46 protein-coding genes (1 of these 46 running past the window's edge) are annotated in these 57,671 nt (G+C 39.5%); 33 read left to right on the forward strand and 13 right to left on the reverse strand.

The features are described 5' to 3' along the window. Positions 1-149 precede the first annotated feature (149 nt). The 6 genes from JOD18_RS06325 to JOD18_RS06350 all read left to right on the forward strand — a co-directional run bounded on the left by JOD18_RS06325 (position 150) and on the right by JOD18_RS06350 (position 7,330). Positions 150-1,727, forward strand: a complete 1,578-nt coding sequence (locus JOD18_RS06325) for an extracellular solute-binding protein (protein WP_204668106.1) — start codon at positions 150-152, stop codon at positions 1,725-1,727. A gap of 96 nt (positions 1,728-1,823) precedes the next feature. Further along, positions 1,824-2,768 carry an ABC transporter permease gene (locus JOD18_RS06330; RefSeq protein WP_239587975.1) on the forward strand — a complete coding sequence of 315 codons (945 nt, stop codon included), beginning with the start codon at positions 1,824-1,826 and terminating at the stop codon, positions 2,766-2,768. 38 nt (positions 2,769-2,806) lie between these two features. Then, on the forward strand, positions 2,807-3,700 hold the full coding sequence (locus tag JOD18_RS06335) for a carbohydrate ABC transporter permease (RefSeq protein ID WP_204668107.1): 894 nt from the start codon (positions 2,807-2,809) through the stop codon (positions 3,698-3,700). A 60-nt stretch (positions 3,701-3,760) separates the two neighbouring features. After that, positions 3,761-4,714 carry a glycoside hydrolase family 43 protein gene (locus JOD18_RS06340; RefSeq protein WP_420827785.1) on the forward strand — a complete coding sequence of 318 codons (954 nt, stop codon included), beginning with the start codon at positions 3,761-3,763 and terminating at the stop codon, positions 4,712-4,714. A 251-nt stretch (positions 4,715-4,965) separates the two neighbouring features. Next, the gene (locus tag JOD18_RS06345; protein WP_204668109.1) at positions 4,966-6,057 is read left to right on the forward strand and encodes a glycosyltransferase; all 1,092 of its coding nucleotides are present in this window, start codon (positions 4,966-4,968) and stop codon (positions 6,055-6,057) included. A 208-nt stretch (positions 6,058-6,265) separates the two neighbouring features. Further along, the gene (locus JOD18_RS06350) at positions 6,266-7,330 is read left to right on the forward strand and encodes a polysaccharide pyruvyl transferase family protein (protein WP_204668110.1); all 1,065 of its coding nucleotides are present in this window, start codon (positions 6,266-6,268) and stop codon (positions 7,328-7,330) included. A gap of 317 nt (positions 7,331-7,647) precedes the next feature. Here the strand turns inward: JOD18_RS06350 and JOD18_RS06355 are convergent, their stop codons facing one another. The 8 genes from JOD18_RS06355 to JOD18_RS06390 all read right to left on the reverse strand — a co-directional run bounded on the left by JOD18_RS06355 (position 7,648) and on the right by JOD18_RS06390 (position 15,374). Then, on the reverse strand, positions 7,648-8,538 hold the full coding sequence (locus JOD18_RS06355) for a glycosyltransferase family protein (protein ID WP_204668111.1): 891 nt from the start codon (positions 8,536-8,538) through the stop codon (positions 7,648-7,650). Between the two features lie 194 nt (positions 8,539-8,732). Next, positions 8,733-9,671: a glycosyltransferase family protein gene (locus JOD18_RS06360; protein WP_204668112.1), complete on the reverse strand. Its 939-nt coding sequence runs from the start codon at positions 9,669-9,671 to the stop codon at positions 8,733-8,735. Between the two features lie 18 nt (positions 9,672-9,689). Next, a complete protein-coding gene (locus JOD18_RS06365; protein ID WP_204668113.1) occupies positions 9,690-10,751 on the reverse strand; it encodes a polysaccharide pyruvyl transferase family protein in 1,062 nt (353 codons plus the stop codon). A gap of 17 nt (positions 10,752-10,768) precedes the next feature. Further along, a complete protein-coding gene (locus tag JOD18_RS06370) occupies positions 10,769-11,788 on the reverse strand; it encodes a glycosyltransferase family 2 protein (RefSeq protein ID WP_239587966.1) in 1,020 nt (339 codons plus the stop codon). Continuing rightward, positions 11,766-12,278 carry a hypothetical protein gene (locus JOD18_RS06375; protein ID WP_204668114.1) on the reverse strand — a complete coding sequence of 171 codons (513 nt, stop codon included), beginning with the start codon at positions 12,276-12,278 and terminating at the stop codon, positions 11,766-11,768. Before JOD18_RS06375 ends, JOD18_RS06370 begins: the two co-directional genes overlap by 23 nt. A 26-nt stretch (positions 12,279-12,304) precedes the next feature. After that, positions 12,305-12,715: an alpha-helical endospore appendage domain-containing protein gene (locus tag JOD18_RS06380; RefSeq protein ID WP_239587967.1), complete on the reverse strand. Its 411-nt coding sequence runs from the start codon at positions 12,713-12,715 to the stop codon at positions 12,305-12,307. Between the two features lie 269 nt (positions 12,716-12,984). After that, positions 12,985-13,287 (reverse strand): alpha-helical endospore appendage domain-containing protein, encoded by a 303-nt coding sequence (locus JOD18_RS06385; protein WP_204668115.1) that lies wholly within the window; start codon positions 13,285-13,287, stop codon positions 12,985-12,987. Between the two features lie 242 nt (positions 13,288-13,529). Next, positions 13,530-15,374, reverse strand: coding sequence for a collagen-like protein (locus JOD18_RS06390; protein ID WP_204668116.1), 1,845 nt, complete (start codon positions 15,372-15,374; stop codon positions 13,530-13,532). 310 nt (positions 15,375-15,684) lie between these two features. On the opposite strand from JOD18_RS06390, the gene JOD18_RS06395 reads away from it, so the two are divergent. Both JOD18_RS06395 and JOD18_RS06400 read left to right on the forward strand, forming a co-directional pair. Continuing rightward, on the forward strand, positions 15,685-16,374 hold the full coding sequence (locus JOD18_RS06395; RefSeq protein WP_204668117.1) for an ankyrin repeat domain-containing protein: 690 nt from the start codon (positions 15,685-15,687) through the stop codon (positions 16,372-16,374). 34 nt (positions 16,375-16,408) lie between these two features. Continuing rightward, on the forward strand, positions 16,409-17,629 hold the full coding sequence (locus JOD18_RS06400; protein ID WP_204668118.1) for an amidohydrolase: 1,221 nt from the start codon (positions 16,409-16,411) through the stop codon (positions 17,627-17,629). 105 nt (positions 17,630-17,734) lie between these two features. Here JOD18_RS06400 and JOD18_RS06405 read toward each other — a convergent pair whose 3' ends face one another. After that, entirely contained in the window at positions 17,735-18,946 is a 1,212-nt protein-coding gene (locus JOD18_RS06405; RefSeq protein ID WP_204668119.1) for an MFS transporter, read from the reverse strand. 432 nt (positions 18,947-19,378) lie between these two features. Here JOD18_RS06405 and JOD18_RS06410 point away from each other — a divergent pair, with 432 nt between their 5' ends. The 4 genes from JOD18_RS06410 (at position 19,379) to JOD18_RS06425 (ending at position 21,592) form a co-directional block, all read left to right on the forward strand. Further along, complete coding sequence (locus JOD18_RS06410) at positions 19,379-19,969, forward strand: TetR/AcrR family transcriptional regulator (protein WP_204668120.1); 591 nt, start codon at positions 19,379-19,381, stop codon at positions 19,967-19,969. Positions 19,970-20,004: 35 nt separating this feature from the next. Next, positions 20,005-20,148 carry a hypothetical protein gene (locus JOD18_RS06415; RefSeq protein WP_204668121.1) on the forward strand — a complete coding sequence of 48 codons (144 nt, stop codon included), beginning with the start codon at positions 20,005-20,007 and terminating at the stop codon, positions 20,146-20,148. A 42-nt stretch (positions 20,149-20,190) separates the two neighbouring features. Further along, positions 20,191-20,967 carry an SDR family NAD(P)-dependent oxidoreductase gene (locus JOD18_RS06420; RefSeq protein WP_204668122.1) on the forward strand — a complete coding sequence of 259 codons (777 nt, stop codon included), beginning with the start codon at positions 20,191-20,193 and terminating at the stop codon, positions 20,965-20,967. A gap of 169 nt (positions 20,968-21,136) precedes the next feature. Further along, positions 21,137-21,592, forward strand: a complete 456-nt coding sequence (locus JOD18_RS06425) for a GNAT family N-acetyltransferase (RefSeq protein WP_204668123.1) — start codon at positions 21,137-21,139, stop codon at positions 21,590-21,592. A gap of 325 nt (positions 21,593-21,917) precedes the next feature. Here the strand turns inward: JOD18_RS06425 and JOD18_RS06430 are convergent, their stop codons facing one another. The 4 genes from JOD18_RS06430 to JOD18_RS06445 form a co-directional block, all read right to left on the reverse strand. After that, positions 21,918-23,315: a sensor histidine kinase gene (locus tag JOD18_RS06430; protein WP_204668124.1), complete on the reverse strand. Its 1,398-nt coding sequence runs from the start codon at positions 23,313-23,315 to the stop codon at positions 21,918-21,920. Further along, positions 23,312-23,992, reverse strand: a complete 681-nt coding sequence (locus tag JOD18_RS06435; protein ID WP_204668125.1) for a response regulator transcription factor — start codon at positions 23,990-23,992, stop codon at positions 23,312-23,314. Before JOD18_RS06435 ends, JOD18_RS06430 begins: the two co-directional genes overlap by 4 nt. A gap of 74 nt (positions 23,993-24,066) precedes the next feature. Further along, positions 24,067-24,750 (reverse strand): ABC transporter ATP-binding protein, encoded by a 684-nt coding sequence (locus tag JOD18_RS06440; RefSeq protein ID WP_204668126.1) that lies wholly within the window; start codon positions 24,748-24,750, stop codon positions 24,067-24,069. Between the two features lies 1 nt (position 24,751). Then, the gene (locus tag JOD18_RS06445; RefSeq protein WP_204668127.1) at positions 24,752-25,786 is read right to left on the reverse strand and encodes an ABC transporter permease; all 1,035 of its coding nucleotides are present in this window, start codon (positions 25,784-25,786) and stop codon (positions 24,752-24,754) included. 441 nt (positions 25,787-26,227) lie between these two features. On the opposite strand from JOD18_RS06445, the gene JOD18_RS06450 reads away from it, so the two are divergent. The 21 genes from JOD18_RS06450 to JOD18_RS06550 all read left to right on the forward strand — a co-directional run. Next, on the forward strand, positions 26,228-26,866 hold the full coding sequence (locus tag JOD18_RS06450; protein ID WP_204668128.1) for a YesL family protein: 639 nt from the start codon (positions 26,228-26,230) through the stop codon (positions 26,864-26,866). Between the two features lie 30 nt (positions 26,867-26,896). Beyond that, positions 26,897-29,119 carry a helix-turn-helix domain-containing protein gene (locus JOD18_RS06455; RefSeq protein ID WP_204668129.1) on the forward strand — a complete coding sequence of 741 codons (2,223 nt, stop codon included), beginning with the start codon at positions 26,897-26,899 and terminating at the stop codon, positions 29,117-29,119. 112 nt (positions 29,120-29,231) lie between these two features. Beyond that, positions 29,232-29,372 carry a hypothetical protein gene (locus tag JOD18_RS06460; protein ID WP_204668130.1) on the forward strand — a complete coding sequence of 47 codons (141 nt, stop codon included), beginning with the start codon at positions 29,232-29,234 and terminating at the stop codon, positions 29,370-29,372. A gap of 465 nt (positions 29,373-29,837) precedes the next feature. Continuing rightward, on the forward strand, positions 29,838-31,454 hold the full coding sequence (locus tag JOD18_RS06465) for an extracellular solute-binding protein (protein ID WP_204668131.1): 1,617 nt from the start codon (positions 29,838-29,840) through the stop codon (positions 31,452-31,454). A 203-nt stretch (positions 31,455-31,657) separates the two neighbouring features. Then, positions 31,658-33,265, forward strand: coding sequence for an extracellular solute-binding protein (locus tag JOD18_RS06470; RefSeq protein WP_204668132.1), 1,608 nt, complete (start codon positions 31,658-31,660; stop codon positions 33,263-33,265). Positions 33,266-33,710: 445 nt separating this feature from the next. Then, positions 33,711-35,324, forward strand: a complete 1,614-nt coding sequence (locus JOD18_RS06475; protein ID WP_204668133.1) for an extracellular solute-binding protein — start codon at positions 33,711-33,713, stop codon at positions 35,322-35,324. Positions 35,325-35,654: 330 nt separating this feature from the next. Further along, on the forward strand, positions 35,655-36,608 hold the full coding sequence (locus JOD18_RS06480) for an ABC transporter permease (RefSeq protein WP_204668134.1): 954 nt from the start codon (positions 35,655-35,657) through the stop codon (positions 36,606-36,608). A gap of 15 nt (positions 36,609-36,623) precedes the next feature. Further along, the gene (locus JOD18_RS06485; RefSeq protein WP_204668135.1) at positions 36,624-37,529 is read left to right on the forward strand and encodes a carbohydrate ABC transporter permease; all 906 of its coding nucleotides are present in this window, start codon (positions 36,624-36,626) and stop codon (positions 37,527-37,529) included. A 222-nt stretch (positions 37,530-37,751) separates the two neighbouring features. After that, the gene (locus tag JOD18_RS06490) at positions 37,752-39,362 is read left to right on the forward strand and encodes an extracellular solute-binding protein (RefSeq protein ID WP_204668136.1); all 1,611 of its coding nucleotides are present in this window, start codon (positions 37,752-37,754) and stop codon (positions 39,360-39,362) included. A gap of 270 nt (positions 39,363-39,632) precedes the next feature. Continuing rightward, the gene (locus JOD18_RS06495) at positions 39,633-42,755 is read left to right on the forward strand and encodes an alpha-mannosidase (RefSeq protein ID WP_204668137.1); all 3,123 of its coding nucleotides are present in this window, start codon (positions 39,633-39,635) and stop codon (positions 42,753-42,755) included. Between the two features lie 22 nt (positions 42,756-42,777). Next, positions 42,778-45,486, forward strand: coding sequence for an alpha-mannosidase (locus JOD18_RS06500; RefSeq protein WP_204668138.1), 2,709 nt, complete (start codon positions 42,778-42,780; stop codon positions 45,484-45,486). Between the two features lie 18 nt (positions 45,487-45,504). Continuing rightward, positions 45,505-46,830 (forward strand): glycoside hydrolase family 125 protein, encoded by a 1,326-nt coding sequence (locus JOD18_RS06505; RefSeq protein ID WP_204668139.1) that lies wholly within the window; start codon positions 45,505-45,507, stop codon positions 46,828-46,830. 16 nt (positions 46,831-46,846) lie between these two features. Further along, the gene (locus JOD18_RS06510; RefSeq protein ID WP_338029499.1) at positions 46,847-48,223 is read left to right on the forward strand and encodes an alpha-L-fucosidase; all 1,377 of its coding nucleotides are present in this window, start codon (positions 46,847-46,849) and stop codon (positions 48,221-48,223) included. Between the two features lie 173 nt (positions 48,224-48,396). Further along, positions 48,397-49,278 carry a Rossmann-fold NAD(P)-binding domain-containing protein gene (locus JOD18_RS06515; RefSeq protein ID WP_204668141.1) on the forward strand — a complete coding sequence of 294 codons (882 nt, stop codon included), beginning with the start codon at positions 48,397-48,399 and terminating at the stop codon, positions 49,276-49,278. Beyond that, complete coding sequence (locus JOD18_RS06520) at positions 49,271-50,275, forward strand: Gfo/Idh/MocA family protein (protein WP_204668142.1); 1,005 nt, start codon at positions 49,271-49,273, stop codon at positions 50,273-50,275. The genes JOD18_RS06515 and JOD18_RS06520 overlap by 8 nt, the downstream gene beginning before the upstream one ends. After that, positions 50,272-51,138 (forward strand): sugar phosphate isomerase/epimerase family protein, encoded by an 867-nt coding sequence (locus tag JOD18_RS06525; protein WP_204668143.1) that lies wholly within the window; start codon positions 50,272-50,274, stop codon positions 51,136-51,138. Before JOD18_RS06520 ends, JOD18_RS06525 begins: the two co-directional genes overlap by 4 nt. A gap of 15 nt (positions 51,139-51,153) precedes the next feature. Continuing rightward, a complete protein-coding gene (locus JOD18_RS06530; RefSeq protein WP_204668144.1) occupies positions 51,154-52,221 on the forward strand; it encodes a Gfo/Idh/MocA family protein in 1,068 nt (355 codons plus the stop codon). Positions 52,222-52,233: 12 nt separating this feature from the next. Continuing rightward, positions 52,234-54,768, forward strand: coding sequence for a beta-mannosidase (locus tag JOD18_RS06535; protein ID WP_204668145.1), 2,535 nt, complete (start codon positions 52,234-52,236; stop codon positions 54,766-54,768). A 115-nt stretch (positions 54,769-54,883) separates the two neighbouring features. Beyond that, positions 54,884-55,876 carry an asparaginase gene (locus tag JOD18_RS06540; protein WP_204668146.1) on the forward strand — a complete coding sequence of 331 codons (993 nt, stop codon included), beginning with the start codon at positions 54,884-54,886 and terminating at the stop codon, positions 55,874-55,876. 300 nt (positions 55,877-56,176) lie between these two features. After that, positions 56,177-57,529, forward strand: a complete 1,353-nt coding sequence (locus tag JOD18_RS06545; RefSeq protein WP_204668147.1) for a leucyl aminopeptidase family protein — start codon at positions 56,177-56,179, stop codon at positions 57,527-57,529. After that, a protein-coding gene (locus tag JOD18_RS06550) for a copper homeostasis protein CutC (RefSeq protein WP_204668148.1) crosses the window boundary here: on the forward strand, positions 57,530-57,671 show its start. 536 nt of this gene lie beyond the right edge of the window; the window shows 142 of its 678 coding nt (coding positions 1-142); its start codon is at positions 57,530-57,532; its stop codon lies beyond the right edge, outside the window.

A 57,671-nucleotide genomic window follows, 5' to 3' on the forward strand; every position in this document is an offset into this window, starting at 1 on the left:
AAAATTAATAAAAAATCAAGTACAGCAATGGGTGGCAGGTTTACCTAACTATATCAAGGGTTACTTGTCTATTTCAGTGTGCGAAAGTTGAGTTACTTAGTAATGGAAGATTATTAATCTAAAAAGGAAATTTTTATGGAGGATAAAAAATGAAAAAATTTACTGGTATTATCTTTGTTTTTATTTTGGGCATGTTAGTTATGACTGGCTGTTCAGAGAAAACTACTGAAGAACAAGTGAATGAGAGTACACCTGAAATCCTTAATGAAGAAGGATTTCCAATTGTTGATGAAGAAATCAGTTTAAAGTTTTTTGCGAGACGTTCACCACAGAACGGACCTTATGAGAATATGTTGGTTTTTCAGGAATATGAAAATATGACAAATATCAAGATTGAATGGGATGATGTGCCACAGGATAATTTTGATGAAAGAAAAAGCTTGGAGTTAGCTTCAGGTAAATTGCCGGATGTTTTCTATAAGGCAAGTCTTTCGCAATTACAGGCTGTTGAATATGGTTCATCTGGGATATTTATACCTTTGGAAGATTTAATTGAAAAATATGCACCAAATTTAACCGCACTTTTTGAAAAGTATCCAGAAATAAAATCTTCCATTACTGCTCCAGATGGTCACATCTATGCTCTTCCTGCGATTGTGGAACTGGAAGCTGCTAGAACTGAAAAGTTTTGGGTTAACAAGGACTGGCTGGAAACACTTGGATTAGAAGAGCCAACTACTGTTGATGAGCTGGTCGAAGTTCTTACCGCATTTAAGAATGAAGATCCAAATGGTAATGGTGAACAGGATGAGATTCCATTGACAGAAAGGGACTTATATTCGTTAATTAATACCTTTGGCGGCTCTTGGGGTTTATTACATCAAATGGGTAATACGATCAACATTGAAAATGGTGAAGTGAAATTTTGGAAAACTAGTGAAAGATATAAGGAATTACTACAGTTTTTAAATAAACTTTACAGTGAAGGATTATTAGATCGGGAAGTTCTTACACATAACCAAGCTGATTATATGGGGAAAGTATCTACTGGCAGAATTGGAATGTCCCACGTCCAAGGAGATGATTTAAACGACCAAGCTAAGGATTGGGAGTATATTGGGATTTCACCAATAATAGGTCCCCATGGAGATCAAATGCAGCCTTCCAGCCCAATTGCAAGAGACTTCGGTACATTTGCAATTACCTCTAGCAACCAGCATCCTGCAGCAACGATAAGGTGGTTGGATTACTTCTTTAGTGAAGAAGGCTCGATTATGTTTAGATATGGAATCGAAGGTGAAACCTTCTATTATGATGAAGACGGTCTCCCTGAATATAGTGATGAAATTTATTCTGACCCGCGTGGTTATGGTGTAGCTATCGGTGATTTTACTCCATATCCAGGTGGCGGCTCGCCTCAATACATTACAGAATACAATGCTTCTGGAATTAATCCGCCAGCCGTCCAGGAAGCTCAGAAAAAACTTGATGGATATTTGCCTGAGGTTGTTTATGGCCCTCCATTGTTTGATGTGGATACAGCTGAGGAAGTGGATCAGATCCGTCAAGACATGGATGCCTATTATAACGAGAGCACTGCCCAATTTATTAATGGCGATATGAGTTTCGATAAGTGGGATGATTATGTGTCTACCATTGAAAATATGGGACTCTCGCGATTAACTGAAATTTACCAAGAAGCTTACGATACTCAATATAAAAATTGATTCTTTTATTAGGCACATTTTAATGTGTGCCTAATGCTTCCCTTTTAATGATGAACTAGAGAGGGCGTGTGACAAATGAGTAAAATGAAAACAGAAATGGATATAGCTAATTACAATGTTAAGCCTGCTTCGAAAGCAAAAAAGGCCTGGGTGAACATTGCTAAGCGTTATGACTTATATTTAATGCTTCTGTTCCCTTTGACTTGGTATATCATTTTTCAATATCTTCCCATGTATGGTTTACAAATTGCTTTCAAAGATTTTAATCCTGCTTTTGGTTTTCTAGGCAGTGAATGGGTGGGGTTCGAGCATTTTGAAAGATTTTTTGACTCGTATTACTTCGGCAGAATTATTTGGAATACGATATCAATTAGTTTATTTTCTTTAATTTTTGCCTTCCCTATACCAATTATGCTTGCCTTGTTAGTTAATGAGATTAGTCGAAATAAGTTAAAGAAGCTAGTTCAAAATGTTACATATGTCCCACACTTCATTTCGGTAGTTGTTATTGTAGGAATGTTAAATTTGTTTCTCGATCCTAACGGAGGATTTGTAAATACTATTCTTAATTCTTTAGGTTTTGAATCGATTGCATTTATGGAAAGACCAGAATGGTTTAAAACAGTATTTATTGGATCAGGTGTTTGGCAAAGTGCAGGCTGGCAATCCATTATTTATATTGCCGCTTTAAGTGGTATTGATCCACAATTGTATGAGGCAGCAAAAATTGATGGTGCAAGCAGATTGCAAAGAATTTTGCATGTTTCTTTACCCGGAATATTACCGGTTATTATTATCTTGCTCATTTTAGAAGTAGGTAATTTTATGAATGTAGGGTTCGAAAAAATTTTGTTAATGCAAAATAGTTTGAATATGGGCTCTAGTGATGTTATTCAAACCTTCGTGTATAGAAGTGGAATTCTCAATGGTAATTACAGTTATAGTGCAGCGATCGGTTTATTTAACGCAATTATTAATTTTACACTGTTAATCCTGATTAATTATATAGCTAAGAAAAAGGCAGAAACTAGTCTTTGGTAAGAATATTTAATCGTATTTGACAGAAAGGAGAGGGTGAGATGAGAGAACGGTCTCGAAAATTTTCCAGTGATAAGTGGTTTGATATAGCAGTTGTTATGCTATCTGCCTTTATTTTAATCATTGTGCTTTATCCGTTAATTTTCGTTGTCAGTGCTTCCTTTAGTAATCCGGAAAAAGTGATGAACGGTGAAATGTGGCTTTTTCCAGTTGACTTTACACTAGATGCTTATACGGAGATTCTGAAAAATGGGAGTGTGTGGAATGGCTATAAAAATACACTTATCTATACAATTGGCGGTACGTTTATCAATATTATTTTAACAACATTAGCAGCATATCCACTCTCAAGACGTGATTTACCGGGTAGAAACCTATTTATGTTCATCATTACCTTTACAATGTTCTTTAATGGAGGATTAATTCCAACCTTTTTAATTGTACAAGGACTGGGTTTGGTGGATACTATTTGGGCTATGATGATTCCTAATGCCATTGCTACCTATAATTTAATTGTGATGAGGACCTATTTCCAATCCAGTATCCCTTGGGAAATTCAAGAATCTGCCATGATGGATGGTTGTAACAACATTCACATGCTATGGAAGATCATTTTACCATTATCAAAACCAATATTGGCTGTAATGATTTTATTTTATGCAGTAGGTCATTGGAATGCATTTTTTAATGCGTTAATCTATTTAAGAGATGATGCGCTTTATCCTTTACAACTTGTCTTAAGAGAAATCCTGCTTGTTACACAAGCTAGTGCAACAGAAGGTCTAGATAGTTTTGGCTTAGGAGACAAATTACTATTGGGTGAAAGTATAAAATATGCATTAATTATTGTCGCTAGTTTGCCAGTGTTAATTATGTATCCGTTTGTTCAAAAGCATTTTGTAAAAGGGGTTATGATCGGTTCGATTAAAGGGTGAGAACGTTAAGAGATCAATAAGCTTCTTAATTTTGAAAACATTTATTTAAAGGAGTGTAAAATTGTGACAGAGAAAACATTTCGGAATCCACTTTTAACTCATCTTGGAGCTGACCCGTGGGTATGGAAGAATAAAGATGTCTATTATTTTATGGTAACAAGAAGAACACGAATTCAATTATGGAAATCAAACACTTTAAGTGGAATTGCGCAAGGAGAGAATAAAACGATTTGGACTGCACCTGAAACAGGAATCAATAGTGCAAATATATGGGCACCAGAGATTCATAAAATAAATGATATTTGGTATATATATTTTACTGCTAATGATGGGGAGGGTGGAGACCAATCCAGGAAAGTATTTGTTCTCGAGAATAATTCTGATCCTTTTGATGGAGAGTGGGTAGAGAAGGGATTTGTTAATACAGAGCACCCTGGTTTAGATGGCACCGTTTTCGAACATCAAAGCAAACTTTATTTTGTTTATGCTGGATATGGGCATTTTCCGGATTATGGGTCAGCATTATATATTTCTGAGATGGAAAATCCATGGACATTGAAAGGACCAAATGTATTGATAACTAAACCTGAATATGACTGGGAGAAACAAGGTGGAATGGCTATTAATGAAGGTCCTGTCATGTTAAAGCGTAATAATAAATTATTTATGGTGTATTCTGCTAGTGCAACATGGTCTGATGATTATTGTCTAGGCATGTTAACGGCCTCTGCTGATGCTGATATTTTAAATGCAGACGCATGGTTAAAATCTACCCAGCCTGTTTTTAAGAAGAGTGTTGCAAATAAAGTATTTGCCCCGGGTCATAATGGTTTTACTCAGTCTCCTGATGGAACAGAAGACTGGATTGTTTACCATGCCATTTCAGAATCAGATGGTGGTGCTCAAAAACGAAGTACTCGTATGCAGAAATTTACTTGGAAGTCAGATGGTTCTCCAGATTTTGGTGTACCCTTACCAACTGAAATGCCAATTGCTGTGCCATCTGGAGAGTAGTATTAAATATTTGTATCACATAATGGTCAGATCGTAACTGCTGCTTTATTGGGTGTAGCTATTGTAAAGCCCGTAGATCCACAGAATAGGGAATGCAGAGAGTAAATAAGTTGGAGCACACCACCATTCGTATAGGAAATATATCCGTTTTGTATCCAAAAATAAATCTTACCTATTTTCAGCAGCCAAGGTTTCATAATTGCCGTGATCATCATATATTACTATATCTTTATCATTGGTGGTGTACATGTATGGTTGAGGTTAGTTTGTGTATGATTGTAAAAAACGAAGAAGAGGTATTGCGGCAATGTTTAGAGAGTGTGGCACATCTTTGTGATGAGGTCATTATTGTGGATACGGGATCTACAGACCGGACGAAGGAAATCGCTGCGGATTTTACAGATCAGATATTTGATTTTGAATGGGTAGATGACTTTTCTGCAGCCAGGAATTTTGCTTTTAGTCAAGCAAATGGCGACTATATTTTTTGGCTTGATGCTGATGATATATTAGCGGAAGAAGATCAACGGAAATGTAAGCAGCTCCTTGCAGGCTTAGATGAATCAGTGGATGCTGTGTCGATGCTCTACCATATTGCCTTTGACGAATATGATCATCCGACATTCAGTTATCGCAGGAATAGACTTGTCAAACGTTCAAGGAATTTTCAATGGATTGGACCTGTTCACGAATATTTAGAAGTAAACGGAAATATTATCGCCTCGGATGTAGCGATTAGACACCGCAAATCAGATAAATCAACAGAATCGGTACCGAAAGATCGCAACCTGAAAATATATCAAAAGCGCTTAGAACGAGGGGAGAAATTCACCCCGCGTGATTTGTTTTATTATGCCAATGAACTAAAGGATCATCGTCAATTCCAAAAGGCTGCTATTTATTACAGGGAATTCCTTGCTACCAAAAAAGGCTGGGTAGAAGATGAGATTCGCGCTTGTATAAATATGGCTGCTTGTTATCGAAGTCTAGGTAACCAGGAAAAAGAAATCGAATCTCTGGTTATGTCTATTATTTATGATGTTCCTCGGCCGGAAGTCTCTTGTCGAATAGGAGATCTATATAAAGAGAAGAACATGTTTGAGAAAGCAATTATCTGGTATCGATTAGCAATAGAGATAGACATTAGTGACAGCCAAGGTTTCTACCAGCAGAGCTATGCCACTTGGTATCCTCATTTACAGTTATGTGTTTGCTATTGGCACACTGGGGATCATGACCGGGCTGTGGAACATAATAATAAGGCAAAGCACTATCGACCCAACGATACTCAGGTACAATATAATGAGAAGTTTTTCAAAGAATATGCCAAGAATAAGCAATAAGTTTAGGCCCTTTTCTCACTGATAGAAAAGGGTCTGTTTACACTATAGGGAAGCATAAAAGTTTATGGATTATAGTCTAAGTAAAACCTAGCTTTCGCCATAAATACTAGGTGATAAGCCGTGTTTTTCTAATCGTGAAGTTCTTTCTACAGCCTATCCAAAAAGGTAGGCTGGCTGTATTTTAGTATCCAATAAAGGTGTGAATGTGATGAGAAAGGTTTTGTATATTGGCTGGATTGGCTATCGTAACTTAGGAGATGATCTCCTATGGCATGCCTTTCGCGAGTTGCATGCAAGATATCTGTCATCTGATCAAATTACTGTTGTACCATCTTTTCCAGCTGTCAATATCCGTCAGCTAGAACCGTATGATACGGTTGTCTTGGGTGGTGGCTCCCTTATTGCGCCAAGCTATATTGCGGTTTTGTACAAGGCGATGAAGATGGGAAAGAAGATTTTGATATGGGGGAGCGGTATCGATCGAATACCTGAAACACAACTTTATCATTTGCAAAATAATGAAAAGGTAAGCACTATCCTGCGTTTCCAAGGAGAAGAAAGAGATAAGCTGAGAGAAGTGTTTCAAGGTGCGGTCTTTGCAGGTGTTAGAGGGCCGTATACTAAGAGAGTGATTGAGATATTAACGGGGGAACAGGAGATTTCAGTGATTGGTGATCCCGGCTTGCTGTTAGAAGTAGAAAAGAATTCACCGAATCGTCAACAAACGATTGGGATTAACTGGGGAACGACCAATAATCAATTATATGGCGGTAATGAAAAAATGCTGGAAGATCAGATTGTATCTGTTGCTCAACAGTTAATAGAGGACGGTTATGATATGTTTATTTATGCGGTATGGGATCAAGATTTTGCAGCCTGCCAGCGTTTAGTGACGAAGATTGACCGCGAGAAATCTGTTGTATTTGAGAGGAAACTGTATAGCGAACAAGAATTAATGACCAAACTGTCAGAGTGTCAGCTAACGATTAATTTTAAACTCCATCCAAATGTGTTGTCGTTTGCTGCTGGCACGCCGGCCATTGCTTTAGGTTATCGCTTTAAAGTCTTTGATTTGTATGCTTCATTAGCTTTAGCAGAATTGGTTCTTACTACGAACAGTAAAGATCTTGACCAGCAGATAATCGAATTAGTTTCTGTAACGAATAATAACAGAGAACAGATTATGTCGGTTTACCGAGCTAAACAGGATTTGTACCGACCGAAGATAGAATCACCATTTGTCGATTCAACTTTCTATATGAATAGAAAGTAAAACTTGTTTCGAAAGTCATGCAGAAGGTATGTTCTCGGTTCATTCATGTGAATTCTAAGCTTTATCGCAGTGTAACTGGCTGTAAGACTCCCCCTTCAAAAAAAGGGAACGCGTCATTTCTAAGTGGGAGATTCAACAGCCAGTAACAGCCCGATTGGTTCAACTAACGTTCAGTGGGAATGGAAAAGTCCTCCACTGAACGAAGTTTCATTGTATAAGAATGAACCAAATAATAGGAGAACAGAGGATAAAAAAACATAGGTTTGTTGGTCTAGTTACTTATTTTTAAAAAAAGGCGACCTATCAAAGTCGCCTAATTACTGCTTAATCTTCTCTAATTCATCGATGATGTTCAACAGTTCTTGTGCCCGATTTTCATAGGTGTGGTGAACTAAGGCATGGCGATACCCAGCAGAAGCAATTGTCTGCGCTTCTTCTAAATGATTTAAATAATAGTCTGCTTTTTCTATTAAATCATCGTGATCATGGAAAAGGACAAGATGTTTGCCATCGGTAAAGATCTCTTCCATTTTTGGTACATAATCAGTAAGAACAAGGGAGCCGCAGCCTATCCCTTCAAAAAGCCGCATATTAAGGCTCTTAATATGATCAGCCGTCTGATTGAGCACGATTTTGCTGTCCCGGTAAGACGCAGCTAGTTCGTCTAAGAAAATACGTTTATGAAAAGACAAATGATAGATAGCTTGGAATCGTTCTTTTAATAACTGAATGGCCTTTTTGCGGTTTTGATAATAAACTGAATCTAATGTACCTACAGAAGAGATATCTGTAGGCCGGTCAAGTAAAGGTTTATTACTATTAAATATTTCTTTTGCCATAGCAAATGGAAAGAAGCGAACCGGTACAGAAAAATGTTTGGCTAAATGTAAGGAATGAGCCATAAGAATTAGATCTGGCTGATATTTTTTTGCTAACTGCGTATTAGTGACCAAGCGATTTTCCCCATGGTGAACCCAAAAAATTTTTGGTATGGTAACCTGATCGATGTTTTGCACATGTATTGGTGGTCTGGCAGGGCTTTCTACAAATAGAACAGCTCTATAACTAGTGAGGTCGATTTTATCAAAATCAATGTTTTGCTCATATACGTCTACCGTTAATCCATTTGCTCGCAGTCCATCTTCTAGATATCGACCTGGCGTGAAATCGGTTTTGCCATAGCACATAAGAATTTTATGCTTTTCCACTTTGTCGATACATTCCTTTCTGAATAAAGTAAGACTTCCACCATTAGGAGGGCTATATCCTTAATGGTGGTCGGTATAACTTATCAGGGTGTCTGTGTCCGTCTCAGTTGCTTGAGGTGACGGGGGAGCACCATGATAAAATAGTAGTCTTCTTAGTGTATGTTCTGCTTGACAAAGTGAATGTTTATCTGTCTTTAGGTGGCCGAATTGTCTGTTAAAATGGTTTCGATCTCCTTTAGGAAATCCAGTGCACGCTGTTTGGTGGAGTGATGTTTTTGAGATAATTGCATGCCATTTTTGGCAATGGTTTGCCTTTCTTCTTCATGCTCCAGATAATAATAGGCCTTTTCCTCAAAATTCTGTTCATCGATTGATACAAAATGGACACCAGGAACAAAACCTAAATCACCTAATTCTTTTGAATAAGGGGCTAATAGTAATGTATTACAGGCAGTGATTTCAAAGTATTTCATTAATGGATACTTGAAAACAGAGTCACAAGTGAGACTTATTTTGGCACGATTTAATTCTCTTGCATAACGTGCTCCCACGTAAACATTCTTTTCCTGTTTTTGTATTTGGCGATAACCAGGATGAGGAAGATAAGTAAATTCCGGCCGTTTTGCCAGCTGATTCTGCATCAGTACCCTTAATGGATAGTAGTCTTCCAATAAAGAACCTGTCATCAATAAATCGATGTCTTTATTAAGTTGGTAATCATAATAAATATCAGTGTGTGCATGGTGCGGCAGCCAGTGCATTTGTGCGGAGAATTCAGGGTACCACTGCAGAAACTTATCGCGATAATAAGTAAAAATATGTTGGACTGCTTCTTTTTCAAGCATTGCCTTGCGATATGATTTTTGATAATGAAGATCATGAAGACCTACTGCACAGGGGATGATAATGTCCTTTAAACCGTTGATAGCAGGCGAGCCATTTTCGAAATAATCATTAATATAAATAAAATCCGGCTGCTCATCCAGACTTGCTACAATCTCATGAATGTCACCAGATTTATGTGATACATAGAGATCAGTCAGTTTACTCAGCTCTTGCACAAAATAATAGGAAGCAGGAACCGTATATTGACTATCATTTCGAGTTACAAACAATATCTTTAATTTACTCATTGTCACGCTTCCTTATCCTTAAAGATAAAGTCCCTGTTCAAAGGGGATTATCAGTTTCTTTTGGTACATCTGTTGATATTGCTGCATTGTATCTGCGATGTTTTGTTTGTTGGTAATAATTTGCTGTTCAAGTGAGAGAATCTTTTCAGAGAGTTGAACATCGTCTGTTGCGATCACCATATCACTTAAATCAATGGAAGCCGCAAAGTCAAAGATTTTAAAGCGATAGCCTAGTGCGATAAAAGGGGTCTGTGCAGCCAGTGATAAATAATTGGCATGTAATTTAAAGTTAATCGTGAAAGCAAAGCGGTCCATTAAAGCCATTAATTCATCTTGATGGTATACCTTTTCATCAAGGATGACAGCTTGTTGATCGGTTAATTTTTGACACAGGCGTTTGGTAACTTCTAAATCTGCTTGCCATACTAAATAAAAATAAATCTTATATCCTTTGGCAATCAACTGATTTAAGGCAGAGGCCAACCGATTCTCCAATGTGATTTCATCATGGCCATAGATATTCTGATAAGAAGTTCCCCAATTTACACCAATCATTTTTTCCGTCTTCTCGTTGACAGATGTTTGATCTAATAGGAAAGCTGGGTCACCGCTTATTTCAATAGAGCCGTTCATTCCACAGTGCTGTAATAGTTGTTGGGTGAGAGGACCTCTTACACCAGTCCAAACACTTTCCTTAAAAACAGTCTGCGCTTTTTGTTTGATGTCTGGAGAGACCTGCCAAGAGATAAGGGAATCAAGGGCTATATATGATTTTGGTACCCAGTCAATGCCAGATCCCCAAATCATTATTTTTTTATTTAATTGTAAGGATTTATATAATGTTTCGATAATATAGGGTTGCATGATTTGGTCAGGTCCACTGATAATAGAGCCACCGCCAAGAACAATTAAATCATAAACATGTAAAGGGGCATTATCCAGATAACGTTTTTCATTATTCACAAGGTCAAGTTTATAGTCTTCTCCCAGTCGAGAGAATTGTTGTTTGAATAAGTCAAACATAAGTTCATCACCTAGATTATGATAACCTATCCAACCAATATATAATACATTTTTCAAGTGCGAACCTCCTGACATTATTTATCTTCGATTTTAAGTTTATTTAAGCAAGCCTTTTTATATTCAAGGGCCTTATCACTTCCTACTCCTTTTAAGATTAGATAATGAGGATGATGATCCCCTAATTCCAAGCATCTATTAAAGCAGTCTAAAGCTTCGGAATAATCCCCTTGTTCAAATAATAAACAACCTTTATAAAAATGCAGATCAACATAGTCAGGATATAATTGAATGGCTTTTTCAATGCCGATTAATGCCTGATCTAAGCTGTTTGTTCGCAGTAAGATGTCATATTTTAATTTGTACAGAAGAGCTGGCGGTTTTTTTAATGCCAATAAAAATTGTAACAACGATTGGTTGATAAACTCAAAGGCTTTTTGATAGTCCTGCTCACGATAAAATTCACTGGCTAAATGATATTCAATCCATGGACTATGATTCGGCTTGTTGTAATCCTTCATCAATAATCGTTTATTGCGATCTGCTTTCTTTTTTTGTTTGTTTACCTCGGTAATATAACCAAAATGATAGATTGGTATGTCCAGATATTCTACGGTAACTGGATTGGGAATATCTAATGTTTCATGGATTCGATGGATAAATTGAATATGTTGATGATTGCGAAAGAGTCGAGGCTGATGGTATAAGTATGCTTGATTGTGAGAATCTTCTAAAGTGTCACTAATATAATTGATAATAGGCAAGGAGAGCACAGCAGCATCTGTTTGCTGCAAAGTTTGCCGTAGTTCTTCTATTTTATGATAATCTATTTGCTCATCCGCATCGAGCCATAGAATCCAGTCACCGGTCGCTTGTTGCAGGCCGGTATTTCTAGCATTTGCGAAATGGTCATCCCAATCATAATGAAAGATCCGTGCCTGGAAATTTTTGCTGATCTTGATGGTTTGATCGGTGGAACCAGTATCAACAATTATAATCTCATCAATTAATGGATGAACACTTTCCAAACATTGTTGTAAAAATGTTTCTTCATTTTTAACAATCATACATAAACTAATAGTAGGAGACTGTGTCATGTGCTTGGCTCTCCTTATTCCAAAATTCCCCTGATAACCCCTCAGCAACCCATGGCAGGCAGTGGGGAGATTGATTAATCACAGGAATGATTGGATAATAGCTTAGCAATTGTCTTAGAATAATCAGGCATTGGTGTTTTGTCTGATCTGATTGAAAGGAATAGCGCAAGAGACTTGTCTTTGTATTTAACAACTGGAATCCCAGCTTTTCTGCATTAGTATCTGTTATAACGGAGGTTTCATCAGTTGCTTCAAAGATAGGTTCTAATAGCTTTTTTCTTAATAAAATATGGTAATGCAGTTTTTCGAGTATGACTAAGGAAATTAGCAGTTGTCTCTCGATCTGCTGTTTTTCTTTTGCTGTAATAGAACATTTTGTTAATTTTAGCAAATAACATGATAGAAAATGTAAGAAGGCTTGCATATATGCTAGATATTCAGTTTCACTCTTTATGAAGTCCTGTTTGATAGTTGAGTCATGTTTGCACACCTTACATTCCCCCTTTAAATGGATATTTATTTGTCACGATGGTGTTCATGATCTTTATGCTTATGAACGTTCCCTTCAGGCCGGAGTTGATCATGAAAATTGTGGCAACCTGCTTTTTTAGGTTTAGGTTTTGGCTTCTCACAGGTGCATTCACAATGGTCATCCAGATCAGCTACATCTTCTAACTTGAATTGAAGAAGCATTTGCGATTTGACAATAGTACGAAGTGTTTGATTGACACTGTGATTTATTTTTAAGTAATCATCTAGACAATGGTCTTGTTGTTTTAAGAAGGATTGCAGTTTTTCTCCCTCTGCATTCAAAATATGAGATAATCCAATCTCCTCAAGGGCGATAGATGATAATAATAAGTCGATTGTTTCACAGCGGGTTAATGATACGGTTGGTGTAATATTAGGAATGTTTGGCATGGACATGTTTCTTCCTCCTAGCTTTATCACAGTGTTATCGTCTGTAGAATTCATCTAATGATTCGCTATTACTATTTAGCACGGAATCAACGGACGATAATCCTTCTGTTAAATCGCATTGCTCATCCATAGTCTCCCACAAATGAAAGCCTCACTTGATCAAAACATTGCTTTATCTTTTGATTAAGGAAAAGTAGGCTTTTGTCTGCATTTAATTCATCATACTCAAATTACGTGTATTTAGTGAACGGTTTTGGTGAAAACTTTTAAGAATACTAGTCAATGATTTCAATAACGTTTTTAAGTTTAGTTTGCAGTAGTAATTCTTTCTTCAGGATAACTTCAAGAGTGGATTGAACACTATCGTTAATAGTTAATAGATCATCTAAATTAGGGTTGGTCATATCTGATGAGTCTGTTAAAGTACCTAAGACATACTGAATTTTTTCCCCTTCTGCATTAATGATATGTGCTAAGCCTAATTCTTCTAAGGCGATCGATGCTAGCAATAAATTAATCACGTCATTTCTGTCAATTGCAATCTCAGGTGTAATATTAGGGATATTTGCTTGTGACAAGTGAATTTCCTCATTTCTTCATAGATTTGTTATTACGGTACTATTGTATGTAAGGGTTAGGCGGGCTGTTCCTTAATTGGGCGGGTGGCTAATTGTAAATATATAAATGATTTACAATACAAAAGGGATTGTTTAGGGGAGAAGGGAGTAAATAGAAATTATACAATTCTAATCACACTCTTGTTGCATGAAATATAATATAAAGAAACTGGAGCAAAAAAGTTTGCTCCAGTCTGACTTGGCTACGCAATTTGATTAATAGACCAAACGATTCCTTGCTGGCTACTACCGCCTAGGTTTAAGCCAATGGTTAAGCCATTAGCAATATAGAATAGACCAATCTGATCTCCGGCATTAAGTTGGACATCTCCTGCAAGAGTTACCGTTCCGTTACCTAATACAGCTCTCAGGGTGAGGAGCAGAGCAATGTTTACGTTCAAAATAGGGAATAAGCCAGTTACTAATGGTGTAGGGTTTGGAGTAATACGTTGAACGGCAAAAGCTGGGTTTACTCCCGCTCCAAGAGAAATGGTAAGTGCGGCAGTCGTTTGATAGTTGATGGTTGCGTTAATGGAATAACGTCCTGTTTCAGGGACGGTAAATATTCCATCTAATGCGTTAAAGTTAGGGTTTGGATAATAAGGTGGCAGCGTAGACCAGCTAATTATTTGCTCTGATCCAGATACAGTCATGGTTCCTTGAAATGCAGAAAATCCGTTTTCTGCAAAAGCAGGTCCGGTAGGTCCAGTAGCCCCAGTAGGTCCGGTGGCTCCAGTAGGTCCAGTAGCCCCAGTAGGTCCGGTGGCTCCAGTAGGTCCGGTAGGCCCCGTAGGTCCGGTGGCTCCAGCAAGTCCAGTGGCACCCGTAGGTCCGGTGGCTCCAGCAAGTCCAGTGGCACCCGTAGGTCCGGTAGGCCCCGTAGGTCCAGTGGCTCCAGCAAGTCCAGTGGCACCCGTAGGTCCGGTGGCTCCAGCAAGTCCGGTGGCTCCAGCAAGTCCGGTGGCACCCGTAGGTCCGGTGGCTCCAGCAGGTCCGGTGGCACCCGTAGGTCCGGTGGCTCCAGCAAGTCCAGTGGCACCCGTAGGTCCGGTGGCACCAGTAGATCCGGTAGCACCTGTAGGTCCAGTAGCCCCAGTAGGTCCGGTGGCTCCAGCAAGTCCAGTAGCGCCCGTAGGTCCGGTGGCTCCAGCAAGTCCAGTGGCACCCGTAGGTCCGGTGGCTCCAGCAGGTCCGGTGGCACCCGTAGGTCCGGTGGCTCCAGCAGGTCCGGTGGCACCCGTAGGTCCGGTAGGCCCCGTAGGTCCAGTGGCTCCAGCAAGTCCAGTGGCACCCGTAGGTCCAGTAGCGCCCGTAGGTCCGGTGGCACCCGTAGGTCCGGTGGCTCCAGCAAGTCCAGTGGCACCTGTAGGTCCAGTGGCACCCGTAGGTCCAGTGGCTCCAGCAAGTCCAGTGGCACCTGTAGGTCCAGTAGCTCCAGTAGGTCCGGTGGCACCCGTAGGTCCAGTAGCCCCAGTAGGTCCGGTGGCTCCAGCAAGTCCAGTAGCGCCCGTAGGTCCGGTGGCTCCAGCAAGTCCAGTGGCACCCGTAGGTCCGGTGGCTCCAGTAGGTCCAGTAGCGCCCGTAGGTCCGGTGGCTCCAGCAAGTCCAGTGGCACCTGTAGGTCCGGTGGCTCCAGCAAGTCCAGTGGCACCTGTAGGTCCAGTAGCGCCCGTAGGTCCAGTGGCCCCAGCAGGTCCAGTAGCGCCCGTAGGTCCGGTTGGCCCAGTAGGTCCTATTGGTCCCGTATCACTGCTAGGTATAATGCTGGTTACACGTTTTAATTTGTCATCGAGAATTAATTCCTTCTTCATAGCGGCTGAAAGCATATCCTGTACACTCTCATTTACTTCCAAAATTTCATCTAGAGAGGATGGTAAAGTTAAACCTGGTATTGTACCTAATGCGTATTGGATTTTTTCTCCTTCTGCATTAATAATATGAGAAAGACCTAATTCCTCCATGGCAATGGAAGCAAGTAGCAGATTGATTACGTCATCTCTTGATACAGAAATATTAGGAGTGAAATTGGGGAGATTAGGTAGAGACATTATCATTCTCCTTTCAAGGGATATAAAGAATAAGAAACACCACCGTTTAAACGCAGGAACTTACTGCATCTAAACGTTATGTTCTCTTTCAATATATTCGTTGTTAGTGAGTCGGTATAGACAGACTCCTACTTCCTCCCTTCTTCTTGAAAAACAGGCATTCAAGCCATGGGGGATAAAAGGAATGAATATAGTAAATGAATTTTACCATGTGATCTTCGTCGTGAATAACAAACTTGGCAAAATAGAAATTTTTAATATAGCGATTATCATGGTAACATGCTTATAAAAGGAAAATGGAGGAGATGAAGTGTATCGAGTCATCATTATCTTGTTTGGATTATTGCTGTTAGGCTGTCAGCCAGATGGCTCAGAAGAAGAGAAAACTATTTTTCAAGAAGGAGTGAAGGAATTGGATCAATCATTTATTACATATGCAAAAAACGGGAACACTGAAAAAGTTCTGCAACTGCTGCAGCAAGGAGTAGCTATTAATGCTGTCGATTCAGATGGTACGACGGCGGTATTGGCTGCTACGCAAAATAATCAAATTGAAACCGTAAAGGTATTAATAGAAGCAGGGGCAGATCTAGATGTGCAAAATGATCATTTAGACAATGTATTATTATATGCTGGGGCGGAAGGAATGATCGAAATTGTTAAGTTGGCGATCGATGCGGGAGCAGATACAACGATCACCAATCGGTTCGGCGGGACAGCCCTTATTCCAGCTGCAGAAAGAGGACATGTAGATGTAGTTAAAGAACTATTGGTTCATTCAGATGTAGATGTGAATCATATAAATAACCTCCATTGGACTGCTTTATTGGAGGCTGTTCTTCTCGGAGACGGAGGTACATCACATCAAGAAATTGTACAGTTGTTAGTAGATCATGGAGCAGATATGACAATCGGAGACCGGGAAGGTGTGACTCCATTAGAACATGCCATTAAAAATGATTATTCAGAGATCGCTGAGATACTAAAGGCAGCAGAATAGAAATATAGGATAACCGAAAGGAGAGATGGTGCGAATGACTGATAGACCTTATTGGTTAACCAATGTTCGACTAGAAAAAGGTTATCAATATCACGATGGCGAAATAATGGCTACAGAAACCGATCTTTATCATGTTTTAATTCAGGAAAGTCAAATTCAAAAAGTGGTGCCAGCCGCACAAGTTCTTGATTCAGCATTATCGAGACAGGAGGCAAAAGGGCTGTTGATGCTGCCTGCTTTTAGAGATATGCATATTCACCTTGACAAAACATATTACGGAGGACGATGGAAGGCACCATCTATTGCTAAAGAAGGTATTTTAACTAGGTTAAAGGAAGAAGAAGCGTTATTACCTGCATTACATGCCGTCACAGAAGAAAGAGCAATGAAATTAATGGACTTACTATTATCTGCAGGTTCTACGTATATCCGCAGCCATTGTAATGTCGGACCTGTAGAGGGATTAAGGAATTTAGAATCAACTCTGCGTGCCGTAGAAACTTATAAGGATAAAATAGCGGTTGAAATAGTTGCCTTCCCACAGCAAGGTTTATTACGATCGAATGCAGCATCTTATGTAAGAGAAGCATTGAGAAATGGAGCCGGCCTTGTGGGGGGAGTTGATCCTGGATCAATAGATCAAGATATAGAGAAATCGTTACAGCTGGTGATGGAATTAGCCGTAGAGGCAGACGCCGCTGTCGATTTACATATCCATGAGCCAGGTCAGCTTGGTATGTTTACCTTTAAACGCTTGGCGGCACTTACTGAGGAAGCTGGCTGGCAAGGACGAGTAACGATTAGTCATGCTTTCGCTTTGGCTGATGCCTCCCTTCAGGAAGCAGAAGAAGCGGCTGAATTATTAGCGGCTCAAAGCATTTCGTTGACATCAACTGTACCGTTAAGTCGCACTATTCCAGTACCCATGTTGAAAGCAAAAGGTGTAGATGTCTGGCTGGGAGATGATAGTATAACAGATCATTGGTCACCTTTTGGCCGAGGTGACAGTTTGGAGAAGGCAGGCAGGTTAGCCGAGCGATTTGGAATGAGTGATGAGCGTTCGTTAGGTCAAGCTTTAGCACATATTACAGGAGGAATAACACCATTAGATGAGCAGGGGCAGCAAATATGGCCTCGAGTTGGAGATGAGGCAAGCTTTGTTTTAGTTGAGGCCAGCTGTTCAGCAGAAGCAGTGGCTAGAAGAGCTTCACGAAAGGCCGTATTTTTTAAAGGAAAACAAATAGTGAAACAATAATTGGTCCACTGATCGAAAGATAACTTACTAAAGAGAGCCAGCTGCTGAGGCACCATAAAATATTACTGCCCCAAGGTTCATCAAACTCTTGGGGCAGTGATATTTTTATATTGTCTTAAATTCACGTGCTTTTACAAATACGCTTAGTGCGATAATAAATCCGACGATACCAAAGCTTAACAAGATGATCTGAATCGATACATTAATAGCCACAAGCCCGGATACTACCCCATAAGAGATAGGATCGAATCCATTCATAGCAAGGAAGACAATGCTCATTACCCGGCCCATTAAGCGGTTTTCGGTATTCTCTTGTACGGCGGTGAAGAACGGTACAAAGACAAAGGCCATCGCTAGCCCAATAAAAAAGACTAACAGAGTAAGCAGGAATAAATTAGGCACTTGGCTAAAGATAAGAAAAATAATTAACGAAGCAAGTAAACCTAGGATAGAAACGAGCCCTTTCCGTTTAAGCATAACCGTGCCTAGTATCCCTGTTCCGATAATCATACCGACACCTAAGCTTACTTCCATATAACTTAGGTTTAATGGACTGCCACCGTGAAGATCTACTAATAATGGGATGGCAATTTGTAATGTCCCAAACACAAAGAAGTTTAATGTGATCAACACAATTAAACCGACTAAAAGAAAGTTTGATTTTAAGACATACGATAAACCTTCTTTAAAATCGTTTAATGGACTTTGTTTCACATCATTTTCCACTGCTGATTCTTTAATAAACGGCGGAAAAATAATAACCGCAGACAGGAAGACCAGGATAGTCGCAATCAGATAACTGCTGGCTACTCCAGAAAATTCCATTACCACACCTGCCAAGATAGGGCCAATTACAAAAGATACTTGATCTACTCCTTGGAAAAAGGCATTGGCCCGCTGCAGCTGATGTTTAGGGACAATTTTTGGGATCATCGATGAACTGGCAGGTCCAAAGAAGGCATCCAGCATCCCGAAGATACCAGCAATGATAAGCAGTAAAGTAAAAGTCATCCAGTCACTTGCTACTAATAGATAAATAATTAGCAGCAAGAAACCTTGGGCTAAGTTTGTGGCAAACATAATCGTCGTTTTTTTATATTTATCGGCAACTACGCCGCCATAAATCATCATCAAAAGTCTTGGGACAGTTGCCACAATCAGGACAACTCCAAGCGAACTGGATGAACCAATATCGGTGACTACATACCATGTAGTAGTGGTAAGAAACATACTAAAGCCAACGACGGCAAATATCCCAGCAACAAGCAGCAAGACAAATGTACGATTTTGCATTAAAGGGGTTGTTTGTTGTTCCATGATTCGTTCTCCTCTATTTTTTTACAATAAATTAATCTAGCTGTATATAGACAAACAATGCTTCGGAGCAGAGTCTTTACTTCTCTGTAGAAAAAAGATAAAATAAACCTACCTACCGTTAGTTTTGTTGACTGTGAGAATTATATATCAATAATAAATAAAAGTCAAAGTGTGCGTTCAAAAACAATTTGTAAATGAACTGATGGCTATTACTTAGTGCAGGTTCTCGTATGAAAAGCTGTCTGATTAGAAGCGAGGAGGATGAGATGCCATAGCTTTGAATAAATGGACTTACACACAGAAAAAGTTGTCTTCTGTTTCAAGTAACGGAGGATGTGTTTTTAGATACGTGAATAGCGGAAAAAGTTAACGAAGCGATTTTCTGCTTATCATTTAGTGATTTTTTGAACTACCTTTCAAAGGAGAAAATCAATGAAAACAAAAGATATTATTTTAAGGGCCAGTGCGGAATTGTTTTCTGTTCATGGCTATGAAGGTACGACCTTGGCAATGATTGCGAAAGAAGTAGGTATCAAGAAACCTTCTTTATATGCACATTATGAAAGTAAAGAGGCATTATTTTCGGCCGTTCTGGATCAAATGTCATCAGAATACGAGAAGTTTATTAAATCAGCATTAGAAAATGCAGAACATACATCAGTTGAAGGGAAATTATATGCATTGCTGCAGGCCTATACGTTGGAGCTTCCGAAAGATAAAGCTGGTATGAATTTTTATAATCGGTTTTATATTTATCCACCGGCAGGATTAGAAGAGTCGGTAAGAAACTATGTACTGGATGGAGATGAGGTTGTAAAATCATCTATCAGTGAGTGGATTGAAATGGGCAAGCAGCAACAGCAAATTCGTACCGATCTAACTACTTCGCAAATCACTCATACCTTTTTTTATCTTATCGAAGGGTTATATAATGAAAATAGTCTTTATTCAGATGAAGAGATTAAAGATCATATGCATGAAGTTTGGGATATGTTCTGGGGAAGTATTATGTATCATCGTTAACATTCACCATGTCTAAACAGGGAGGCTTATCTGCAGTGAACACTTCCATTTCTTTCAGCCAAACTGCTGATTTGCTTCCTTCTGTGTTTCATTCAGATTTAGATAACTTGCAGCCGACAGACGATAAATTTTTAAAAATGAAAGCGTTTTTGCTAGACTTTTTGGCCAACTTCTGTTAATTTTTGCTCAATTGATAGAAAAACAAATTAGGAGGAAAACGCATGAAAATTCTCGAGAAGTATGACCTTACAAACAAAGTATCGATTGTAACGGGTGCAGCTGCTGGTTTAGGAAAGGCGATGGCCGAGGCATTAGCACAAGCGGGATCGCATATTGTGATAGCCGATATCGATATAGAAAAGGCACAAGCAACAGCTAAACAATTAAGTGATCAAGAAGGGATTGACACCTTGGCGATCCAAACAGATGTAACGGAAGAGACTCAGGTACAGCAGATGGTGGATCAAGTGCTAGACCGTTTTGGCAGTATTGATGTTCTGATCAATAATGCCGGTATTGTCTTAAACGAGAAGGCAGAAGATACGTCCTTTGCAGACTGGCAGAAGGTAATCAATATTAACCTGAACGGAGTATTTATTGTATCCCAAATAGTAGGAAGGCAGATGATAGCGCAGCAGCGGGGTTCTATCATTAATATTTCTTCAATGTCTGGTTTGGTTGTAAATACACCTCAATGTCAAGCCTCCTATAATGCGTCAAAAGCAGGTGTGATCATGTTGACAAAGAGTTTAGCTATGGAATGGGCCAGACACAATATCCGTGTGAATACTATTGCACCAGGATATATGAAAACAGAACTAACGAAGAAGTTCTTTGACCAAGGCGGCATGACAGATACATGGATGGAGATGACACCGATGGGAAGACCGGGCAATCCGGAAGAATTGGGTGGAATTGCCTTGTATTTGGCTTCAGAAGCTTCCTCCTTTGCAACAGGATCAGTTTTTACGATTGATGGAGGTTACACGGCACTGTAGTCCTGCTGTAATGATATCTGTGGATCTATAGTTTGTATTGGACTGGAATTGGAATAAAGAGTCACAGCAAACACTCTATTTACCTGCTCCTTTGTTAAAACAGGGGAAAGGATGAGATCATTGTGTTTGAAGTACGGTAGTTGAAAAAAAGCTGTAAGAGAGGGATTCTATGGGGGAAATGTTAATTAGTTTAATACCTATTGATAAACACAATAAAGAGCAATGTGTAAATTTAAAGCCCAGAAGAGATCAAGAAGAGTTAGTTGCAACAAATTCTAATTCACTTGTCCATGCCACTAAAGAGCCGACTACTGTTCCACATGGCATATACGCTAATGATCAGATGGTTGGCTTTATATTGTTCGATAATCAAATGTATAATGACGGGTATTATTGGATATTAAGATTTATGATTGATCAGCGTTATCAAGGAAATGGTTATGGGAAATCAGCTATTTTAGAAGTTATAAAACAACTTGAGGCTAAGTCCGACTGTAAAGAAATTAGAGTGTCACATGTACCTCACAATAAAGCAGCTAATGGTTTGTATAAAAGTTTAGGTTTTGAAGAAACGGGAGAAATGGAAGACGGAGAAACAGTTCTTAGTTATGTAATAAGGCATTAGCAGGATAAGGGAAAATCTTATGGAATATATACTGTAAAGCTGTCCATATTTGCGAAGTTATTTGTTATTAGCTCAACTATCGCACTTCGTGTTAAGATATTTCAACGTATGGCAGGTATCGAGAGCAAGGCACCGCTGCGGCTGACCGTTTCGCGTTCCGAGGGCATGCTCTTCAGCTAACTTTTGCCAAGAAGAGCACTTGACAAAAGTGGATCTTCAGATCATGCGAATCCCTCCGGAGTCGAAACGGTCGCCTCCGCTAAGGTTTGATGTTACAACGTTTGGAAAGTGATAGTCCTGCTTTACAATCAATAAACAGAGATGACTATGTGTGTTCTGCTTTGCTTGAGTTAGGAAGTGTCACAGTAAAGACCGTTCCAACATTAGGTTTACTAGTAACGTTAAGCTTGCCGTTATGCAGCTTAACCACATTTGCAGCAATGGCCAGCCCAAGCCCTGAACCTTCTATTGTTCGGGTACGAGCCATATCTGCTCGATAGAACCGGTCAAAAATTCTTTCCATTTCCTCTGGTGACATTCCAATTCCTTGATCTTCAAATCTGATAATGATTGTGCTGGCTGTTTTTTCAGCTTGAATGATGATACTGCCATTGGGTTTGTTATATTTGATGGCATTGGATAACAGGTTATCCCAAACCGTGTTCAGTAAGGAAGGATCGCCGACGATATCTATATCAGGAATCGAATAGCTCAGCATAATATTTTTTTCCTGAATCAGCCATTGATAATGCCGAATCAGCTCTTTTAACTGCTCACTTACACTATATCGTTTTTCTTTTAGAATATCTTGATCATGATCTAAAGAAGCCAGTAATAGTAATTGACGGGTTAAAGAAGAGAGCCGCGTGATTTCACCATTAATAATTGTGATATATTCATTTCGCTCTAGCTTGTCCAATGAGTCGTCTTCCAGCAGATTGGTATAACCTTTTATATTGGATAAAGGCGATTGGATATCATGAGAGATATTTGAAATAAATTCTTTTCGCATCGCATCGGCTTGTTCTAATTTGGCGGCCATCATAGCAAAACTATTCGTCAATTTACCTAATTCATCCTGACGCTTGGTATGGAGTTCCACATCGAATTGACCGTCAGCTAATTCTTTGGTGGCCTTGGTTAGTCTGCCGATCGGTTTGACTAAGTACTTCGTACTGAAAATTACCATAATTATGCTTAAAGTAATTGTTAACAGCAGTAACCAAGCAAACAGAAAATGCATTTCATTAAATAGCAGCTTAATATCTGGTCTGATAAATAAGGCATAATCTTCCCCTTGATAGCTGATAGGTACACCAATTGTATTTTGTAGTTCATTAGCAAAAAAACCAGTCACAAACGTTTGATTAGGAAATTCAGCTATTCCATGGTAAGTAGATCCGGCTAATACAAACGCTTTTGTTGTATCTGGCAAAGCTGTGTCACGAAATGGAGCGCCGTATAAGGTATCCTCGCCATTACTGTCAACAAGATATAACTGATACCCCACTTGAGAGATATTCTCTAAATAGTCATTCAGCTGAAGATCAGGATTTTGCTTGATATAAGCAGCGATAGACTGAGCAATTTCTGTGTTTTTTTGATCATTATCCGGCTTTAATGCCTGATGGTAATAAATATTACAAAGCAAAAAGGCTATAATACTGCTGATCATCATAATGCCAATCGTCATGACGACATATTTAATATAGAGGGATTTCATGGCTGTTTTTCCTCCAGTAAGTAGCCTACACCTCGCACTGTTTTAATTTGAAAGTCATCCGATAAGCCGCGAAATCTTTCCCGTAACCGTTTGATATGCACATCAACTGTTCGGTCATCCCCTTGATAAGCTAATCCCCAGATTTGTTCGATTAATTGCTCCCTGGAAAATACCTGAAGCGGGTGAGACATCAATAGGAACAACAATTCAAATTCTTTTAAAGGAAGAAGAAGTGTTTGATGATGAATCTGTACCTCATAGCTTTTCTTATCCATCTTTGTCTGCCCTATTTGAATAAAAGATTCGTCATTTGCTGGAGCATAGCGTCTTAGCAAAGCCTTGATGCGGTAAATTAATTCTTTTGGCTCAAAGGGTTTAACCAAATAATCGTCTGTTCCAGCAAAAAAGCCTTGTTCTTTATCCTCGATTTCCGCTTTGGCAGTCAATAATATAATTGGAATATCATAGCGGCGGCGAATTTCTTTAGTTAACTCGTAACCGTCCATAAACGGCATCATTACATCAACAACGGCTAATTCACAAGGGTATTTTTTTAACACAGCCAGGGCTTGTATACCATCTTGCGCCTGGTACACTGAGTAACCCTGTGCAGCCAAATGGTGTTCTACAAACTTCAGCATATGCTGATCATCATCTGCAATAAGAATATTTGTCATGATTTAATGGCTCCTATATTTGGTTAATTTGCTTCTAACATACCAAAAAAGATAACATAATTGCAATACACCTATCACACAGGCTGCGATAAACAGCCATCTTTCATTTCGATCATATGATCAGCATAGGCCATCGTATCCTGATCATGAGTTACCATTAATGTAGTAATTCCTAGTTCTTTGGTCAGGTTACGCATTAATGTCATTACTTCTTTTGACCGTTTGGAATCAAGACTAGCCGTAGGTTCATCGGCAAATAAGATGGTGGGTTGATGAACCATTGCTCGTGCGATAGCAATTCGTTGTTTTTCACCCCCGGATAAAGAGGCAGGATAAGCAGTTCGGCGGTGTTCCATATCTACAAGCTCCAGCAGTCGCTTGATTTCTGCTGCCCGCTGTTGTTTATTTTGCTTAGAGTCAGAAACATCAAGCATGAAAATCAGCTGCTCCTCCACCGTTAAAAAAGGTACAAGATGGGCAAATTGAAAAACAAAGCCAAACTGACTCGCACGAATATGGCGTATTTGGTCTGGTTTTAATTCGGCTAGATCATGTGACTCGAAATAAATATGTCCGCTTGTCGGCGGCTGGAGTCCAGCAGCAATAGTTAGCAGGGTGCTTTTTCCAGAGCCTGAGGCCCCGGTTAATGCTGTTATTTCTCCTTGCTTCAATGACAAGCTGATGCCTTTTAATATTTCTTCTTCTACATCACCGTTTTTAAATGTTTTGTGGATATTTTCTAAGGTTAAAATAGTCATATTAACTCTCTCCTTGTTGGATTGCCTGTAATGGTTCTGCCTTTTTAATTTGGAAACCGGAAATCGTTGCCCCTGCAAAGCCAATTATCAAAAAGATAACAGACAGCTGAATAGTGGTAATGGCAGTTAAATGGAATGGCATTCCAGCTGGGGCAAACAGGTTAAATAAATGACTGAGACTAATCGAAAATGCCAGGGCAATAATAGTAATCAGCAGCATTTGCAGCCAGATCATTTTAAAAAGGGCACTTGTTTTTACTCCGACGGCTTTTAAAATACCGTATAGTCCGATTTTTTGTACATTCATCATGTAGAAAAAAATACCGAATAACATTCCGCTGATAACAACCAGGAACCAGATAATCATATTTAACGACAATTGCTCTGCCTGATAGCTAGGGATCGTATTCAGGAATTCTGCTGGAGAATAGGCCTGTAAGTGTTCCGTATTTATAGCTGCTTGTTCTTCTGGAGTGTATAGGATCTGCAGCGATTCTGTGCGATACATGTCCTGATAGTCTTGTATGTTGATATAAGCAACAGGAGCATGACTGAATTTACTTTCCTCCACAAATCCAACTACTTCCAGTTCCCCATCAAATTGCTGGTTTGTCAGGATATCACCCACGGCAATGCCATCTTCCTTTAAACTTTGGTCTAGTATCACTTCGCCATGATCGGCATGGGCAAAATCATCAGAAGCGGTTGACGTCACGAAAGCAACACTGTGTTGTTTATCATCTTGGTCATCTACAAATCCCATCTGAATTGAAAAAGCAGTAACCTCGTCAGACATGGCTAAGAGATCCTCCTGAAATTCACTGTCAATACTGGAAAAACTATAATTACCCTCTGCTTCTGCTTCCAGATATAATGTTCCATCAGGGAGATTTTTAATTAAAGCGGCATTATCCTGAGATAGGCCATTTGCCAAGCCAGATATCATGAATGTTAATAGACTGACTAGAAAAACAATTGATCCGAGAATAACAAATCTTATTTTATTTCTTTTTATTTCCTTCCATCCTAAGTTCATATTGATTCCTCCAATTTCTAGCTTCACTAATAAGAATATGACTTGTTTATGAACAGAAGATGAACAGATGGTTACGAAATAAAAATGGCCATGATTTATGAATATGTGTGTGCAACTGGATTTTTTAAGAACTGGGGCAAAATAAGATGAGTTAACTTAAACGCAAATGGAGTAAGCGCACATACTAGGGTTAGAGGATAAATAATTTTTCAGTAACAGCTGGAAGTTTGTCCTTTCCAAAAACAGCGTGTAAATGAACCACGCGCAAGCACGGAGCCAGCGTTTTTGTATAATTAGTGGGTAGAAATTGGTTTCACAGGTGTGATAGAAAAATAATAGTGTTACAATAGAGAACAGGTTGCGAATACATTACTCCCTCTTTCGTAAGCGATTAATTTATTATATAATAAAAGTTAGACAACAAGATAGCGAGGGTCCTAAATGAATGGAATAATGAAATTTTTTTATCAATTCGGTACATGGCTGTTTAATATCATGTATCTACAAGTGCTGTGGTATTTGTTTACAGCAATTGGTCTTGGAGTATTAGGTGTTGTTCCGGCTACATTGGCAACAGCTGCAGTAATACATAAATGGTTTAAAAATGGTACCGATATCCCAATTTTTAAAGAGTTCTGGAGTACTTATAAGAAAGCATTTATACAGGGTAATGGTTTAGGATTGATTTGGGTAGCGTTAGGTTTGTTTTTTTATGCTGATTACGTTATTTCCAGAGACTTTATTCAATCTTTTTATTTTCATGCCTTTATTGTGTTGGTTATCGTTTTTTATACAATTCTAGTGTTCCATTTCTTAATTATATATAATCGGTATGAGTTGCGATTCCTCCAGTATTTTAAGCAAACTTTTCTGATTGCCTTGATCCGACCGTTTGAATCACTGGCCATGTTAGTGGCCTTGCTACCATTGTATTATCTGTATAATTTCTTGCCTGTGTTAATAATATTTATGGGAGTGCCGTTAACACTTTATCCAATTTTATGGTTTTCCTATCGGGCATGTGCAGTTATTGAGGAGAAGAGCGCAGCATTACAAGAGGACAGTACAGAAGAAAAATAACCAACAAAGTGGATGCTGGGAGGGACCTCGTTGATAAGATCAAAATTATTTATCCAATATATTATTTCATATTTTATCGTGTTTCTAGTGCCTTTTGTCGTTATGTGTTCGATCATTTATTTGAATTCGGTTTCTGATTTAAAAGAAGAGATTGAACAGTCGAATATTGGCAAGCTAGAACAAGTAGCGACTATCACGGATGAAAGAATTAATGAACTAGACATGATAGCAAACAGAATTGCATATGACCCGAGATTAACTCCATATATGATGAGTCATGAATATTATAGTTCGGAGGCTATCAACGAATTGAAGAAGTATCGGGCGAATAGTTCCATTATTGAAGAGATCATGGTTTATTATCATGGTTCTGATCGCATTTATTCTTCTAATGGTGCTTATTCTTTGTCCACGGCCTTTGATAAATATAATTGGGATGAAGACACCGTTTTACAGGCCGTAGAAGACAATGTGCCCTTAACGATGGTAGCAGAACAAGGTGCTGGAAAAAGAGATAGTTTTCGGTATATTAATTATTTTGTTCCCATGTCATCAGACAGCCATAACAGCTATGGTACAATTGTTTATTTGATTCGGGAACGGACCATGAATGATTTAATCAATAATACCTTAAATGATGCACAAGGAAATGGCTTTATTATATCAGAACAGAATCAAGTGATTGCTTCATCCATTGTTGATGAAGCAATCGATCGAAACAGTATTACTTTGGAAGATGCAGCTTATGGTCAAGTGACCAGTGTGAAGCAAGATGGTGAGAATTACTCCGTGGCAGCCATAGAATCAGAACAGACTGGCTGGAAGTTTGTCATTATGATGAAAACATCTCAGTTTTTTGAACGGTTAACGAATACGATTTTGATCATGGTATTGATCTGTATCAGTCTGTTTATTGTAGGCAGTCTGCTTACGTTATGGCTTGCCAAAAGGCAGTATCAACCGATTCGTTCATTATTCAATTCCATTAGCCAAAATAGGACATTGGAAGCAAAAGGTATTAATGAGCTAGAAACGATTAAAAGAACGGTGACCTCGGTGTTTGAGGATCATGAAATGTTAAGTGAAACCGTTTATAAACATCAATCTTTTGCAAAAGATCAATTCCTCACCAACATTATCAAAGGGGATTTCAGCAGTGAAGAGGAAATTGACAGTTATAATGAAACCTTATATCTGGATCTTAATGGAGATTACTACTGTTCAATGATTATTACCCTTGATAAACAACAATTATCAACAGAGAGAATTATTGAACGTGAGACTTTGTATGAGTTATTTACAGACGTATCTCTTAAAGATGTAACAGCATATGGTATTGATTTATTAAATATGGATGCGATCGCACTTGTTGTGAAATTTAATGGAGACAAGGATGCAGCAGAACAGATTCGCAAAAACTTTGTCAAACAAATCAAAGAAGATATAAGCAACCTATTTGAGATGAAACCGATGATTGGAATCGGCAAAATCTATGACAATAAAACGATGATTAACCGTTCTTATATCGAGGCACTGGCAGCTTTAGAGCATAAGTATTTCTACAGCCAAGGCAGCAGTATTTATTTTGAAGATATTAAAGAGAAAGAATTTGATGTAGGTTATCCGCGTGAGGATCTGTTAAAAGTTGTGCAGAGTATCAAACAAGGAGATAAAGAGGTTGCCCAGGAGACATTGGCTGCTATCTTTATCCAGTTACGATCCAACGAATTATCTGTATCTTTTCTGCGGGCAATTTGTTTTGATGTCATCAATACAGTAATTAAGACAATTACAGAAATAGGTGTTCAACCATCACAGCAAACCTACGAACAGATTTTTGATTTTCGTTCACAAGAACAATTGCATGAACGTTTAAATGACTTGGTAGCCCAAGCGTGTAAAGAAGTGAATGAGAATAAGAAAAGTCATAATGAAAAGCTAAAGAACAGTATTACGGACTATTTGAACAAAAATTTTATGTTATATGATTTATCATTAGAAAAGATAGCAATGGAATTCCGTTTATCTGCCTCTTATGTGAGTCGGTTTATCAAGGAACAGACAGGCTATACGTTTAAACAGTATGTACAGCATTTACGGATGGAAGAAGTCAAGAAACAACTTACCTCCACCGAGAAGCCTATAAAAGCCATTGTATTAGATGTAGGTTATAAAGATGTAGCCAATTTCACACGAAAATTCAAGAATGAAGTAGGTATGACACCCGGTAAATACAGACAAACTTATATGTAGTAATAGGAGAGAACTGCTAGAGTTTTTAAAATTTTGGCAGTTCTTTTTATTTTACAGGAAAGTATATCAAAAACTAGCCATTAGGAGCTATTTAGGCAGGGGTATGGAGAGTATGACGATAATAGCTGCGACTGGTCGTTTTGGTTTTCGGCGCGCAGAACGTACTAGTGCATTAGTCTGTCGAGGGGCATGCTCTTCAGATCATGTGAATCTCTATCCAGTTTTGGATGCTTGTGGCCAGACAAGGGAATAGCATAAGCTGAAGCCACATCTGTGGCAAGTAACTTCTTGTAGTGGACATCTATCTTGGCTAAAAGAAAGGACATAATCTTTTTTCTGCTTGATTAAAACAAGGCGTTATCCGCGGTATCAGTGCTTTGTCAAATTTCACATATATTATAAGTTTTACATATTCAATATGATAAAAAACAACTATGGATTAAGGTTTTTATCTTATGACATTCAATTTTTGTGACAATTTATTGTGAGAAATACATATTGAAAGCGGTTTATGACTAAAGGTATATTTGTAAGCAGTTACATTGCTAGCATAAATATGCTTAAGCATGTTAAAAGACAAATTATAACAAATGCTAGTCATTGAACAAGAGTATGGTTTGTCATAATTTTTGAAGTTGTGTGGAGGTGAGGATAAACAACATAAACATAATTTAGAAACTCTTTGTTACTAAACTTAGTCAAAAAGGGGGGGTGCAAGATGAAAAAGAAATTAATGTTTGTATTAATGATTTTAATAGCTATAGTGTTAGCTGCTTGTAATGGAAGTGATTCTTCCTCGTCAGATGATACATCTAATGAAGAGGCTTCTTCTGAAAATGCAGAAGAAGTAAATAAAGAAGGTTTTCCAATTGTAGATGAGGAGATCACTTTATCGATGATTGCACCTGGTACAGGACAAGAAGATTGGGAGAATATGGAGACACTAATAGAGTACTCTGAGATGACCAATATCAATTTCACCTATGATACACCACCGCTTAGTGATTTTCAAACCAAATTAAACTTGGCCTTTGCAAGTGGAGATATTGCGGATGTAATCTATGCTGCTGGTTCTGATAGTTTGACCGCTGGTATGGAAGTTGATTATGGACAGCAAGGGGTATTAATTCCTTTAGAAGATTTAATTGCAGAATATGCACCGAATATTCAAGCAATATTAGATGAAAATCCTGATATTGCCAAATCTATCACCACTGTAGATGGGCATATCTATTCCTTACCACGTATTGCGGAAGGTGGCTCTTCTGCTCTTTGGATAAGAGGTCCGATGTGGTATAACGGTACATGGTTAGAAGAATTGGGTGTGGAAGAATTACCGAAAACGGTAGATGAATTCTATGATCTGCTGGTTCGTTTTCGTGATGAAGATCCAAATGGCAATGGGGAGGCAGATGAGGTTCCATTAATCGATGTCGAAATGGATAGTACTCGTCCTTGGCTGTTAGCTGGATTTGGTTTGAAAGATTGGGGCATCGAAGAAGTAGATGGAGAGGTACGTTATACTCCGGTTACAGAGAACTACAAGGCTTATTTAGAATTTATGAACAAGCTGTATGAAGAACAGCTATTAGATCCAGAAACCTTCTCACATACAGATGAGCAGAAAAAAGCTAAAGGTCAGGAGAATAGACTAGGTGTCTTCCCAGACTGGTTCTCCTTCTTTACAACTGGTCAGGAAACAGAAGAATCTGTCAATAATCCAATGTTCCATCCGCTCACAAGTGAATGGTCAGAAGAACCATTAATGCCAATGAGCCCAGGTCTTAGCAGAGGAACATTCTCTATCACAAGCAACAATGAGCATCCAGAAGCGACAATAAGATGGATTGATTATTTCTACAGTCCTGAAGGAAGAGCCTTCTTAAATATGGGGCCTGAAGGTGTTATGTGGGAATATGATGAGGATGGTAACAGGGTCAATTTAGATACACCTGCCGAATTTGATAGTGCAGAAGACTGGCGTGCAACGGTTACACCAGATTATGGTATTGCTGCGCCAACGATTACTTACCCAATTGAGGGAGTAGAGGAAAGCGATTTTGATAAATTTATTGAATCAGAAACAAATGAGAAAATTGCACCGTATGGTCAAGTAGCTTATCCATTAGTATACTTCACGAAAGACGAGCAAGATGAATTAAATACGATTGAGGTTGATCTAGAGTCTTATGTAAGACAAATGGAGGCGAAGTTTATTACAGGAGTGGAACCGCTTTCTAATTGGGATAATTATGTAGAAACGATTGAAAAAATGAACCTAGAGCGTTTTGTAGAGATTCACCAAGAAGCGTATGACCGTTGGGCTAGTAACTAGGTAAGCAGTAAAATGACTTGTATTATCACGGATACAAGACATGTTCATAACAATAAAAGAAAGCGTTAACTAATGTTATAAAGGAATAGGTATTTTATCAGCGGCTTAGTTGGGTAACCTATTGAAGAAAAGGGAGAACGGCTTTGCGTTGACGTAATACGGTGTTTAGAAGAATGAACAAATCAGTGAAAGGGGTAATGAAGATGAAACGTAAATCGATCTATTTGTTAGTTATTTACTTATTAATTGGCATACTAGCTGCATGCAGTAATAAAGCTGATACCGAAACTGAAAATGGTGAGGCGGCTTCCAGTTCTGCCGAGGAAGTGAATAAAGAAGGTTTTCCGATTGTGGATGAGCAAATTACCTTGTCTTTAATGGCGCCAGGTACTGGAATTGCAGAATGGAAGGATATGCCCACTTTACAAGAATATGCAGAACAAACCAATATAGATTTTGAATACATTACACCACCTATGAGTGATTTTCAGACACGTTTGAACCTCGCCTTTGCCAGTGGGGATACACCAGATATTATTTTTGCAGCAGGTTCGGATAATTTGACGCCTGCCATGGAAGTAGACTATGGACGGCAGGGGGTTTTGCTTCCGTTGGAGGATTTAATTGATGAATATGCGCCTAATTTTAAGGCTTTGATGGAGGAGAATCCTGAAATCAGAAAATCCATTACAACCAATGATGGCCATATCTATGCCTTGCCAGTTATTAATCAACATCCAACATCTGCATGGCCAGCTGGTCCGCTTTGGTATAATGGTGAATGGCTAGAAACCCTTGGGGTGGAAGAATTGCCACAAACCACTGATGAATTATATGAGCTGTTGGTCCGTTTCCGTGATGAAGATCCTAATGGAAATGGAGAGGCAGATGAGATTCCATTAATTGATGTCAAAATGAATAGTTCAAGAGCTTGGTTTTTGGCGGCATTTGGCATGAAAGCATGGGGAATTGAGGCAGTTGGAGATGAAGTGCGTTATGCTCCGACTAGTGATAATTACTTGGAGTACTTAACCTATATGCATCAGTTATATGATGAAAACTTGCTTGATCCCGAAACATTCTCTCACTCAGATGAACAGAAGAAGGCAAAAGGGCAAGAAGATCGATTAGGGTTATTCCCAGATTGGTTTTCCTTCTTTACAACAGGGCAACCGGAAGAAGAAGCAATTAATAATCCAATGTTTCAGCCCTTAACAAGTGATATCTCACCAGAAATCGTTTTGCCTGGTAATCCAGGTATCAATCGTGGCGCCTTTGCTATTACTAATAATAATGAACATCCAGAAGCTTCGATTAGATGGGTAGATTACCTGTATTCACAGGAGGGAAGAGATTTCTTTGATCAAGGCCCAGAAGGTTATCTATGGGAAATGGGAGAGGACGGAGAGCGTGAATTCTTAGATATTCCAGAAGAATTCGACAGCAGTGAGGACTATCGCGGCTCTCTGACTCCAGCTTATGGAATCCCTGTTCCGATGCTGGTTGACTTGGTAGAAGGTTCTCCAAGATCAGATTTTGATCTGTTTATTGAGGCGGAAACACAAGAGAAAGTAGATGCCTATGCCGAAACACCATATCCATTAACTTATTTGACAGATGAAGAGCAGGAAATCGTTAATGGTATTGAGGTAGATTTAATGTCTTATGTAGAACAGATGGAGGCTAAGTTTATTACAGGAGTAGAGCCGTTATCTAATTGGGATGCATATGTGTCAACGATTGAGAGTATGAATGTCGATCAATATGTAGAAATCCATCAAGAAGCATACGACCGCTGGGCTAGTAATTAAAGTAAGCTCTAATAGGAATGATTTGTTTGGATGTGAAAACAAGTCATTCCTTATCTTTTTCCCATTTGCAGTATAAACAGATTGGTTAAGGGAATATTGTCATATATTACATAGAAAATAAGTTTGACATATACCACAAATATACAATGATTATAATAGAAGGAAAAAGTGATGTATACCAGTCATTTGTAAACTAAATATCACAAAAAATACATATTGCTGATAAGCGCAATATCAAATTAATATGAAAACAGTTACATTACCTGTATGACAGTATTTGTAGATAATTGTATATAGTGTTTAGAGTGTGTAATAGATGAATGAAATATAATCAGTATGTATTCATTGCACATATCAAAAGCAACTATACGGATGATATCGGTAACAATTCTGTCTGGAAGGAAATGTAATCCAAACACCTAAATAAGAAAGGGGTCAAAAGAAAATGACAAAGAAAGTGTACTATTTGTTGTTTAGCTTGGTATTATGCTCTGTTTTAGCCGCATGTAATAGTAATACAAGCAGTGAAAGTGACCAGCAAGAATCTGGTTCGTCTGAGTCAGCAGCAAATGTAAACAAAGAAGGCTTTCCCATCGTAGATGAAGAAATTACCTTATCTATGATTGCACCAGGAACCGGAATGGAAGACTGGGACAAAATGGAGACACTGCAGGAGTACAGTGAAATGACCAACATTCATTTCAACTATGACACACCTCCTATGGCAGACTTTCAGACTAAGTTGAATCTTGCTTTTGCCAGTGGAGATATTGCTGATATTATTTTTGCAGCTGGTTCTACTGATTTCACTCCAGGGATGGAGGTGGACTACGGCCAGCAGGGAGTGCTTGTTCCGTTAGAGGATTTAATTGCAGAATATGCACCTAATATTCAGAAAATGTTAGATGATAACCCTGATATTGCAAAATCGATTACAACAGTAGATGGACATATTTATTCACTGCCGCGTGTTTCACAGGGAGATTTCGGTGCCGTTTGGTATCGGGGACCAATGTGGTATAACGGTAAGTGGCTTGATGAGCTTGGTGTGGAAGAATTGCCAAAGACAATTGATGAATTTTATGATTTATTAGTTCGTTTTCGTGACGAAGACCCGAATGGTAATGGGGAGGCAGACGAAATTCCCTTAATTGATGTGCAAATGAATAGTACCAGACTATGGTTATTAGCTGCTTTCGGTTTAAAAGAGTGGGGAATTGATGAAGTGGATGGTGAGGTTCGCTATACCCCGATTACAGAGAATTACAAGGAATATTTAACTTTTATGAATAAGTTATACGACGAGAAATTATTAGATCAAGAGACATTTGCACAGTCGGATGAGCAGAAGAAAGCAAAGGGACAAGATAATCGAGTAGGAGTCTTCCCTGATTATTTCTCTTATTTTACAACTGGTGAAACAGAAGAAGAAGCGATGAACAACCCGATGTTTCATCCTCTGACCAGTGAATGGTCAGAGGAACCTGTACTGCCGCTAAATCCTGGTATATCTCGTGCAACGTTCTCCATTACCAATAACAATGAACATCCAGAAGCCTCTATTCGATGGATAGATTACTTCTATTCGGAAGAAGGTCACCAATTTCTTAACATGGGACCAGAAGGGGTGATGTGGGAATATGGAGATAATGGAGAAATTATTGAATTTGATACCCCGTCAGAATTCGATAGTTCAGAAGACTGGCGCGGAACGATTACACCTGATTATGGTATCTCTACCCCGACCTTATCCCAGCCTATCGAAGGAAAAGAGGTAACAGAGTTTACTGAGTTTGTGCAGGAAGAAACAGATGAGAAGTATACTCCTTATGGTGAAGTACCATTCCCATTAGTATACTTAACGCAAGAAGAGCAAGAAGAATTAAACGCGATTGCCGTAGATTTACAATCTTATGTGGAGCAAGCAGAGGCTAAGTTTATTACTGGTGTCGAACCGATGTCCAATTGGGATGCTTATGTAACCACTATTGAGAATATGAATGTGGAGCGTTATATTGAAATTTATCAAGCCGCTTATGATCGCTGGGCGGAAAGCTAAAAGAAAGTGTAAAGCATGCCTTCTTTGCATAGATAAAGTAAGGCATGCTTTATCTATGTAGCTGGTGAATTGCAGGATGTTGTTACAGCTGAGGAAGATAAACCCTATTTGTCAAAGACTATACAGTGAATATCAAGTATGACATAGTTAATAAATTTGACATATTCCACATAGCGCAAACCCTTTGGCAACAGGAAGTTTTCATTTCGATCGATCAAAATAATGACAATCAAAAATAAAAACCACATATTGATAACGCTTACGATAACAGTTTATGATGAAAACAGTTACACAAATGCAACAACCGGAAAACAAAGGAGGAAAGCGAGTATGGCTTCAGGATCAGCAGTAGCTAATAAAGAAAAAAACGCCGCTAAAAGAGCAAGTACATTTAAGAAGATTATACAAAATTGGCAGTTATACATTTTTATATTACCAGCAGTTTTGTATTTCATTATCTTCCACTATGTACCGATGTATGGAATTCAAATTGCGTTTAAAGACTATGTACCATCACTTGGATTCTTAGGTAGTGAGTGGGTTGGATTTAAACATTTTGAAAGGTTTTTCGATTCCTATTATTTTTGGGATTTATTGAAAAACACATTGGGAATCAGTGTTTATGAATTAATTGTTGGTTTCCCGCTGCCAATTATTTTGGCTTTATTATTAAATGAAGTAAAGGATGGTTTTTATAAGCGAACCGTACAGACGGTTACCTATGCACCACACTTTATTTCTGTTGTAGTAATTTCAGGTATGATTATCGCCTTCTTGTCTCCGACAACAGGTATTATTAACCACTTTATTTCATTCCTAGGATTTGAACCGATCAGTTTTATGAGTGATCCAAAATGGTTTAAAACGGTCTATGTATTATCCGGGGTATGGCAAAGTACTGGTTGGGGAACGATCATTTATTTGGCAGCACTTTCAGGGGTAGACCCGCAGCAGCATGAGGCAGCAATTGTAGATGGTGCTTCCAGATTCCAACGTATTATGTATATCAATATCCCGACATTGGTACCTACTATGGTTATTTTATTAATCATGAACTTAGGGAATATCATGGCACTCGGTTTTGAGAAAATCTTACTATTACAAAACCCGTTAAACTTAGAGTCTTCTAACGTTATCGCAACATTTGTTTATCAGGCAGGTTTATTGGACGCGCAGTATAGTTTTGCAGCAGCAGTTGGTTTATTTAACGCCGTAATCAATGCGATATTGTTAGTTGTCGTAAACCAAATTGCTAGAAAAACAAGTGAAACAAGTCTATGGTAAGGGAGGCAGCAAGATATGGATTCCAATCTTTATGAAACGAAACGGGATAAACTCTTTAAATATTTTGTATATTTTTGTTTAACAATTGCCCTTGTGGCAGTGCTATATCCGCTGATTTATATCATCAGTGCTTCAATCAGTAACCCGGCCCTTGTTAACTCAGGTAAAATGTGGCTTTGGCCAAAGGACATTACCTTTGAAGGCTACCGATTAATCTTTGGAAATGATTCGATTTGGCAGGGTTACTTAATGACAGTTGTTTATACAGGTCTTGGAACGTTGATTAATTTATTGGTAACGATACCAGCAGCCTATGCATTAGCTCGTAAGGACTTTTATGGAAGAGGTTTCTTTACCGCTTTATTTGTTCTTACTATGTTCTTTACTGGTGGTTTAATTCCAACTTATCTAGTAGTAAGAGACTTGGGGTTGATTGATTCGATCTGGGCAATGGTTCTTCCAAATGCAGCAGCAGTATGGAATATCGTTATTGCTCGAGTGTTCTTCCAATCCACTATTCCAAGAGGGCTGGAGGAGGCGGCAACCATCGATGGTGCCTCGAATTTTAAATTGTTTTTTAAGATTATTTTACCGTTATCCGCTCCGATTATTGCTGTAATGGCACTGTTCTATGGGGTAGGTCACTGGAATGGTTATTTCAATGCCTTGATTTATATTTCAGATCGAGACTTATTCCCATTACAGTTAGTGTTGAGAGAAATCCTTGTACTGCAAGATATGTCCTCCAATAACACGAATATGACGGGGGAGGCTGCCCAATTAATTCATAGTAACCAGCAATTAGCAGCCATTATTAAATATGGGGTAATGATTGTGTCTTCCTTACCTGTTATTATTGTGTATCCGTTCTTACAGAAATACTTTGTAAAAGGTGTTATGATTGGATCATTGAAAGGATAAGGAAACCGCTAGGTATTAAATAATTGGCGGTACCTTGCATAGGGAAACAGCAGTGACTAAAGTCAGCAACTGCTGCTGCAAGGGACTGCCAATATAAATAATAAACAACTATTAAAAGCAGATTTCCATTTTTAAAGGAGGTGAAATCTAGTAACCAAAGGCAGTTAAGTTAAATGCAACAGGGACATTCTATTCTTAGATAAAAAGAGAGGTTTACAAAAAATGAAAAAACATTTTCTATTTGCTTTAGTTAGTGTCGTATGTATGAGTTTATTAGCAGCATGCGGCGGAAATAGCACATCAGATGAAGGAACAGAATTAGTTTCTACAGATGAAACAGTCGAAATCAATGAAGAAGGCTTTCCAATTGTTGACGAAGAAATTACTCTTTCGTTAATGGCTCCAGGTACTGGTTTGGAAGATTGGGAGAACATGGGGACCCTCCAAGAATATGCGGAAATGACGAATATTAACTTGTCATTTGATACACCGCCAATAAGTGATTTCCAAACCAAATTGAATTTAGCATTTGCCAGCGGTGATGTAGCAGATATTATTTATGCAGCTGGTTCTGATAATCTTACTCCTGGTATGGAAGTAGATTATGGACAGCAAGGTGTATTAATTCCTTTAGAAGATCTAATTGCGGAACATGCACCTAATATTAAAAAATTACTTGACGAAAATCCAGATATAGAAAAATCGATCACAACAGTTGATGGTCATATCTATTCACTGCCACGTGTTGCAGAAGGCGGCTCATCTGCCCTTTGGTATACTGGACCAATGTGGTATAACGGCCAATGGTTAGATGAATTAGGCGTAGAAGAGTTACCGAAGACGATTGATGAGTTCTATGATTTATTAGTGCGTTTCCGTGATGAAGATCCGAATGGAAATGGGGAAGCAGATGAAATTCCGTTATTAGACGTACAAATGAATAGTACTCGTCCATGGTTACTAGCAGCATTCGGTTTAAAAGAATGGGGCATTGACGAGGTAGACGGCGAGGTCCGCTATACACCAATCACTGATAACTATAAAGAATACTTGACTTTTATGAATAAACTATATGAAGAGAATTTACTAGATCCAGAAACATTCTCACAATCAGATGAACAAAAGAAAGCCAAAGGTCAACAAAATACAATAGGTTTATTTCCGGATTGGTTCTCTTTCTTCACAACAGGTGAAACAGAAGAAGAAGCGATGAATAATCCAATGTTTCACCCATTAACAAGTGAATGGTCAGAAGAACCTGTTATGCCATTAAGTCCTGGCTTAACGAGAGGAACTTTCTCCATTACAGTCAATAACAGTAATCCCGAAGCAACGATCCGCTGGATTGATTATTTCTATTCGCCTGAAGGATTTGCCTTCTTGAATATGGGACCAGAAGGAGCTCTTTGGGAACGTGACGAAGATGGCAAGGTGATTAATCTTGATCCACCAGAAGGATATGAGAGTGCCGAAGACTATCGTGGAACATTAACACCTGATTACGGTATTGCCGCTCCAACAGTAACTTATCCGATTGAAGGAAAAGAAGAATCCGAATTCGATCAATTTATTAGGGCAGAAACCGAAGAAAAGATTGAACCATATGGTGAGGTTCCATTTCCATTGGTGTATTTAACTAAAGATGAACAAGATGAATTAAACACGATTGAAGTAGATTTGGAATCTTATGTGGAACAAATGGAAGCGAAATTTATTACTGGCGTCGAACCACTTGAGAACTGGGATGCTTATGTAGAAACGATTGAGAATATGAATATTGAGAGATATGTCGAGATCAATCAAGAAGCCTATGATCGCTGGGCAAGCAACTAATAGATAGTAACAAGTGAATGGCTCGTTTTTTACAACAAAGTGCTGACGTAAAAGGACGAGCCATTCTTTTATGTGAAAACAGCTAATAAATAGGAGATATGAGACCTAGTGCTGCAAATAAAACGTTCTCAGTCAGAAAGGTAATCAGGCCTATAGCTATAAGTTACTGGAATAGATATTCTACTAATTAAGCAAAAACAGAAATATTTAGTACCCAGTATCAAAATGTGTCTGAATTTTTTAAATTTGATTATGGGGTGAATGATACATATGTGGTTAACAGAGAAAAAATTAAATGCAAGAATACAGGAGCTCGCATCCTATCGATATCGAGACATACAAAAGCTGGATACATGGCAATATACCGAAGATCAAGCGGGAGAAATAGCGACTTATCCACCGTCAGACCTATCAGCATCTACACAAATTAAGATTGGTGACCGTTGGAGTGGAAGAGATTTATATGTATGGCTGCAGAAAGAAGTAACCATCCCTGAAACATGGAGCGGGCAAACCGTTGTAGGTTTCTTTGACTTTGGTCAAACAGGTGCAGGGGGAAACTCAGGATTTGAATCCTTGTTATTTATGAATCGCAAGCCATATCAGGGAGTAGATTCCAACCATAAAGAGGTTTTTCTGCCAGAAGAACTAATAGGAACCAAGGTACAGTTTGATTTTCGCCTGTGGTCAGGCCTTGAGGGAGGCGGTCAGCCACAAGAGCAGCATTATCGCTTTGACCATGCCTGGCTGGCGGTATTAGATGAAGCCGTCGATCATTTCTATTTTGATGCTAAGGCTGTCTTGGAAACCGTTCAAGCCTTGCCTGATACACAAGTGGAAAAGTCTAAACTATCACAATGTCTGAATGAAGCCTTTGCAAAAATCGATTGGCTGCAACCGGGCTCTGAGACTTTTTATCAATCTGTTTATGAAGCGAATCAGTATCTAACAGAGCAGTTAGCAAATATGCCGAAATGCAGTGAGGTTATCTTCCATTGTGTCGGCCATACACATATTGATGTGGCCTGGCTCTGGCGTTTGAAACATACCCGCGAGAAATCGGCTCGCTCTTTTAGTACGGTATTGCGGCTGATGGAAAAATATCCAGAATATCTATTTTTACAAAGCCAACCGCAATTATACGATTATATCAAACAAGATTATCCGCAATTATACCAGCAGATTAAAGAAAAGATTAAAGAAGATAAGTGGGAAGTAGAAGGCGGAATGTGGGTAGAAGCGGATTGTAATATTCCATCTGGTGAATCACTGGTGCGTCAATTATTGCTGGGTACCCGTTTCTTTAAAGAAGAATTCGGTAAGGAAAATGAAGTTCTTTGGCTGCCAGACGTATTTGGCTATAGCTGGGCATTGCCGCAAATTTTGAAAAAATCAGGCTTTACATCGTTTATGACAACCAAAATCAGCTGGAATCAATATAACCGAATGCCGCATGATACGTTCCAGTGGCGCGGCATAGACGGCAGTGAAATTTTAACTCATTTTATTACGACAACAGAACCATGGCCAGAGTCTACTTATTACACATATAACGGCTATATGGAACCGAAGATTACCTTAGATTCTTGGGAGGCTTATAAAGATAAAGCGATTAATCAAGATTTATTATTGGCGTATGGGTATGGCGATGGTGGCGGCGGTGTCAATCGTGAGATGTTAGAAATGCGCCGTCGTATTGATAAAATCCCTGGTCTGCCACAAGCGAAGCCGGCTAAAGCAAAAGGTTATTTTCAAAAATTACGAGACAAGATAGCAGCAACTGATCAATATGTTCATACATGGGATGGTGAGTTATATTTAGAATTCCACCGTGGCACTTATACTTCACAGGCGTTTATGAAGAAAATGAATCGTAAACTGGAATTGCTGTATCGTGAAAGTGAATGGCTGAATAGCTGGGCAAGCATTATCAATCCAACTGCGGTTTACCCAAGCGAGGAATTAATCGATGGCTGGAAAATTATTTTGCGTAACCAGTTTCATGACATTATTCCAGGGTCTTCTATTAAAGAAGTATATGAGGACGCAGCGATCGAATATAAAGAAGCAGAATCGATTGTGCAGCGAACAACTGATCAAGCACTGAAGGCTTTGGCTGTTACTGAAACAGATCATGTATTTCTTGTTTTTAATGCCGCTTCTTGGCAGCGAGATGATGTAGCTTTTGTTCCTCATCAAACAGACGGGATATGGAGCGATCATCAAGGCCGCCACTTAGAAGCACAAAAAACAGACGGAGGAAGTCTTGTACATGTTCCGGCCATTCCGGCATTAGGCTATAAGACGATCTATTTTGAACCAGGAAAGCAGCAAGCAGCTGAATCGGTCTTCCAACATCAAGCTAATGGAGTAGTAACGCCATTCTACGAGATAACATGGAATGCACAAGGTCAATTAACACGTATCTTTGACCGTAAAGCGAACCGTGAAGTACTTGAAGCAGGTAAGGTCGGCAATGATTTGCAAATTTTTGAAGATAAACCATTAATGTTTGATGCATGGGATATTGATATCTTCTATCAAGAGAAAATGGAACACGTTGATCAAGTGGAGCTAATAGAACAGGAAGCAGACGGAGCGTTATATACGAAGATTCGTTTTCAATGGAGCTATGGCTCATCCACTATCTCTCAAGACATGATTCTATATGCTGATCAACCTCGAATCGATTTTAAAACAACAGTCGATTGGCAGGAGCGTCAGCGTTTGCTAAAAGTAGCTTTTCCTGTGGAAATTCGTGCAACAGAAGCTACTTATGATATCCAATATGGAAATGTAAAACGTCCTACTCATTGGAATACAAGCTGGGATTATGCTCGTTTTGAATCAGTGGGGCATAAATGGGCAGATCTTCAGGAGCCAGGTTATGGCGTAAGTTTATTAAATGACAGTAAATACGGTTATGATATCAAGGATAACGTTCTGCGTCTGTCTTTGCTAAAATCACCAACTTATCCGGATCCAGAAGGGGATAGAGGTGAGCACCACTTTACCTATTCCTTGTTACCTCACCAAGGGGACTGGCGCGAAGCAAATGTACCGCAACAAGCTCATTATCTCAATCAGCCTTTACGTGTAGCAGCAGGGGAATTAGCAACAGTTGAACAGTCATTAATTGCTTCAAACACTGATTATATCGAGATAGATGCTGTGAAACAGGCTGAGGATGGACAGGAAATTATTGTCCGTTTGCATGAATTTCATGGAAGACGCGGTCAAGTGACACTAACTAGTGACTTCGACATTGCTTCATGGCAGATATGTGATCTAATGGAACGCAGAGAAGGCGAACCACAAACAGGTGAGATTGTCTTTGATATTGATCCATATGAGATTAAAACAATAGCAATAGCATTTAAAGAGGATGTTTAAAAGATAATTCGGAGGTAGAAACATGCAGCACACACAACAGAAAACAGTTCATATTATCTCCCACACTCACTGGGATCGGGAGTGGTATTTACCATATGAGAAGCATCATTTCTTATTAGTGAAATTTATGGATGAGCTGATTGACACATTAGAAAATGATCCAAATTATAAAAGTTTTCACTTGGATGGACAAACGATTATTTTAGATGATTATTTACAAGTGCGTCCTGAGAAAAGGGAACAAATTAAGAGACTGATTGAGGCGGACAGAATCCATGTTGGTCCCTGGTATATCTTACAGGATGAGTTCTTAACAAGCAGTGAAGCGAATATTCGCAACTTGCAGTATGGAATGAAGGACGCCAAAAAATGGGGAAATATTTCTAAGATTGGATATTTTCCTGATTCGTTCGGCAATATGGGACAGGCCCCGCAAATATTAAAACAAGCAGGTATCCGCCATGCTGCTTATGGACGCGGAGTTAAACCAACAGGTTTTAATAACTTGGTTAGTGAGGCAGATATGTATGAATCCCCATATTCAGAAATGAAATGGCAGTCACCGGATGGATCAGAAGTGACGGGAATCTTATTTGCTAATTGGTATTGTAATGGTAATGAGGTACCGACAGAGATAGAAGCTGCCAAGAAATATTGGGACGGCCATTTAGAAGCAATGGAGAAGTACGCTTCATCTAATCATATGTTAATGCTGAATGGATGTGATCATCAGCCCGTCCAGACTGATTTATCCAAGGCAATCGAAACCGCACAAGCACTTTATCCTGAGATTCAATTTGTCCACTCGAACTTTAATGATTATACAGCTGCTTTGGATGCAGAGTTAGATCAAGAGAGATTAAAAACGGTTGACGGGGAACTGCGCAGTCAGCATACAGATGGCTGGGGGACATTAGTCAATACTGCTTCTGCTCGCGTCTACTTAAAACAGATGAATCAAGAAGTACAGACATTGCTGGAAAGTGAATTAGAGCCATTAGCTGTATTTGCCTATCTGGTAGGAGAAGAATATGATCACGATATTTTAGAATATGCGTGGAAAACATTGATGCAAAATCACCCGCATGACAGTATCTGTGGCTGTAGTGTCGATGAAGTTCACCGTGAAATGGCCACTCGATTTGAGAAAAGCAAGCATATGAGTGAAAGTTTAAAGAAAGACGTTTTAGCAAAATTAACGAAACGAATTGACACAAGTGCTTTTAAACAATATGGAGATAATCCTGTTCCATTAGCTGTGTTTAACACAACAGGGCATCAGCGTACAAGCATGACAACATTACAAGTCGATTTGGAGCGTCAATATTATGCAGATGGTGTCCATCGTAAGAAATTAGTGGATAAAAAGATTGATAGCTTTAAATTAGTAGATAACGAGGGAAATATCGTACCATCTACTATAGAGGACAAAGGAGTTGTATTTGATTACGACCTGCCAAAACATCAATTCCGTCAGCCGTATCTTGCTCGAAGAGTGGAGGTATCTTTTGAAGCGGTTGATATGCCAGCATTTAGTCATCGTGCTTATGCATTAGTAGAGACAGAAGTAGAAACAACAGAAGAGTCACTAATTGCCTCTGGCGAAAATGTATTAGAGAATCAGTGGATAAAGGCAGAAATCCAGCCTAATGGTTCCTTGTCTATTTTAAATAAAACAACCAATCAATCATTTGATCGTGTATTAGTATATGAAGATACAGGTGATATCGGTAATGAGTATATGTATAAGCAGGCAAACGAAGATCTAGCGATTACAACAGAAGATTTACAGGCAGATATTCGTTTGCTGGAAAATGGCAGTCATCGTGCAGCCTATGAGATCGTACATCAGTTGGAAATTCCAGAAAGTGCAGACGACACCTTGGAACAAGAGCAACAAGCCGTGGTCTGGTTTACGAACAGAAAAGCGAAACGCAGTAATCGGACTACTTTGCTTACTATTTATACACAAGTATCCTTAACAAAGCATGATAAGGGCATTGAAGTCGAAGTGCACTACCATAACACAGCTAAAGATCATCGCTTACGTGTATTATTCCCAACCAATATTCAATCGGATTATCATTATGCTGATTCAATTTTTGAAGTGGCAAAGCGTGTTAATGTGCCGGCTGCTGAGTGGACTAATCCCGATCATTCTCAACATCAACAGGCTTTTGTCAGCATGCATGACGAACATAAAGGACTAACGATCGCCAATAAAGGACTCAATGAATATGAAATTTTAAGAGATAACCAGAATACCATTGCGGTGACATTATTAAGAGCTGTGGGGGAAATGGGTGACTGGGGGTATTTCCCAACACCAGAGGCGCAATGTTTAGGAGCGCAGACAGCCAGCTTTAAGATATTCCCGCATCTGGCAAATGACACGTGTTATGAAGTATATCAACAAGCTTATTTATATCAAGTTCCGCTAGCGGCCTTTCCTATTCCAGAACAGACAGGCGAATTAGCGGCAGAACACACCTATGTATCGATTAATTTACCAAATCAAGTGGCTTGGACATCATTAAAGGTATCAGATGATTCTAACGATGTTTATCTACGTATGTTCAATATGTCTGATCAGCCAAGAAGTGCTTTGGTTACTATTGACCAAGCAACAGAGGCATATCAGAGTAATGTTATCGAAGAGAAAATTGGCAGTATAGAGAACGAGATCAAGATAGCACCTTATGAAATAACGACAACAGCTTGGAAATTATAATGAAAAGGAGTGCAGTCAATGACTAATTCATTACCACTTACTTCCTCGATTACACAGTTAATCGAGGAAGTAAAACAACACTACCAAACAGAGCCAAAACTGCAACAGTTATTTGAGAATTGCTTCGTAAATACGTATCAAACAACGATTCGCCCACAGCCAGACGGTACGACGTTCGTTATTACGGGCGATATCCCTGCTATGTGGCTGAGAGATTCGGCAGCTCAAGTACGCCCATATTTAATGTTAGCGAATGAGGATCCAGTAATTGCCGATATGATTAAAGGTGTCATTAAGCGGCAATTTAGTTTTATTGACCATGATCCATATGCTAATGCATTTAATGAGGAAGCGAATGGGAACAGATATCATGAAGACCAAACAAAAATGACAGATTGGATTTGGGAGCGTAAGTATGAAATTGATTCTTTATGCTATCCGATTCAATTGGCTTATCTGTATTGGAAGGCGACAGGAGATACTGAACATTTTAATGATACTTTCCAACAAGCTGTTCAGAAAATTTTGCAGGTATGGAAAACTGAACAACGTCATCATGAAGATTCCGATTATCATTTCGTCAGGGATAATTGTCCGGCGCAAGATACGTTATCTCATGATGGGGCAGGGGCGCCAGTGGAGTATACAGGTATGACTTGGAGCGGTTTCCGTCCTAGTGATGACGCCTGTAAATATGGCTACTTAGTACCCGCGAACATGTTCGCTGTTGTATCACTTCAACAATTATCGGAAATCGCTACCGAGGTGCTTCGGGATGTCGAATTAGCAGCCAAAGCAGAAAAATTGGCACAAGAAATTGATCAAGGGATTAAAGAATATGGAACAATCGACCATCCGACATACGGCCAGATCTATGTTTATGAAACCGACGGATTAGGCAACCATGTCTTGATGGATGATGCGAATGTTCCCAGTTTATTATCAATGCCTTATTTAGGATATTGCCCATTCGATGATAAGATCTATCAAAATACGAGAAAATTCCTTTTAAGCGAGGATAATCCTTATTATTTTTCTGGAAAAGCAGCAAGCGGTATCGGCAGTCCGCACACACCAGATCAATATATTTGGCATATTGCCTTAGCTATTCAAGGTTTAACGTCTATTGAAGAAGAAGAGAAGCAGCGAATTACTGGTTTATTCCAAACAACCGATGCAGACGAGAATCTGATGCATGAAGGTTTTCATGTCGATGACCCAACTCAATATACACGGCCTTGGTTTTCTTGGGCCAATTCGATGTTTAGTGAATTCTTGCTAAGCAGAATGGGACGGATTGTCACAGGGAGTCCATTAGAAAAGTGGGCAGCCCAAAACAAATAAAGAGGATGTGGTAGAGGTGAGTGAGAAGACAGAAGTCGAACGCGGGGTACATAATTACAGTGCCGAGGATAAATGGGTAAAACCAACCGATCCTGCCGTATTAGAGAAACTGGAATGGTTTAAAGATCAGAAGCTGGCACTTATGATGCACTGGGGGCCATACTCTCAAATCGGATTAGTAGAATCATGGGCATTAAGTGATGCCGATGGAGACTGGTCTCGCCATGATGTTGACTGGGAAGAGGATATGGAAGAATTTAAACGTCAATATTTTAACTTAAATAAGACGTTTAATCCAATTCGTTTCCAGCCAGAGAAATGGGCAGAACTAGCCAAACAAGGCGGATTTAAGTACTTAATCTTTACGACCAAACATCATGATGGCTTCTCGATGTGGAATACAAAAGAAACCGACTATCGAATCACCGGACCAGATTGTCCCTTCCACACGCACAAATATGCAGATATTTGTAAACATGTCTTTGATGCCTTTAGAAATCAAGGTATAGGGATTGCAGCTTACTTCTCAAAGGCTGACTGGCATACACCATACTACTGGGCACCCGGAATGGAACGTAAAAATTATATGTGGCGCGGTCCGTCCTATGATCCCGATGAATATCCTTGGATGTGGGATAACTTCGTTTCTTTTACACACCGTCAGTTACTGGAATTGCTGACCGAATACGGTAAGATAGATATTTTATGGCTGGATGCTGGTTGGGTTGGTAAAGGGAAACAGGATATCCGGCTTGGTGAAGTAGTGGAGCAAGCACGAAAACATCAGCCAGGACTCCTTACTGCCGACCGGACAATCGGCGGTGAACATGAGAACTACATTACACCGGAACAAACGATACCGGAAAAACCGCTCCATATCCCTTGGGAAAGTTGTATCTCAATCGCTACCTCATTTGCTTTTAAATATGAGGATGAATATAAGTCATTGCGTGACATTATCCAAGTGCTGATCGAAATTGTTGCCAAAGGCGGTAACTTGGCATTAAATGTACCTCCGCAGCCGGATGGGAGACTTCCAAGGATTGCGGTTGAACGAATGGAGCAGTTAGGTCAATGGTTAGATCAGTTTGGTGAGGCCATCTATGGAACAAGAATAACCGCTCCTTACTTTGAAGCACCATTTGCCTTCACGAAAAAAGAGGATCAAGTCTTCTGTTTCCGTTTATTTGAAGATGGAGATACCTCTTATCAAGATGACACGATTCATGTCCCATTTACTGACAAGGTAGAAGCGGTTGAATGGATCAATGAAAAACAGGCACTTACATTTACCCAGGATGATCAGGGTATTACCATTCAAATGGGAGATTCCGCAGCAAATAAGTCGGAAACCCCGATAGCACATGTCTTTCGTTTGAAAGTAGGAAAATAAGTTTGAAATTAAGCCTATATCCCTTGTGATTATTTAGGGATATGGGCTACACTAGTCAAAAGTATACATAATTAAAGGAAGAGACTGTTCAAAAAGTCCGACCAACATAGCAAATTTCTGAGATGGCTTGCACTTTTTGAACACGGTATTTAAAAAAAAACAGGAGTGAGAGAATGATTGTTGTATTAATTGGGCAGGAACAGAATATGGCCCAGCATATCACCTTTTGGTTATCACGACCTGGTGTAGACTTGAAAACCTACCTCTTAGAGTCAGAGGATTCACTGGCGGGATTAGCTGATTTTATGGCAGCTCTTCCTAAAGTGGATGTTGTCGATACATGTGTCCCTGACCAGTATAAGCTGTCACTGCTTGAACAGCTTACCGATCATCAGCCAATTATTATGAGTTTGCCATTGGCTGCCTCATTGGAAGAAGAGCAGCAAGTTTTGCATCTCATCGATGAGAAAGCATTACCAGTAATAGTGGCCAATCCATTGCTGGCAAAACCAGAAATGGCAAGCCTTTGCCAGTCTATGCAAAACAAACAATTAGGTAAAACAGGTGTGAACCGCTTATCGCTCCAAACGGATGACATCGATTACAGCTATTCCTTGGAACGTCAATTGATAGATTGGCTGGTGCAAAGTTTTGGAGACTATCAATCTATTTATGCTAAACAAATCCGTGATCGATACAAAGTAGTTCAAATCAGACATGCCGACCAAAGTTTTACTCAGGTTGAACTGGCTTATCAGTTTGGTAAAGAAGCATTAAAAGTAGAAATGACAGGTGACGCTGGAATGTTATCTTATGACAGTGCACAATCTGCACCAATTCAGCTTACTGGCAGAAACATAACAAGCAGAAGTCTGCAGACAAGTGGCAAAACATTAGTGTATCGCATGTATGACCCCATCTACCAAGCATTACAGCAACGAAAGATATCTTGTGACTATACAACAACGGTTCTTTCTTATCACTGCATGAAAGCGATTGATCAAGCATATCAACAATCAGAACCAGTAGTCAAAGGGGGGGCAAAAAATGCTTAAGATAGGAATAATCAGTTTTGCACATATGCATGCATTGAGTTATGCCTCTGCCCTGACCAAAAGCAGTCAGGCGGAATTAACAGCGATCTGGGATGATGTAAGTACAAGAGGACATGAGATGGCCGCAGCCTATCAAGCTAATTATTATCAGGATTTAGAGGAAATGCTGGCAACAGATCTGGACGCTGTGATTATCTGTTCAGAGAATATTCATCATAAAGAACATGTCATCAAGGCTGCAGCTTATCAGAAACATATTTTATGTGAGAAACCGCTAGCTACTGAGGTGAAGGATGCAGAAGTAATGATTGCCGCTTGTGAGGCGCAGAATGTTCGTCTGCAGGTGGCTTATCCAGTAAGGTTTACCTCAGCGATCCAACAAGTGAAGGAACTGATAGATGCGGCTGAGCTTGGCAATGTGTTGGCGATTAATGCAACTAATCACGGTTTGCTCCCAGGCGGCTGGTTTATTCAGCCTGAGTTGTCAGGTGGCGGGTGTGCCACTGATCATATAGTCCATATCGTGGATGCTTTGCGGTGGATATTTAACCAGGAGGTAGTTAAAGTCTATGCTGCCTTCGATACCAGATTCTATGATATTGAGGTAGAAGACTGTGGGCAAGTAATGATAGAGTTTGATTCAGGTATGGTGGTTACGATTGATCCAAGCTGGTCGAGACCAAAAACCTTCCCGACATGGGGGGATGTGACCATGTCGATCTATGGGGAAGAGGGCATGCTGGAAGTTGATGCGTTTAAACAACATCATCTTTTCTACAATGACCAGAAGAATAAGCTGGAAGAACAAGTCTGGGCAGATGATATGGATGAGGCATTAGTGGAGGACTTTCTCCAGTGTGTGGCTAATAATCGGGAACCATTTATTACTGGTACAGATGGCTTAAGAACGTTGGAAGTAGTAAAGGCAGCTTATCGATCCAACCAAGAAAGGAAACCAATCACCATTGAAACAATTAGAGGAGGACACTCGCAATGAAATTAGGAATGAGCTCATATAGTTTGGCAAATGCAATTCATTCAGGAGAAATGACGATTTTAGATGTGATGCAATGGACGAAAGATTTAGGTGGAGAACATATTGAAATAGTGCCGGTTGGGTACACCTTGACAGATAATCCTCAGTTGGTAGAGGATATCGTCAACAAGGCTAACGAATTAGAACTGGATATTTCTAATTATGCCATTGGTGCCGATTTTTTATCAGGGGATGAGGCAGCGTTTGACAAAGAAGTCGAGCGTGTTAAGAAGGAAGTAGATATTGCCCATCAACTGGGTGTGAAAAGAATGCGTCATGATGTATCCTTTAAACCGCCACATGAAGCCAGTATCGAACAATTTGATCAAGATTTACCTCAAATTGTGAAGGCATGTCAAATCATTGCTGATTATGCGAAGCAATATGATATTGTGACCAGTCTTGAGAATCATGGTTTTTATTTACAGGCAAGTGACCGTATCAACCTGATCATTGCAAAGGTAGATCGTCCTAACTTTGGTCATACATTAGATACAGGGAATTTCGTCTGTGTGGATGAAGACCCAGTATCCGCAGTGCAAAAATGTTTGACCAATATATCGATGCTGCATGTGAAAGATTTTTATATTCGTCCGGCTTCACATGCCAATCCAGGAGAAGGCTGGTTTGGTTCAGCGGCAGGTAATTATTTAAGAGGCGCTATTACAGGACATGGTGATCTGCCATTAGCCGATATCTTGAAGGTTGTCAAAGACAGCGGTTATGATGGCTTTGTATCGATCGAATTTGAAGGAATGGAAGAGTGTAAACAGGCAAGTAAGATTTCATTCCAAAATATTAAAAAACTATGGGAATCACTTTAAGGGAGGATAATGAATATGAGTAGAATTAAAGTAGGTGTAATTGGATTAGGCTCTATTTCAGAAATGCATATCCAATCCTATCAAAAGTCAACAGAGGCAGACCTTGTAGCTTTATGTGATATGAACCAAGAACGTTTGGAGAAGCAGGCAAAAGAACTGGGTATCACCCAGACATATACGAATTATCATGAATTGTTAGCTAACCCTGATATCGATGCAGTAAGTATCTGTACGTGGAACAATACCCATGCTGAAATTGCCATTGCTGCCTTAAATAGCGGCAAAAGCGTATTGTCTGAAAAACCATTATGTAAGACAGTGGAAGAGGCAGAGGCTGTTCAGCAAGCAGTCAGAGCTAATCCTAACCAGTTCTTGCAAGTTGGCTATGTTCGACGTTTCGGTACTAACACACAAGTGTTAAAGAAATTTATTGACAATGGCGATTTGGGCGATATTTATTATGCAAAAGCCTCTTGTATTCGTGTAATCGGAAACCCAGGCGGCTGGTTTGCCGATAAAGAACGTTCTGGCGGTGGACCTTTAATTGATCTTGGCGTCCATGTCATCGATCTTTGCTGGTATCTAATGGGCAAACCTAAAGTAAAATCGGTCAGCGGCAATACCTATCAGAAACTGGGTAATCGCTCCAATGTAGAATTTAAGTCTTTCTATAAAGCTGCAGACTATGATGCAGATAAAAACGATGTGGAAGATTTGGCAAATGCAATAATCCGTTTTGACAATGGTGCCTCTATCATGGTTGACGTCAGCTTTGCCTTACATGCCAAGAAAGAAGAAATCAATGTCAGCTTACATGGAGACAAAGGTGGCGCTGTCATTGAACCAGCATTAGAAATTTTTACTGAAAAGAATAATATTATCTTAAACAGCACACCACAGATTGATCACTTGTCTTTTGATTTCGTTCAAGGCTTCCAAAAAGAAGTAGATCATTTTGTGGCATGTGTGAAAGGAGAAGCCTCAACGATTGCTCCTGTAGAAGACGGTGTAGAAATGATGAAAATCCTTACTGGAGTATACCAATCCAGTTTAGAACAAAAAGAAGTACATTTTGACAGCTAGGTGGTGGAGAGAATGAGTAAGCAGGAAAAACGACAATTAACCGATTGGCAATTTAAAGAAGCAGCTGCGGACGAATGGAAGAAGGCAACGGTTCCAGGCTGTGTACACACAGATTTATTAGATCACGGCATCATAGAAGATCCGTTTGTAGGAAAAAAAGAGTTAGATGTACAATGGATTGATAAGAAAGACTGGGAGTATCAGACGACATTTGATGTTTCAGACAAGACGCTTCAAGAGGACCGTATCGAGCTTACCTTTGAGGGGCTCGATACGTATGCGGATGTTCAGTTAAATGGTACGACCATCCTGAAAGCAAATAACATGTTCCGGATTTGGAAGATAGATATCAAGGATCAGCTTCAACTTGGTGAGAATACACTTCATGTCTATTTTCACTCACCTATTCAGCATGATATCGATAAACCAGATCAAATCGGTTTCAATTATCCAGCGGATAATGATCATTCCGAAGATGGCGGAGTCGGTGAGAAGAAGCTCAGTATTTTTGCTCGTAAGGCACCTTACCATTATGGTTGGGATTGGGGGCCTCGATTTGTCACGTCCGGGATTTGGAAAGAAGTATATATAGAGGCTTGGTCTGAACTGAAGCTTCAAGATGTGTATCTTGAACAGCAAGAGGTGACTGCTAAACAGGCAACCGTAATGGCCAAACTGGAGGTAGAAACAACCAATCCGCAAGAGGTTATCATTAACATCAGTGATCAATATGGCTGGGAACACCAACAGACCGTAAGTGTAGAAACTGGGAAACAAATAGTTGAAGTACCGTTCACGAAAGAGGCGCCTAAGTTATGGTGGACCAATGGCTTAGGTGAAGCACACTTGTATCAGTTTACTTTTGAGATACTTTCTGCTGAACAGCAGCTTTTAAGCGATTATCAACTGACTACCGGTTTACGCTCGCTTCGTTTTGTAAGAGAACCAGATTCATATGGGGAAAGTTTTTATTTTGAATTAAATGGTGTGCCGGTATTCGCCAAAGGGGCCAACCATATTCCAAATGACAGCTTTCAGACAAGTGTAACGAAAGAGCGCTATTTACATGAGATACTGACTGCAGTGGACTCCAATATGAACATGCTTCGTATCTGGGGCGGCGGTATCTATGAATATGATGCATTCTATGAGTATTGTGATCAATATGGTATTCTCGTTTGGCAGGATTTTATGTTTGCCTGCAGTATGTATCCTGGAGATGAGGCATTCCTGGCTAATGTGAAGCAAGAGGCGATTGATCAAGTGAAGCGATTACGCAACTATGCCTCACTAGCATTATGGTGCGGAAATAATGAGATTGATTCAGCTTGGGCTGAATATATCGAAGAAGCAGGCTGGGGCTGGAAGCAGCTTTATAATGCCGATCAGCGCAAACAGTTGTGGGAAGACTATGAGAAGTTATTTCATCAGCTGCTGCCAGAAGTGATTGAACAGTACAATCCAGTTACTTCCTATTGGCCAAGTTCACCAATCCAGAATCTATCTCATACAGGTTCGCGTCATGCTACGAACCATACGGTAACCAAAGGGGATATGCACTATTGGGATGTATGGCATGGATTGAAGCCATTGGAAGCGTATAAGGAGAATGTCGGACGTTTTATGAGTGAATACGGTTTTCAATCATTCCCTGAAGAGAAAACGTTGAGGGAATATGCGAAAGAGGAAGAACTGGAACTGGAATCTGATGTCATGCTCCATCACCAGAAGAATGGTTCAGGAAACCGGCTGATCAAGAACTACATGGAAATGTACTATAAAGAGCCAAAAGATTTTCTAGCCTTTGTACATGTCAGTCATATTCTACAAGCCGATGCGATAAAACAGGCAGTAGAAGGACACCGTCAGCATATGCCTTATTGTATGGGAACACTGTATTGGCAAATGAATGATTGCTGGCCAGTCGCTTCTTGGTCTGGTATGGATTACTTTGGCAGATGGAAGGCATTGCAGTTTGTAATGAAGGATCGTTTTAAACCAACCGTATTAATTGCTGATCAAACAGAGGAACAGCTGGCGATCTATGCTGTATCTGATGTTACAGAAGAACAAGAAGCAGAATTGGTGTGTACGCTGTATGATTTCCAGGGTAATGTATTGGATAAAACCCATAAACCAGTTGTCATTCAGGCCAACACGTCAACGAAGATAGCAGAAGAAGATCTGTCTGCTTTTGAACAAATAGATTGGAGTAACTCTGTATTACACTGTGAACTGATCAAAGGAGAGGAACAGATAGATTCGATTCACCATCTCTTCTCCAAACCTAAAGATATAAAACTGGAAAATACGCAAATTACATGTACAATCGTTGAAGGCGGTATCGAACTGGAAGCTGACTCCTTTGCTTTAAATGTTTGGCTTGATACAGAACAAACTGGTCATTTTGATGATAATAATTTTTCATTGATACCAGGAATCAAGAAATTTGTCCCTTTCCGGGGATCATTAGACCCGCAGGAACAGAAATCAGCTGTCCTTCACAATGTAGAAATTACATCGATGTATGATTATATTACTAAATAATGACATGGTTTCCACCATGATAAAGATGGATAGAGGTTGTTGCAGGTTTTGCAGCAACCTTTATCTGCACGGAAAGTCGATTTAACATAAAGAAAGAGAAGAAGGTGATCTAGTTATGTCTTATCCAATCATTGCTATCGAAGAAAGAAATCATCAATTAGAGAATACCCATCAGGGAATTATTTGTGTCTTGGATCAGCATCAACAAGTGGTGTATCAGAAAGGTGATATCGAGCAATTTGTCTATTATCGTTCTGCGATGAAGCCGATTCAGGCTATACCCGCTTTTTCTAGTTCCATCATTGAAACATATCAATTAACAAAAGAAGAAGCTGCCTTACTTACCGCTTCACAGCGTGGCGAGAGTTACCATCAAGACGCACTGATTCGGCTGGCGGATAAACTTGGTATAAGCGAGGATTACCTCGTCTGTCATCCAAGCTATCCTTTGAATGAGGAACCAAAGCTTGCTTATGTTACAGCACAAAAACCAAAAAGGAGGCTATTGCACAATTGCGCAGGTAAACATTTAGGGCTATTAGCTTATGCCAGAGAAAACGGTCTGCCTATGGATTCTTATGCTTCCATCTCTCATCCAGTGCAGCAATTGATCCTAGAACGGCTGGCCGAACTGGCAGAAATAGATAAAGCACAAATTGTTAGCGGTACCGATGGCTGTGGCTTACCTATTCATGCCATACCTTTACGGAATATGGCCATCTCCTACCTGAAATTTGCTGATCCATTTTTGATAGAAGAAAATCGACTACGCGAGACGGTTACAACCATTGGCGAGGTGATGCAAGCCCATCCCGAAATAGTAGCCTCCCATGATTTTATTTGTACGGTGTTATTGGAAGATCCTAATATTATAGCTAAAGGCGGGGCGCAAGGAGTTTACTGCCTGGCACTAAAACAGGAAAAAATCAGTATTGCCTTAAAGGTACTGAGCGGAACCGAACATTTATGGCCTTTATTAGTTGCAAAGCTGTTGGAGAAATTGAATTACTCCAATCAAACGACGATTGATAAGTTATACCAACTTAGACCTGAGCAGATTTTGAATGATAATGGAAAAGAAGCAGGGCAGATTAAAATCGATCTATAGAGGGAAGAACTGTCTGTCAGTGAATCGTATCATCAAATCCACCTTTGATTTTCACACTAGTGAATATATTGGTCTAATCGCCAATAAAGTTAATAAGAAAGCATATTTGAAAAAGCGTATGTAAACTCGATTACTGGTTTTGCCCACTGTCACCGTTTTTCGAGCTTATCGAAACAAGGTAGCGCAGTGTTTCGGATCATCATCTGGTAGTTTTGTACAAAAGGAAGAAGAGGCAGAAGTGAAATTGACACAATTAGATGGGCAAGTATTACTTGCGTTTCAATAGTAAGGAGGAGAACCATGCAGGCGAAAATTCATTTTTTACATAAGGATGGCAAGGAATTGCCGTCCTCTCTAAAGAAACAGCATATCGATTTTGGCAAGATAACAATAAGATATTATCAAGAAAGCCCGATTCTATTTGTTGGACTGGCAACTGAAAAACGAGAATTAGAAGCTGTTAAACATCTGGCAGCAAATATTAGAAGGGCAGCCGTAAAGGAAGGATTTATTGGGCTGGATCTTCCGTTAGATCAATTTCAAGCTTCAGATGAAGAGATAGGCGCTTTTTTTGAAGGCTGGTATTTAGCAGGTTATCAATTTAACAAATACAAGAAGAACAGTACCAATATGAAGGTGGAGTTAAACTATCATCCTGATTATCAGCCGCTCGATCAACTGGGAAAAACGGTAGCTGAGGCAGTAGCAACTGCTCGTGATTTATGCAATGAACCAGCTAGAGTACTAACTCCTTCTCATTATGCCGATCGACTTGTGCAGATGTTTCGAGCAACGAAAGTCGAGGTGAAAATCTTTTCCGGTGAGGAGCTGCAAAAGCATTTTCCAGCAACTAACCGCGTGGGAGAAGGAAGTGCTCATTCTCCTAGAGTTGCCATCCTTACTTTGGCGAATGGTGGTTCCCAATCGATTGGTTTAGTCGGCAAAGGAGTTACTTTTGATACAGGTGGTATAAGTTTAAAGACAGGTTCTGATATTGTTGACATGAAAATGGATATGGGTGGTTCGGCAGCTGTGGTTGGTGCTGTTAAACTGGCTGCCGATTTAGATTTACCAGTAAATGTGACAGCAATTCTGCCTTTAACTGAGAATATTCCTGGCAGTCGTGCTTATCTGCCTTCTGATGTGATTGTTTATAAGGATGGTACTACAGTTGAGGTTGGAAACACCGATGCAGAAGGGCGGCTGATTCTTGCGGATGGATTACTCTATGCCCAGTCTATTGGTGCTGATGTAATTATTGATATTGCCACGCTTACTGGTTCTATCGGGAATGCGCTTGGACTAAAGGTAGCCGGCATTTTTTGTAATCAGTCTTTATCGATAGAGACTTGCCAGGAAATCAGCAGAAAATCAGGCGACTCAATTTGGCCGATGCCTTTAGTAGACGACTATGCTTCTTTATTAGCAAGTCCTACGGCAGACCTTAAGAATGTAGGCAAATCCCCTTATGGTGGTGCAGTGATTGCCGCTGAATTCTTAAAACATTTTATTTCCCCTAAACATAAGTGGTATCATATTGATATGGCGAACACCGTAACCCCTTTTGAGGAAAACGGGTATTATTCAAAAGGTGCAGCTGGATTTGGTGTTCGCCTTCTCGCCGAGTTAATCAAACAGGAGGAAGGGATTTAATTGCTGATTGAGGTTATTGCTCTAACTAAGCAAGATGTAATAGAAGCAGAGAAGCAAGGATATGACCGTGTGGAGTTAGTATCCTCGATTGATCAAGATGGTCTTACCCCAGACTTAGAGCTTGTTCAATCGATCATGGAGG

Source organism: Gracilibacillus alcaliphilus, assembly GCF_016909015.1.
Lineage (GTDB): Bacteria > Bacillota > Bacilli > Bacillales > Amphibacillaceae > Gracilibacillus > Gracilibacillus alcaliphilus.

What these genes read in the sequence shown, in the direction of transcription:
- JOD18_RS06435 (WP_204668125.1), bottom strand. Translation starts at nt 23,992, where the DNA reads ATGACAAATATTCTTATTGCAGATGATGATCAGCATATGCTGAAGTTT.
- JOD18_RS06450 (WP_204668128.1), top strand. Translation starts at nt 26,228, where the DNA reads ATGAATGGAATAATGAAATTTTTTTATCAATTCGGTACATGGCTGTTT.
- JOD18_RS06535 (WP_204668145.1), top strand. Translation starts at nt 52,234, where the DNA reads ATGAGTAAGCAGGAAAAACGACAATTAACCGATTGGCAATTTAAAGAA.
- JOD18_RS06460 (WP_204668130.1), top strand. Translation starts at nt 29,232, where the DNA reads ATGACGATAATAGCTGCGACTGGTCGTTTTGGTTTTCGGCGCGCAGAA.
- JOD18_RS06475 (WP_204668133.1), top strand. Translation starts at nt 33,711, where the DNA reads ATGACAAAGAAAGTGTACTATTTGTTGTTTAGCTTGGTATTATGCTCT.
- JOD18_RS06445 (WP_204668127.1), bottom strand. Translation starts at nt 25,786, where the DNA reads ATGAACTTAGGATGGAAGGAAATAAAAAGAAATAAAATAAGATTTGTT.
- JOD18_RS06350 (WP_204668110.1), top strand. Translation starts at nt 6,266, where the DNA reads ATGAGAAAGGTTTTGTATATTGGCTGGATTGGCTATCGTAACTTAGGA.
- JOD18_RS06335 (WP_204668107.1), top strand. Translation starts at nt 2,807, where the DNA reads ATGAGAGAACGGTCTCGAAAATTTTCCAGTGATAAGTGGTTTGATATA.
- JOD18_RS06545 (WP_204668147.1), top strand. Translation starts at nt 56,177, where the DNA reads ATGCAGGCGAAAATTCATTTTTTACATAAGGATGGCAAGGAATTGCCG.
- JOD18_RS06505 (WP_204668139.1), top strand. Translation starts at nt 45,505, where the DNA reads ATGACTAATTCATTACCACTTACTTCCTCGATTACACAGTTAATCGAG.
- JOD18_RS06470 (WP_204668132.1), top strand. Translation starts at nt 31,658, where the DNA reads ATGAAACGTAAATCGATCTATTTGTTAGTTATTTACTTATTAATTGGC.
- JOD18_RS06410 (WP_204668120.1), top strand. Translation starts at nt 19,379, where the DNA reads ATGAAAACAAAAGATATTATTTTAAGGGCCAGTGCGGAATTGTTTTCT.
- JOD18_RS06480 (WP_204668134.1), top strand. Translation starts at nt 35,655, where the DNA reads ATGGCTTCAGGATCAGCAGTAGCTAATAAAGAAAAAAACGCCGCTAAA.
- JOD18_RS06520 (WP_204668142.1), top strand. Translation starts at nt 49,271, where the DNA reads ATGCTTAAGATAGGAATAATCAGTTTTGCACATATGCATGCATTGAGT.
- JOD18_RS06345 (WP_204668109.1), top strand. Translation starts at nt 4,966, where the DNA reads ATGGTTGAGGTTAGTTTGTGTATGATTGTAAAAAACGAAGAAGAGGTA.
- JOD18_RS06540 (WP_204668146.1), top strand. Translation starts at nt 54,884, where the DNA reads ATGTCTTATCCAATCATTGCTATCGAAGAAAGAAATCATCAATTAGAG.
- JOD18_RS06465 (WP_204668131.1), top strand. Translation starts at nt 29,838, where the DNA reads ATGAAAAAGAAATTAATGTTTGTATTAATGATTTTAATAGCTATAGTG.
- JOD18_RS06390 (WP_204668116.1), bottom strand. Translation starts at nt 15,374, where the DNA reads ATGTCTCTACCTAATCTCCCCAATTTCACTCCTAATATTTCTGTATCA.
- JOD18_RS06490 (WP_204668136.1), top strand. Translation starts at nt 37,752, where the DNA reads ATGAAAAAACATTTTCTATTTGCTTTAGTTAGTGTCGTATGTATGAGT.
- JOD18_RS06325 (WP_204668106.1), top strand. Translation starts at nt 150, where the DNA reads ATGAAAAAATTTACTGGTATTATCTTTGTTTTTATTTTGGGCATGTTA.
- JOD18_RS06360 (WP_204668112.1), bottom strand. Translation starts at nt 9,671, where the DNA reads ATGAGTAAATTAAAGATATTGTTTGTAACTCGAAATGATAGTCAATAT.
- JOD18_RS06400 (WP_204668118.1), top strand. Translation starts at nt 16,409, where the DNA reads ATGACTGATAGACCTTATTGGTTAACCAATGTTCGACTAGAAAAAGGT.
- JOD18_RS06430 (WP_204668124.1), bottom strand. Translation starts at nt 23,315, where the DNA reads ATGAAATCCCTCTATATTAAATATGTCGTCATGACGATTGGCATTATG.
- JOD18_RS06420 (WP_204668122.1), top strand. Translation starts at nt 20,191, where the DNA reads ATGAAAATTCTCGAGAAGTATGACCTTACAAACAAAGTATCGATTGTA.
- JOD18_RS06495 (WP_204668137.1), top strand. Translation starts at nt 39,633, where the DNA reads ATGTGGTTAACAGAGAAAAAATTAAATGCAAGAATACAGGAGCTCGCA.
- JOD18_RS06485 (WP_204668135.1), top strand. Translation starts at nt 36,624, where the DNA reads ATGGATTCCAATCTTTATGAAACGAAACGGGATAAACTCTTTAAATAT.
- JOD18_RS06525 (WP_204668143.1), top strand. Translation starts at nt 50,272, where the DNA reads ATGAAATTAGGAATGAGCTCATATAGTTTGGCAAATGCAATTCATTCA.
- JOD18_RS06440 (WP_204668126.1), bottom strand. Translation starts at nt 24,750, where the DNA reads ATGACTATTTTAACCTTAGAAAATATCCACAAAACATTTAAAAACGGT.
- JOD18_RS06380 (WP_239587967.1), bottom strand. Translation starts at nt 12,715, where the DNA reads ATGTCCATGCCAAACATTCCTAATATTACACCAACCGTATCATTAACC.
- JOD18_RS06370 (WP_239587966.1), bottom strand. Translation starts at nt 11,788, where the DNA reads ATGACACAGTCTCCTACTATTAGTTTATGTATGATTGTTAAAAATGAA.
- JOD18_RS06515 (WP_204668141.1), top strand. Translation starts at nt 48,397, where the DNA reads ATGATTGTTGTATTAATTGGGCAGGAACAGAATATGGCCCAGCATATC.
- JOD18_RS06405 (WP_204668119.1), bottom strand. Translation starts at nt 18,946, where the DNA reads ATGGAACAACAAACAACCCCTTTAATGCAAAATCGTACATTTGTCTTG.
- JOD18_RS06330 (WP_239587975.1), top strand. Translation starts at nt 1,824, where the DNA reads ATGGATATAGCTAATTACAATGTTAAGCCTGCTTCGAAAGCAAAAAAG.
- JOD18_RS06500 (WP_204668138.1), top strand. Translation starts at nt 42,778, where the DNA reads ATGCAGCACACACAACAGAAAACAGTTCATATTATCTCCCACACTCAC.
- JOD18_RS06425 (WP_204668123.1), top strand. Translation starts at nt 21,137, where the DNA reads ATGGGGGAAATGTTAATTAGTTTAATACCTATTGATAAACACAATAAA.
- JOD18_RS06530 (WP_204668144.1), top strand. Translation starts at nt 51,154, where the DNA reads ATGAGTAGAATTAAAGTAGGTGTAATTGGATTAGGCTCTATTTCAGAA.